Origin of the sequence: Actinomycetospora rhizophila (assembly GCF_042657905.1) — a bacterium.
Taxonomy (GTDB): Bacteria; Actinomycetota; Actinomycetes; order Mycobacteriales; family Pseudonocardiaceae; genus Actinomycetospora; species Actinomycetospora rhizophila.
In genome coordinates, this window is record NZ_JBHSKG010000017.1 from 111,356 (window position 1) to 160,057 (window position 48,702).

52 protein-coding genes and 1 pseudogene (1 of these 53 running past the window's edge) are annotated in these 48,702 nt (G+C 75.5%); 21 read left to right on the forward strand and 32 right to left on the reverse strand.

What is annotated here, in order from left to right:
* On the forward strand, window positions 1-507 hold the 3' portion of the coding sequence (locus ACFPK1_RS25760) for an endonuclease/exonuclease/phosphatase family protein (protein ID WP_378023806.1). 459 nt of this gene lie to the left of the window's left edge; 507 of the gene's 966 nt are visible here — the last part of the coding sequence; its start codon lies off the left edge, out of view; it ends in the stop codon at window positions 505-507.
* On the opposite strand, the gene ACFPK1_RS25765 is transcribed toward ACFPK1_RS25760, so the two are convergent.
* The 10 genes from ACFPK1_RS25765 to ACFPK1_RS25810 form a co-directional block, all read right to left on the reverse strand.
* Window positions 494-916 carry an MOSC domain-containing protein gene (locus ACFPK1_RS25765; protein ID WP_378023807.1) on the reverse strand — a complete coding sequence of 141 codons (423 nt, stop codon included), beginning with the start codon at window positions 914-916 and terminating at the stop codon, window positions 494-496. The two genes, ACFPK1_RS25760 and ACFPK1_RS25765, sit on opposite strands and share 14 nt — an antisense overlap.
* A 14-nt stretch (window positions 917-930) precedes the next feature.
* Complete coding sequence (locus tag ACFPK1_RS25770; RefSeq protein ID WP_378023808.1) at window positions 931-1,971, reverse strand: LLM class flavin-dependent oxidoreductase; 1,041 nt, start codon at window positions 1,969-1,971, stop codon at window positions 931-933.
* Entirely contained in the window at window positions 1,968-3,809 is a 1,842-nt protein-coding gene (gene htpG / locus ACFPK1_RS25775) for a molecular chaperone HtpG (protein ID WP_378023809.1), read from the reverse strand. Before htpG ends, ACFPK1_RS25770 begins: the two co-directional genes overlap by 4 nt.
* 60 nt (window positions 3,810-3,869) lie before the next feature.
* Window positions 3,870-4,196 (reverse strand): SDR family oxidoreductase, encoded by a 327-nt coding sequence (locus ACFPK1_RS25780; protein WP_378023860.1) that lies wholly within the window; start codon window positions 4,194-4,196, stop codon window positions 3,870-3,872.
* A gap of 124 nt (window positions 4,197-4,320) precedes the next feature.
* Window positions 4,321-4,620 carry a hypothetical protein gene (locus ACFPK1_RS25785; protein ID WP_378023810.1) on the reverse strand — a complete coding sequence of 100 codons (300 nt, stop codon included), beginning with the start codon at window positions 4,618-4,620 and terminating at the stop codon, window positions 4,321-4,323.
* Window positions 4,607-4,834, reverse strand: coding sequence for a hypothetical protein (locus ACFPK1_RS25790; protein WP_378023811.1), 228 nt, complete (start codon window positions 4,832-4,834; stop codon window positions 4,607-4,609). Before ACFPK1_RS25790 ends, ACFPK1_RS25785 begins: the two co-directional genes overlap by 14 nt.
* Before the next feature lie 68 nt (window positions 4,835-4,902).
* A complete protein-coding gene (locus ACFPK1_RS25795; RefSeq protein WP_378023812.1) occupies window positions 4,903-5,298 on the reverse strand; it encodes a hypothetical protein in 396 nt (131 codons plus the stop codon).
* Window positions 5,291-6,742: a multicopper oxidase family protein gene (locus ACFPK1_RS25800; protein ID WP_378023813.1), complete on the reverse strand. Its 1,452-nt coding sequence runs from the start codon at window positions 6,740-6,742 to the stop codon at window positions 5,291-5,293. Before ACFPK1_RS25800 ends, ACFPK1_RS25795 begins: the two co-directional genes overlap by 8 nt.
* Before the next feature lie 224 nt (window positions 6,743-6,966).
* Window positions 6,967-7,632: a response regulator gene (locus tag ACFPK1_RS25805; protein WP_378023814.1), complete on the reverse strand. Its 666-nt coding sequence runs from the start codon at window positions 7,630-7,632 to the stop codon at window positions 6,967-6,969.
* Window positions 7,629-8,744, reverse strand: coding sequence for a sensor histidine kinase (locus ACFPK1_RS25810; RefSeq protein ID WP_378023815.1), 1,116 nt, complete (start codon window positions 8,742-8,744; stop codon window positions 7,629-7,631). The genes ACFPK1_RS25805 and ACFPK1_RS25810 overlap by 4 nt, the downstream gene beginning before the upstream one ends.
* Window positions 8,745-8,891: 147 nt before the next feature.
* On the opposite strand from ACFPK1_RS25810, the gene ilvA reads away from it, so the two are divergent.
* Window positions 8,892-10,166: a threonine ammonia-lyase IlvA gene (gene ilvA / locus ACFPK1_RS25815; RefSeq protein WP_378023816.1), complete on the forward strand. Its 1,275-nt coding sequence runs from the start codon at window positions 8,892-8,894 to the stop codon at window positions 10,164-10,166.
* Window positions 10,167-10,172: 6 nt separating this feature from the next.
* Here the strand turns inward: ilvA and ACFPK1_RS25820 are convergent, their stop codons facing one another.
* The 5 genes from ACFPK1_RS25820 to ACFPK1_RS25840 all read right to left on the reverse strand — a co-directional run bounded on the left by ACFPK1_RS25820 (window position 10,173) and on the right by ACFPK1_RS25840 (window position 15,373).
* Window positions 10,173-10,694: a GNAT family N-acetyltransferase gene (locus ACFPK1_RS25820; protein WP_378023817.1), complete on the reverse strand. Its 522-nt coding sequence runs from the start codon at window positions 10,692-10,694 to the stop codon at window positions 10,173-10,175.
* A gap of 4 nt (window positions 10,695-10,698) precedes the next feature.
* Window positions 10,699-11,904 carry an MFS transporter gene (locus tag ACFPK1_RS25825; RefSeq protein WP_378023818.1) on the reverse strand — a complete coding sequence of 402 codons (1,206 nt, stop codon included), beginning with the start codon at window positions 11,902-11,904 and terminating at the stop codon, window positions 10,699-10,701.
* A gap of 64 nt (window positions 11,905-11,968) precedes the next feature.
* Window positions 11,969-13,861: a cytochrome c oxidase assembly protein gene (locus ACFPK1_RS25830; protein ID WP_378023819.1), complete on the reverse strand. Its 1,893-nt coding sequence runs from the start codon at window positions 13,859-13,861 to the stop codon at window positions 11,969-11,971.
* Window positions 13,858-14,274 (reverse strand): hypothetical protein, encoded by a 417-nt coding sequence (locus ACFPK1_RS25835; RefSeq protein WP_378023820.1) that lies wholly within the window; start codon window positions 14,272-14,274, stop codon window positions 13,858-13,860. The genes ACFPK1_RS25830 and ACFPK1_RS25835 overlap by 4 nt, the downstream gene beginning before the upstream one ends.
* Window positions 14,275-14,401: 127 nt before the next feature.
* Window positions 14,402-15,373: an RDD family protein gene (locus ACFPK1_RS25840; RefSeq protein WP_378023821.1), complete on the reverse strand. Its 972-nt coding sequence runs from the start codon at window positions 15,371-15,373 to the stop codon at window positions 14,402-14,404.
* Between the two features lie 76 nt (window positions 15,374-15,449).
* On the opposite strand from ACFPK1_RS25840, the gene ACFPK1_RS25845 reads away from it, so the two are divergent.
* Genes ACFPK1_RS25845 through ACFPK1_RS25860 form a run of 4 tightly spaced genes read left to right on the forward strand, consistent with a single transcriptional unit; the run spans window position 15,450 to window position 18,175 of the window.
* Window positions 15,450-16,457 carry a stage II sporulation protein M gene (locus ACFPK1_RS25845; protein ID WP_378023822.1) on the forward strand — a complete coding sequence of 336 codons (1,008 nt, stop codon included), beginning with the start codon at window positions 15,450-15,452 and terminating at the stop codon, window positions 16,455-16,457.
* A 5-nt stretch (window positions 16,458-16,462) separates the two neighbouring features.
* On the forward strand, window positions 16,463-16,909 hold the full coding sequence (locus tag ACFPK1_RS25850) for a helix-turn-helix domain-containing protein (RefSeq protein WP_378023823.1): 447 nt from the start codon (window positions 16,463-16,465) through the stop codon (window positions 16,907-16,909).
* The gene (locus ACFPK1_RS25855) at window positions 16,906-17,334 is read left to right on the forward strand and encodes a VOC family protein (protein ID WP_378023824.1); all 429 of its coding nucleotides are present in this window, start codon (window positions 16,906-16,908) and stop codon (window positions 17,332-17,334) included. The genes ACFPK1_RS25850 and ACFPK1_RS25855 overlap by 4 nt, the downstream gene beginning before the upstream one ends.
* 13 nt (window positions 17,335-17,347) lie before the next feature.
* The gene (locus ACFPK1_RS25860) at window positions 17,348-18,175 is read left to right on the forward strand and encodes a class I SAM-dependent methyltransferase (protein ID WP_378023825.1); all 828 of its coding nucleotides are present in this window, start codon (window positions 17,348-17,350) and stop codon (window positions 18,173-18,175) included.
* Window position 18,176: 1 nt separating this feature from the next.
* Here ACFPK1_RS25860 and ACFPK1_RS25865 read toward each other — a convergent pair whose 3' ends face one another.
* The 5 genes from ACFPK1_RS25865 to ACFPK1_RS25885 all read right to left on the reverse strand — a co-directional run bounded on the left by ACFPK1_RS25865 (window position 18,177) and on the right by ACFPK1_RS25885 (window position 23,830).
* On the reverse strand, window positions 18,177-19,484 hold the full coding sequence (locus tag ACFPK1_RS25865) for a DUF58 domain-containing protein (RefSeq protein WP_378023826.1): 1,308 nt from the start codon (window positions 19,482-19,484) through the stop codon (window positions 18,177-18,179).
* Between the two features lie 3 nt (window positions 19,485-19,487).
* A complete protein-coding gene (locus ACFPK1_RS25870) occupies window positions 19,488-20,444 on the reverse strand; it encodes an AAA family ATPase (RefSeq protein ID WP_378023861.1) in 957 nt (318 codons plus the stop codon).
* A 64-nt stretch (window positions 20,445-20,508) separates the two neighbouring features.
* Window positions 20,509-21,726, reverse strand: a complete 1,218-nt coding sequence (locus tag ACFPK1_RS25875) for a DUF4350 domain-containing protein (protein ID WP_378023827.1) — start codon at window positions 21,724-21,726, stop codon at window positions 20,509-20,511.
* The gene (locus ACFPK1_RS25880) at window positions 21,723-22,382 is read right to left on the reverse strand and encodes a DUF4129 domain-containing protein (protein ID WP_378023828.1); all 660 of its coding nucleotides are present in this window, start codon (window positions 22,380-22,382) and stop codon (window positions 21,723-21,725) included. The genes ACFPK1_RS25875 and ACFPK1_RS25880 overlap by 4 nt, the downstream gene beginning before the upstream one ends.
* A complete protein-coding gene (locus ACFPK1_RS25885) occupies window positions 22,382-23,830 on the reverse strand; it encodes a DUF7847 domain-containing protein (RefSeq protein WP_378023829.1) in 1,449 nt (482 codons plus the stop codon). Before ACFPK1_RS25885 ends, ACFPK1_RS25880 begins: the two co-directional genes overlap by 1 nt.
* A 125-nt stretch (window positions 23,831-23,955) precedes the next feature.
* Between ACFPK1_RS25885 and ACFPK1_RS25890 the strand changes: the two genes are divergently transcribed.
* Complete coding sequence (locus tag ACFPK1_RS25890) at window positions 23,956-24,546, forward strand: putative glycolipid-binding domain-containing protein (RefSeq protein WP_378023830.1); 591 nt, start codon at window positions 23,956-23,958, stop codon at window positions 24,544-24,546.
* Between the two features lie 49 nt (window positions 24,547-24,595).
* On the forward strand, window positions 24,596-25,294 hold the full coding sequence (locus ACFPK1_RS25895) for a TVP38/TMEM64 family protein (protein ID WP_378023831.1): 699 nt from the start codon (window positions 24,596-24,598) through the stop codon (window positions 25,292-25,294).
* A 6-nt stretch (window positions 25,295-25,300) separates the two neighbouring features.
* Here ACFPK1_RS25895 and ACFPK1_RS25900 read toward each other — a convergent pair whose 3' ends face one another.
* On the reverse strand, window positions 25,301-25,624 hold the full coding sequence (locus ACFPK1_RS25900) for a hypothetical protein (protein ID WP_378023832.1): 324 nt from the start codon (window positions 25,622-25,624) through the stop codon (window positions 25,301-25,303).
* Window positions 25,625-25,749: 125 nt separating this feature from the next.
* Entirely contained in the window at window positions 25,750-27,267 is a 1,518-nt protein-coding gene (locus ACFPK1_RS25905; RefSeq protein WP_378023833.1) for an FAD-dependent oxidoreductase, read from the reverse strand.
* A gap of 103 nt (window positions 27,268-27,370) precedes the next feature.
* On the opposite strand from ACFPK1_RS25905, the gene ACFPK1_RS25910 reads away from it, so the two are divergent.
* Genes ACFPK1_RS25910 through ACFPK1_RS25920 form a run of 3 tightly spaced genes read left to right on the forward strand, consistent with a single transcriptional unit; the run spans window position 27,371 to window position 29,593 of the window.
* Entirely contained in the window at window positions 27,371-28,072 is a 702-nt protein-coding gene (locus ACFPK1_RS25910; RefSeq protein WP_378023834.1) for a ThuA domain-containing protein, read from the forward strand.
* On the forward strand, window positions 28,065-28,835 hold the full coding sequence (locus ACFPK1_RS25915; protein WP_378023835.1) for a sugar phosphate isomerase/epimerase family protein: 771 nt from the start codon (window positions 28,065-28,067) through the stop codon (window positions 28,833-28,835). The genes ACFPK1_RS25910 and ACFPK1_RS25915 overlap by 8 nt, the downstream gene beginning before the upstream one ends.
* Entirely contained in the window at window positions 28,835-29,593 is a 759-nt protein-coding gene (locus tag ACFPK1_RS25920) for an SDR family NAD(P)-dependent oxidoreductase (protein WP_378023836.1), read from the forward strand. Before ACFPK1_RS25915 ends, ACFPK1_RS25920 begins: the two co-directional genes overlap by 1 nt.
* Before the next feature lie 73 nt (window positions 29,594-29,666).
* Here ACFPK1_RS25920 and ACFPK1_RS25925 read toward each other — a convergent pair whose 3' ends face one another.
* The gene (locus tag ACFPK1_RS25925) at window positions 29,667-30,542 is read right to left on the reverse strand and encodes a TrmB family transcriptional regulator (RefSeq protein WP_378023837.1); all 876 of its coding nucleotides are present in this window, start codon (window positions 30,540-30,542) and stop codon (window positions 29,667-29,669) included.
* 18 nt (window positions 30,543-30,560) lie between these two features.
* Window positions 30,561-31,334 (reverse strand): SDR family NAD(P)-dependent oxidoreductase, encoded by a 774-nt coding sequence (locus tag ACFPK1_RS25930; RefSeq protein ID WP_378023838.1) that lies wholly within the window; start codon window positions 31,332-31,334, stop codon window positions 30,561-30,563.
* 131 nt (window positions 31,335-31,465) lie between these two features.
* Between ACFPK1_RS25930 and ACFPK1_RS25935 the strand changes: the two genes are divergently transcribed.
* Complete coding sequence (locus tag ACFPK1_RS25935) at window positions 31,466-32,824, forward strand: metal-dependent hydrolase family protein (RefSeq protein WP_378023839.1); 1,359 nt, start codon at window positions 31,466-31,468, stop codon at window positions 32,822-32,824.
* A 7-nt stretch (window positions 32,825-32,831) separates the two neighbouring features.
* The gene (locus ACFPK1_RS25940; protein WP_378023840.1) at window positions 32,832-33,848 is read left to right on the forward strand and encodes an amidohydrolase family protein; all 1,017 of its coding nucleotides are present in this window, start codon (window positions 32,832-32,834) and stop codon (window positions 33,846-33,848) included.
* Here ACFPK1_RS25940 and ACFPK1_RS25945 read toward each other — a convergent pair.
* Genes ACFPK1_RS25945 through ACFPK1_RS25975 form a run of 7 tightly spaced genes read right to left on the reverse strand, consistent with a single transcriptional unit; the run spans window position 33,814 to window position 40,985 of the window.
* Window positions 33,814-35,133: an MFS transporter gene (locus ACFPK1_RS25945; RefSeq protein WP_378023841.1), complete on the reverse strand. Its 1,320-nt coding sequence runs from the start codon at window positions 35,131-35,133 to the stop codon at window positions 33,814-33,816. The two genes, ACFPK1_RS25940 and ACFPK1_RS25945, sit on opposite strands and share 35 nt — an antisense overlap.
* A gap of 56 nt (window positions 35,134-35,189) precedes the next feature.
* Window positions 35,190-35,936, reverse strand: a complete 747-nt coding sequence (locus tag ACFPK1_RS25950) for an SDR family oxidoreductase (protein WP_378023842.1) — start codon at window positions 35,934-35,936, stop codon at window positions 35,190-35,192.
* Window positions 35,937-35,957: 21 nt separating this feature from the next.
* Entirely contained in the window at window positions 35,958-36,188 is a 231-nt protein-coding gene (locus ACFPK1_RS25955; protein WP_378023843.1) for a ferredoxin, read from the reverse strand.
* Window positions 36,185-37,384 carry a cytochrome P450 gene (locus ACFPK1_RS25960; RefSeq protein ID WP_378023844.1) on the reverse strand — a complete coding sequence of 400 codons (1,200 nt, stop codon included), beginning with the start codon at window positions 37,382-37,384 and terminating at the stop codon, window positions 36,185-36,187. Before ACFPK1_RS25960 ends, ACFPK1_RS25955 begins: the two co-directional genes overlap by 4 nt.
* 41 nt (window positions 37,385-37,425) lie before the next feature.
* Window positions 37,426-38,490 carry a Gfo/Idh/MocA family protein gene (locus tag ACFPK1_RS25965; protein WP_378023845.1) on the reverse strand — a complete coding sequence of 355 codons (1,065 nt, stop codon included), beginning with the start codon at window positions 38,488-38,490 and terminating at the stop codon, window positions 37,426-37,428.
* A complete protein-coding gene (locus ACFPK1_RS25970; RefSeq protein ID WP_378023846.1) occupies window positions 38,487-39,503 on the reverse strand; it encodes an LLM class flavin-dependent oxidoreductase in 1,017 nt (338 codons plus the stop codon). The genes ACFPK1_RS25965 and ACFPK1_RS25970 overlap by 4 nt, the downstream gene beginning before the upstream one ends.
* A 27-nt stretch (window positions 39,504-39,530) precedes the next feature.
* Window positions 39,531-40,985, reverse strand: a complete 1,455-nt coding sequence (locus ACFPK1_RS25975; protein ID WP_378023847.1) for an FAD-dependent oxidoreductase — start codon at window positions 40,983-40,985, stop codon at window positions 39,531-39,533.
* A 155-nt stretch (window positions 40,986-41,140) separates the two neighbouring features.
* Between ACFPK1_RS25975 and ACFPK1_RS25980 the strand changes: the two genes are divergently transcribed.
* The 8 genes from ACFPK1_RS25980 (at window position 41,141) to ACFPK1_RS26015 (ending at window position 48,438) form a co-directional block, all read left to right on the forward strand.
* Entirely contained in the window at window positions 41,141-42,337 is a 1,197-nt protein-coding gene (locus tag ACFPK1_RS25980; RefSeq protein WP_378023848.1) for a cytochrome P450, read from the forward strand.
* Window positions 42,337-42,717, forward strand: coding sequence for a nuclear transport factor 2 family protein (locus ACFPK1_RS25985; RefSeq protein WP_378023862.1), 381 nt, complete (start codon window positions 42,337-42,339; stop codon window positions 42,715-42,717). Before ACFPK1_RS25980 ends, ACFPK1_RS25985 begins: the two co-directional genes overlap by 1 nt.
* A complete protein-coding gene (locus ACFPK1_RS25990) occupies window positions 42,714-43,697 on the forward strand; it encodes an LLM class flavin-dependent oxidoreductase (RefSeq protein ID WP_378023849.1) in 984 nt (327 codons plus the stop codon). Before ACFPK1_RS25985 ends, ACFPK1_RS25990 begins: the two co-directional genes overlap by 4 nt.
* An 8-nt stretch (window positions 43,698-43,705) precedes the next feature.
* On the forward strand, window positions 43,706-44,167 hold the full coding sequence (locus ACFPK1_RS25995; protein ID WP_378023850.1) for a nuclear transport factor 2 family protein: 462 nt from the start codon (window positions 43,706-43,708) through the stop codon (window positions 44,165-44,167).
* A 78-nt stretch (window positions 44,168-44,245) separates the two neighbouring features.
* Entirely contained in the window at window positions 44,246-45,088 is an 843-nt protein-coding gene (locus ACFPK1_RS26000) for an SDR family NAD(P)-dependent oxidoreductase (protein WP_378023851.1), read from the forward strand.
* A 3-nt stretch (window positions 45,089-45,091) separates the two neighbouring features.
* Window positions 45,092-46,378 carry a cytochrome P450 gene (locus tag ACFPK1_RS26005; RefSeq protein WP_378023852.1) on the forward strand — a complete coding sequence of 429 codons (1,287 nt, stop codon included), beginning with the start codon at window positions 45,092-45,094 and terminating at the stop codon, window positions 46,376-46,378.
* Entirely contained in the window at window positions 46,375-46,866 is a 492-nt protein-coding gene (locus ACFPK1_RS26010; RefSeq protein ID WP_378023853.1) for a nuclear transport factor 2 family protein, read from the forward strand. The genes ACFPK1_RS26005 and ACFPK1_RS26010 overlap by 4 nt, the downstream gene beginning before the upstream one ends.
* A gap of 102 nt (window positions 46,867-46,968) precedes the next feature.
* Window positions 46,969-48,438 carry an NAD-dependent succinate-semialdehyde dehydrogenase gene (locus ACFPK1_RS26015; RefSeq protein WP_378023854.1) on the forward strand — a complete coding sequence of 490 codons (1,470 nt, stop codon included), beginning with the start codon at window positions 46,969-46,971 and terminating at the stop codon, window positions 48,436-48,438.
* 7 nt (window positions 48,439-48,445) lie between these two features.
* Here ACFPK1_RS26015 and ACFPK1_RS26020 read toward each other — a convergent pair.
* A pseudogene (locus tag ACFPK1_RS26020) lies at window positions 48,446-48,702 on the reverse strand (cytochrome ubiquinol oxidase subunit I); the annotation flags it as partial.

The window sequence follows — 48,702 nt, forward strand, 5'->3', positions numbered from 1 at the left end:
GGCGGCACGCCCGCGGTCGGCGTCTACAGCCGCTTCCCGGTCCGCCTGCTCGACGCCCCGGGCCCCGACTTCCCGGGCGTGCGGGCGGCGGTCGACGCGCCGGGGACGACGGGGCCGTTCGTGGTCTACGGCCTGCACGTCCCGCGGCCGTGGTGGACCGGCGGCTTCGGCTACCAGTCGACGCCCGCCGAGCACCACCGGCTGGTCGAGGAGATCGCCGGGCGGGTCGCTCGCGAGCCCGGCCCGGTGGTCGTCGCCGGCGACCTGAACTCGACCGACCGGGCCCGCGACTACCGCCTGCTCGACGCCGGTCTCGTCGACGCGATGCGCGACGGCTGGGCGGGGCCGACGTCGGTGACCCAGTGGCGCGCCTTCCTCCTGCGCATCGACCACCTGTTCGTCGGTCGGGGCTGGTGTGGCGACGGCGCGCACCGCGTGGAGCTCCCCGGCTCGGACCACGACGCGATCGTCGCCACCGTCGGGCCCTGCGCCGTCACCCCGCCCTGACCTCGTCGCCGACGGCGATCGTGCCCGAGGTCAGCACGCGGCAGATCGCCCCGCCGCGGTCGTGCAGCGCCCGCGCGGCGCCGGGGCCGATCTCGGTGTCCATCACGCGGCACGGGGCGGCGCGGCGCACGACCTCGAGCACCACGTCGCCGACGACCAGCCGCGCGCCCGGGTCGGTGGGGACGGCGCCGTGGTCGAGCGTGAGGGTGCGCCGGGTGAGCTCCTCGGGCACGGGGGCGCCGAAGGCCTCGCTCGCCGCGGCGAGCTCGTCGCGGCTCTGCACCGAGACGTGGCGGTGCCGGGTGCCGTGGTGGCGGTCGCCGACGATCCCGCGCCCCGCCTCGGCCTCGATGCGGGACACCGACGTCATCGGGGCCTTCCGCTCCGGCGCCGTGTACAGCGCCGCCACCCGGGCCACCGTGCTCAGCCCTTGGCCACCAGCGGGGTGACCTCGGTGCCGAGCAGCTCGATCGAGTGCAGCAGATCCTCGTGCGCGAGGCGCGGGTTGGTCATCTGCAGGTTGATCCGCTCGACGCCGCCGAGCTGCTCGGAGACCCGCAGGACCTTGTCGGCCACGGTCTGCGGGTCGCCGACGAAGAAGGCGCCGTCGGGGCCGCGCATGGCGTCGAACGCGCGCCGGGTCGGGGGCATCCCGCCGCGCTCGGCGGCGACCTGGGTGAACATCTCCTGCCAGCCCGGGTAGAAGGCGTTGGTGGCCTTCGCGACGTCGTCGCCGAGGAACCCGAAGCAGTGCAGCCCCACCCGCAGCGCCTCCGGCGGGTGGCCGGCGTGCTCACCCGCGCGGCGGTAGAGGTCGACGAGTGGGGCGAACTGCCGCGGCTCGCCGCCGATGATGGCGATCATGAGGGGCAGGCCGAGCAGCCCGGCCCGTGCGAACGACTCGGGCGTGCCGCCGACCCCGACCCAGATCGGCAGCCGCTCCTGGGACGGGCGCGGGTAGACGGGCTGGTCGTGCAGGGCCGGCCGGTGCTGTCCCGACCAGGTCACCGTCGGCGACTCGTTGATCTTGAGCAACAGGTCGAGCTTCTCGGTGAACAGGTCGTCGTAGTCCTCGAAACGCAGCCCGAACAGCGGGAACGCCTCGGTGAACGAGCCGCGCCCGACGACCAGGTCGACCCGGCCGCGCGAGATCAGGTCGATCGTCGCGAACTCCTGGAACACCCGCACCGGGTCGGCGGCCGAGAGCACGGTGACGGCGCTGCGCAGCCGGATGGTCTCGGTGCGGGCCGCCGCGGCCGCGAGGATCACCGGCGGCGCGGCGTCGAAGTACTCGCTGCGGTGGTGCTCGCCGATGCCGTAGGAGTGCAGCCCGACGCGGTCGGCGAGCGCGATCTCCTCGAGCAGGTGCTCGAAGCGCTCCTCGGGGCCGATCACCCGCTCGGTGGCGGGGTCGGTGACGCGGGCGACGAAGCTGTCGACGCCGAGCAGGACGGGCTCGGTCACAGGGTCCTCTGCAGACGCTCGGCGAGGGTGTTGACGAACGTGGTCGGCTCCTTGAGCTCGCCGCCCTCGGCCAGCAGCGCCATGCCGTAGAGCAGGCGGGCGACGTCGGGGTCGGCGTCGCCGGCGCCCTGCTTGTCGCGCAGGCCGCTGACCAGCGCGTGCTGCGGGTTGAGCTCGAGGATCCGCTTGGTCACCGGCGGCTCCTGGCCCATCGCCCGGTACATCTTCTCCAGGGTCGGCGAGAGGTCGCCGGGGTCGCCGACGAGGCAGGCCGGCGAGCTCGTCAGGCGCGTCGAGAGCCGCACCTCCTTGACGTCGTCGGCGAGCTCGGTGCCCATCCAGGTGAGCAGGTCGTCGAAGCCCTCGGGCTTGTCCTCCTCGCCGCCGAGGTCGACGTCGCCCTTGGCGATCGAGGCCATCGGGGTGCCGTCGAACTCGCTGACGGCGTCGGTCCAGACCTCGTCGACCTGGTCGGTGAGCAGCAGGACCTCGAAGCCCTTGGCGCGGAACGCCTCGATGTGCGGGGAGTTCTCGATGCTCGCCCGGGTGGCGCCGGTGAGGTAGTAGATCGACTCCTGGCCCTCGGGCATGCGCTCCTTGTAGGCCTTGAGCGTGGTGGTCCCGTCCGGCGAGTGGGTGGACGGGAACGAGCTCGCGGCGAGGATCGCCTGCTGGTTGTCTGGGTCGGTGAGCAGGCCCTCCTTGAAGGCGCGCCCCAGCTCGGTCCAGAACGTCGCGTACTTCTCGGGCTCGTTCTCCTGCAGGGCGGCGACCGTCTGCAGCACCTTGCGGACCAGCCGCTTGCGGATGGCCTGGATCTGGCGGTCCTGCTGGAGGATCTCGCGCGAGACGTTGAGCGAGAGGTCGGCGGCGTCGACGACGCCCTTGACGAAGCGCAGGTACTCGGGGACGAGCGCCTCGCAGTCGTCCATGACGAAGACGCGCTTGACGTAGAGCTGCACGCCGCGCCGGGCCTCGCGCATGAACAGGTCCATCGGCGCGTGCGAGGGCAGGAACAGCAGGCCCTGGTACTCGAAGGTGCCCTCGCCCGAGAGCCGCATGGTCTCCAGCGGCTCCTGCCAGTCGTGGCTGACGTGGCGGTAGAACTCGGTGAGCTCCTCGTCGGTGACCTCGGCCTTCGGCCGGGCCCACAGCGCCTTGCGGGAGTTGATCGGCTCGGTGTCGCCGTCCTCGCCCGTGATCAGCCGGATCGGCCAGGTGATGAAGTCCGAGTAGCGCTTGACGATGCGCCGCACCGTCTCGGGCTTCGCGTAGTCGTGGAGGCTGTCCTCCGCGTCCTCGGGCTTGAGGTGCAGGGTGATCGCGGTGCCCTGCGGGGCGTCCTCGACCGGCTCGAGGGTGTAGGTGCCCTCGCCCGTCGACTCCCAGTGCACGCCCTCGCCGGTGCCGGCCTTGCGGGTCACCATCTCGACCCGGTCGGCGACCATGAAGCTCGAGTAGAAGCCGATGCCGAACTGGCCGATGAGGTCCTCGGCGTTGCCGTCCTGCGCCTCGCGCAGCTGGGCCAGCATCTCGGCGGTGCCCGACTTCGCGATCGTGCCGATCAGCTCGACGACCTCGTCGCGCGTCATGCCGATGCCGTTGTCACGGACCGTCAGCGTGCGGGCCTCGGCGTCCTGCTCGAGCTCGATGCGCAGGTCCGAGGTGTCGACCTCGAGGTCCTTGTCCTGGTACGAGGCGAGCCGCAGCTTGTCCAGCGCGTCGGACCCGTTGGAGATCAGCTCGCGCAGGAAGACGTCCTTGTCCGAGTAGATCGAGTGGATCATCAACTGGAGCAGCTGACGGGCCTCGGCCTGGAACTCGATCGTCTCGCTCATACGTCCTCTCCCTGGTGCGTGGCCGTGCGCCCCCAGGATATCGACCGGCCCGCGCGGGGATCAGGTCGACCGACCACCGGAGACGGACACGACCTGGCCGGCGAGGAAGTCGCTCGCCCCGGACGCGAGGGCCAGCGCCAGCTCCGCCGCCTCGACGCCCTCGCCGAGCCGGCCCGCCGGGATCTGGGCCTCGAACGACTCGCGGACGGCGTCGTCGGCGAGCATCGCGTCCGTGTAGTACATGTTGTTGCGCACGTCGGCGGGTCCGAGGGCGTTGACCTGCACGTGGTGCGGCGCGACCTCCGCGCCCACGGCCTGGAGGAAGGCGTTCTGCGCGCCGCGGGCCGCGGAGTAGATGCCGAGGCCCGGGATGGCGCCCCAGGTGATCGTTCCCGCGCCGGGCGGGGTTCACGCCGGTTGGGCGCAACCGACCTGCGCGTGATCGCTCCCGGTGCTCCGTGCACCCGATGTCACAGGGTCCCGGGAGCACCTGGACCGATCATGGCGCCGCTCAGAGGTCGAGGGCGGCGCGGAGTGCGCCGTCGATCCGGGTCAGCGTGGTCGCGTCCAGCATGCCGAGGCGCTCGCTCACCCACGCGCGGTAGAGCCGGGTGAGGTCGCCGGCGTAGGCGACGCGGCCGTCACCGACGGGGATCGCGAGCACGTCGCCCGGGTCCTGGGCCCGCAGCTCGATCCCGAGGAGCCACGGGCGGGGTGAGTCGTTGATGCCGTCGCTCGAGAGCAGCACCACCGCGCGCCGGACGTCCGGCGACGACGGGCGGGTGTAGCGGCGGATCTCACCGCGTCGCACGGACCTCGTCCTCCGCGGCGGCGAGGTCGGCGTCGTCGGCGGCCGCCTCGCTCGCCGGGTCGCCCCACGCGGTGCCGGCGCCCTGGCGCACGGCCTCACGCCGTGCCGCGCGGGACAGCCACGCCGACGTCGACAGGCCCGCGCGTCGGGCGGAGGCCTCGGCGAGGTCCACCGCGGTCTCGTCGAGGGAGTACGTGACCTTCCGGGTCGCCATACCTTTCACCGTATCGCCTGTCGGGCTGAGTCCGGCGAGATCGCTCCCGGTGCTCCTCCGGGGCGATGTCATCGACCCGCCGGAGCACCCGCGGCGATCACGGGCCGCGCGCGCACCGCCCACCACGCCAGTGCCACCGCCGTCGCGACGATCGCCACGCCGAGCGGGACGTGCACCGCGAGGACGCCGACGTAGCCGATCGCCACCTGCGCGGTCTCGGCGACGACCAGCGCGCCCGACACCGCGATCGGCCAGGGCGACAGGCGACCCGGGCGCCAGGCGAGCACCGCGAGAGGGACCTGCAGCATCGCGACGAGCAGCAGGGTGCCGCCGACCGCCTGGTGCACGACGAGTCCGGCGTCGGACGCCTGCAGCAGCGCGCCGGCGGCGAACGCCTGGACGACGGTCATCACCGCGTGCAGCACAGCGACCACCCGGAAGGCGGCGACCAGCACCTCACCCATGCGCGTGCCCGATCACGGGCGCGGGCCGCTGCCCGGGGCCCACGACGAGGAACTGGAGCATCATGCCGTCGTCCTCGTGGCGCAGCATGTGGCAGTGGATCATGTAGGGCACCTCCGGGTCGGCGTACGGGCCCACGCGCACCAGCAGCCGCACGGTGCGCCCGGGCGGGACGGCGACGGTGTCCTTCCACGCCCGCTCCCCCGGCGAGAGCACCTGGAGCCGGGCGTCGTGCACGTGGATGTTGTGCGGCAGCGTGTGCCGGTTGGCGAGCTCCCAGATCTCGGTCGCGCCCGCCTCGACCACCTCGTCGACGCGGCCCATGTCCATCGCCAGCCCGTTGATCCGGTTGCTCGACAGGACGAAGCGGCGGGTGCGGAGCGCTGCACCTTCGTCCAGCGGCGCCTCCCGCGACAGCACCGCCGGCACCGCGGGCGAGGGCTCCAGCCGGTCGGCGGGGCGCAGTTCGAGCAGGTCGAGGGTGTCGTGGCCGCCGGCGGCGATCGCGATCCCGTTGACCGCGCCGAGCTCGTCGGGCAGCGAGCGCAGCACCGTGCGCCGGCCCGGCGCGCACTCGACGACGATCTCGGCGCGCTCCCCCGGCGTGAGCAGGACGTCGGGCACCACGCGCGGCGACGGGAGCAGGCCGCCGTCGGTGCCGACGAGGGTCACCGGAGCGCCGGCGCCGACCCGGTAGCTGCGCGCCGGCGAGGCGTTGAGGACGCGCAGGCGCACGCGGGTGGTGCGCACGTCGAGGTACGGCGCGACCGTCCCGTTGACCAGCACCGTGTCGCCGAGCAGCCCGACGGCGTTGCGGTGCGCGGTGTCGAAGCTTCCGTCCGGGGCGAAGCTGCGGTCGGTCAGCACGACGGGGACGTCGTCGACGCCGTAACGCCCGGGCAGGTCGACCCGGACGTCGTCGTCGACGAGGATGAGCCCGGCGAGACCCCGGTGCACGTGCCGTTCGGTCGCCCCGTGCGGGTGCGGGTGGTACCAGAGCGTGGCGGCGGGCTGGTCGACGCGCCACGACGCCTCCCAGGTCTCGCCGGGCGCGATCGGCTGGTGCGGGCCGCCGTCCATGCGGGCGGGCAGGGTCATGCCGTGCCAGTGGGTGGTCGTGGTCTCGGGCAGGCGGTTGGTGACGCGGACGACGACCTCCTCGCCGCGCCGGGCCCGGATCGTCGGGCCGCCGAACGGGAGCCCGCCGTAGCCCCAGGTCGGGGTGGTGGGGCCGTCGAGGAACGCGCTCTCGCCGGGAGCGGCGGTGAGCTCGACGACGCGGCGGCCGGCGGCGTCGCGGCCGGCGAGCGCGAGCGGCGGGATCGCGAGCGGGCGCTGAGCGGGCCGGCGGACCACCGGCGGGGCGCCGGACGAGCACGCCGCCAGCCCGACCGCGGCGCCGGCGGCGAGCGTGGCGCCGAGGAAGCGGCGGCGGGAGAGGGGCACGGCGCCGAGCCTCGCGAGCCGACGTCCCCGGGGCGTCGGCGTCCCGACGTGTCCCCGGCGTACGCGCGACGACGTAGGCACCCCGAGAACCGCTCGCGCCGGCATCGAGCGCGTGGCGATACGGACACTGGGCGTCTGCGACGCCACGCCGCTGACACTTCGGGGTCGGCGTCGAGCGTGTGGTGATACGGACACTCAACGTCTGCGGTGGCCCACCGCTGACATCAGCGCACCGCGCGCGGGACCACGGCCCCCGACTCGTAGGCGATCACGACGAGGGCCGGGCGGTCGCGGGCGTCGAGCTTGGTGAGCAGGCGGCCCACGTGCGTGCGGGCGGTGGCCGCGCTGATCACGAGGCGCGCGGCGATCTCGTCGTTGGTCAGCCCGGCGCCGACCAGCGCGAGCACCTCGCGCTCGCGGGGGGTGAGGACGTCGAGGCGGGTCGCGTCGACCAGCGGCGCGGGGCGGGCGGCGAACTCGGCGATGAGGCGGCGGGTCACGGCCGGGGCGAGCAGCGCATCGCCGCGGGCGACGAGGGCGATGGCGCGGACGAGGTCGGCGGGCTCGGCGTCCTTGAGCAGGAAGCCGGCCGCCCCGCCGCGCAGCGCGCGGTACACGTACTCGTCGAGGTCGAAGGTCGTGAGCACGAGGACCGCGGTGCCGGCCAGGGACGGGTCGGCGACGATCGTCTCCAGCGCCGTGAGCCCGTCGACCCCGGGCATCCGCACGTCCATCACGGCCACGTCGGGGCGGGTCTCGCGGACGAGCGCGACCGCGGCGGCCCCGTCCCCCGCCTCGCCGACCACCGCGAAGCCGTCCTCGGTCTCGAGCAGCACGCGCAGCCCGGCCCGGACGAGCTGCTGGTCGTCGGCCAGGGCCACCCGGATCACGGCGCGCCGACCGGCAGCCGCGCCTCGACCACCACGCCCTCCGGCGTCGCGGTCACGGCCGAACAGCCGCCGACCGCGGCGGCGTGCTCGTCGAGGCCGCGCAGGCCGTGGCCCGGGGTCAGCTCGCCGGTCGGGCCGCCGTCGTCGGCGACGCGGATCCGCAGCTCGTCGGCGGTGTCGGCGAGATCGACGACGACCCGGCGGCCCTGCCGCGCGTGGCGGACGGCGTTGGTCACCGCCTCGCGCACGATGCGGAACGCCGCGGCGTCGACGCCCGGGGCGGGCTGCCCGGCGCTCCCCCGCACCTCGACGTCGACGCCGGCCAGGCCCGCGACGCGCACGACCTCGTCGAGGCGGTGCAGCCCGGCGACACCGGCGGGCTCGGCGTCGCGCAGGACGCCGAGCACGTTGCGCAGCTCGGCCAGCGCGGCGCTGCTCGCCTGCTTGATCTCCAGGAGCGCCGCGACCGCCTGCTCGGGACGGCGGTCGGCGACGTGCGCGCCGACGCCGGCCTGCACCGCGATCATCGCGAGGCTGTGGGAGACGACGTCGTGCACCTCGCGGGCCACGCGCAGCCGCTCCTGCTCGACGCGCCGGCGCGCCTGCTCCTGCGCCTGCTCGACGGCGGCGGTCTGGGCTCGCCGCAGGCCCCCGACCGCGACACCGACCGCGACCGTCGCGACGATCCACATGACGTGCTCCGGGGCGGTCGCCACGACCCGGCCGTCGATGACCCGCTCCAGCCCGACCCAGGCCACGAAGAGCAGCACGCCGACGCCGACCGAGCGGGGCCAGCTCAGGCGCGTCGCGACCGTGTACATCGCCACGGCGACCATGAGCGAGGCCGGCCCGTCGGGGTAGGCGAGCCAGTAGTACGGCGCGACCGCGGCCAGGGTCAGCGCGAGCACCACCAGCGGGGCCCGGCGCCGCCACGCCAGCACGAGGGCCGCGCCGGCGATCAGCAGGGCGCCGCCGGGCCACCACGGCCGGTCGGCCGGGGTCGCGGCGGCGGCCGTCCCCGCGAGGCACAGCGCGGCGAGCACGGCGGCCAGGGCCAGGTCGGGCGCCGGCGGCCACCACCGTGACCGGGCGAAACGGACGATCGGGGTCACCCCGGCGACGCTAGGGGTCCGCGGCGCGCCTGTCGTCAGCGTCTCGACGTACCCGACCCGGGGATCCGTCGGGGTCGCGCCGGGGCCCGGCGTCAGGGGCACCTACCATCGATGGATCAACCCTTGCTGGTGAGGAGTGGGACACCCATGGCGCGCGACGGCGGTACGACCTTCGAGAAGCAGGTGCTCGAGGCGTCGGAGCGTCTGTCGGGCATTGCCGAGCGGACCCCGCTGCAGCGCAACCCGCGCCTGTCCGGCGCCACGGGCACCCGGGTCTGGTTCAAGCGCGAGGACCTCCAGGTCGGGCGTTCCTACAAGCTGCGCGGCGCCTACAACCTCATCAGCCAGCTCGACGACGACGCCCGCGCGGCCGGCGTGGTGTGCGCGAGCGCCGGCAACCACGCCCAGGGCTTCGCGTTCGCCTGCGCCGCGCACCGCGTGCGCGGCCGCGTCGTCATCCCGTCGACCACGCCGCGCCAGAAGCGCGAGCGGATCGTCGCCCTCGGCGGCGACATGATCGACCTGGTGGTCGACGGCGACACCTACGACGAGTCCTCGGCCGCCGCGACACGGTGGTCCGGGGAGACCGGCGCGACCCTCGTCCCCGCCTTCGACGACACCCGCACCGTGGCCGGGCAGGCGACGGTGGTGGCCGAGATCGTCGACCAGCTCGGCGAGGCGCCCGACACGATCGTCGTGCCGGTCGGCGGCGGCGGCCTGCTCGCCGGCACCGCCACCTGGCTGCAGGCCACCCACCCCCGCACCCGGGTGATCGGTGTCGAGCCCGCCGGCGCGCGCAACGTCGCCGCCGCCCTGCACGCCGGCAGCCCGGTGGTGCTCGACGAGCACGGGTTCGACCGCTTCGTCGACGGCGCCGCGGTGCGCAAGGCCGGCGCGGTGACCTACCCGCTGATCCGCCGCTCGGGCGCCGAGCTCGTCGCCGTCGACGAGGGCCTGGTCTGCACCGAGATGCTCGCGCTCTACCAGACCGACGGCATCATCGCCGAGCCCGCGGGCGCGCTGGCGGGCGCCGCGATCCGCCCCGACGGGCCGGGCCTGGACCTGGTGCCGGGCGAGACCGTGGTCGTGGTCCTCTCCGGCGGCAACAACGACGTCTCGCGCTACGCCGAGGTCATCGAGCGCTCGCTGCGCTTCCAGGGCCTCAAGCACTACTTCCTCGTCGAGTTCCCGCAGGAGCCCGGCGCGCTGCGCCGCTTCCTCGACGAGGTGCTCGGGCCGGACGACGACATCACGCGCTTCGAGTACGTCAAGCGCGACAACCGCGAGGCCGGCCCGGCGCTGGTCGGCGTCGAGATCGGCGCCCGCGACGACCTCGAGCCGCTCCTGGAGCGCATGGCCCGCTCGCCGCTGCAGATCGAGGCGCTGGAGCCCGGGTCGCCGGCGTTCCGCTTCCTCGTCTGACGCCGTCTAGAGGTTCCTCGCCCACCGCGTCGCGGGCGCCGACCACCCGGGCCCCTGGTAGGGCTCGCCGTCGACCGTCCAGCCGCGGCGGGCGTAGAACGCCTGGGCACCCGTGTTCGCGGTGTAGACCCACAGGGTCGCCCGCGTGAAGCCCGCGGCCGCGAGGTGCGCGACGCCCGCGTCGTGCAGCGCGCCGCCGGCGCCGGTGCCGATGACCTCGGGGTCGAGGTAGAGGGTGTAGAGGACGGCGCTCACCCCCGTCGTGTCGCCGGCGAGCTCGGGGTCGCGCGACGGGCCGACGGTGCAGTAGCCCCGCACCCGGCCCTGCTCGTCGTCGGCGACGAACACCGCCATCGGCTCGGGCGCCGCGATCGCGGAGCGGCGGACCTCGGCGACCTCGCCCGCGTCGAGGGCGTCGAGGCGCTCGTCGGCGACGATGCCGCGGTAGGTGTGCCGCCAGCCGGCGACGGTGATCTCGCCGATCCGGTCGGCGTCGGCCTCGACCGCGCGGCGGATGGTCCAGCGCACCCGATCAGTCTCCCGCCGCCGCCCGCGCCGCCACACGCTCGGGGACGGGTTCGGACGCGACGGGCGTGACGGCGATCGCCGCGAGCGGGGCGAGGGCGGCGACGGCGAAGCCCACCGCGTAGCTCGAGACGCCGATGAGCGCGCCCAGGGCGGGCGGGGCGATCGTGGCGACGATGTTCTGGGTGGTGTTCTGCACGCCGAGCGCGCGGCCGGACCACCCGGGCCCGGCGATCTCGGCCGTGGCGACGAACGCGAGGCCGTTGTCGGCGACGGTGATCACCGAGCCGGCGGCGATCCCGGCCACGGCGACCAGCCCGAGGGTGAGGTCGCCGAACGCGAACACCAGCAGCACCCCGGCGCTCGCCACCGCGAGCTGGCGCATCGGGCGCAGCCGCGAGCCCACGCGGTCGGACCACCAGCCGCTGGCGATGCGCCCGCCCGCCCCCGCGATCTGCGCGGCCGCGACGAAGACGCCCGCCGCGCCCGGCGACCAGCCCTGCTCGCGCACGAGGTACTCGAGCGAGAACGCCGAGACCGCGAACTGCGGCAGCACCAGCAGCGCGCTGGCCGCGTGCACGCGGGGCAGGACCGCGGTGCGGTACGGCGAGGCGGGCGGGGCCTCGCCCGGCGCGCGCGGGGTGCGCGGCGGGTCGGCGGCGACCACGACGACGAGCACCGCGCACACCACGCAGGCGAGCGCCGGCCACCCGAGGGCGGGCAGCGGGCCCTCGCGCGCCGCGAGGGTCGGCAGCACGAGCCCGGCCGCGGCCACCCCGAGGGGCTGGGCGGTCTGGCGGATCCCCATCGCGAGGCCGCGCTCGTCGAGGTCGAACCAGCCCATGATCAGGCGCCCGCTGGCGGCGTTCACCGAGGCCGCACCGACGCCGGCGAGCACGAGCAGCCCGACGGTGGTGGTGAGCGAGGGCAGCGCGAGCAGCGCGAGCACCCCGGTGACCACCCCGCAGGCGCCGAGGCCGACGGCCATCGGCAGGCGCTCGCCGACCCGGTCGACGACCGCGCCCCAGGCGATCAGCGCCATCAGGAGCCCGAGGGTCGGGGCGGCGACGACGATCCCGACCGCGGCGAGCGAGAGGCCGCGCTCGTCGCGCAGGCTCGGCACGAGGAACGGCACGCCGTAGACCACTGCCGACGCGGCCGTCTGGGCGGCGACGCCCGCGGCGAGCACGGCCCAGCGTCGACGGGATGGCACGGCTCCCTGTTCTACGCCTCCGGCGCCCACTCCGCAGGAAATCTCTCCCACATCGTGGGACAGCTCAGCGTGACGTCAGTCCCACGAGCAGGTCGGCGCGGCGGTCGGCGTCCTCGCCGCGGGCGTGGTGCGACCAGGCGGCGAGCACCGCGAGCACCGCCGCGAGCAGCGGCAGGTCGCCCAGGAGCCAGGCCAGGACGCCCGCGAGGTGCTGGTCGGCGAGCAGGTCCGGGGCCCAGGGCAGGCGCAGCCGGACGAAGAAGTCGTCGACCCAGATCTGCCCGCTGCCGCCGTCGGCCGGGAGCACCGGCGTGCGCGACACCGGGTGGTCGGCCGCCAGCAGCGCCAGCCCGACCAGCGCGTGCACCGGCATCGACGCGAGCAGGAACGTCAGCCGGGCGATCGGCGGCAGGCCCGGCCCGTCCGGCGGCCCGGCGACCAGCGGGCCGAGGAACAGCACCCCGACCAGCAGGAACCACAGCGTCATCAGCGGCTGCAGCCAGCCCAGCGGCTGGGTCAGCGCGAACACCGGCGTGAGGTAGAGCAGCGCGGGCGAGCCGACGACGAGCACGAGAGCGACGGCGGGATGGCTCGCCCACCGCAGGGTCGGGGCCGCGAGGACGTGCTCGAGCCAGTCCGCGGGCCCCTCCCGCGCGCCCTCGGGCAGCGTGCGCCGGGCCAGCACGACCGGCGCGCCGAGCGCCCAGAGCAGCGGCACGGCGGTGGCGACGAGCATGTGTCCCGCGATGTGGACGCTGAGCACCGCCGGGCCGTAGCGCCCCAGCCCCGACGAGGTCGCGACGACGAGCAGCGCGCACCCGGCGAACCACGCCACCGACCTCCCCACCGGCCAGCGCGCGCCCTCGCGGGCGAGCCGGCGCAGGCCCGCGGCGTAGAGCACGGCGAGGACGACGGCCAGGGCCAGGGTGACGAGCTCGGGGCGCCAGGAGCTCGCGAGCACCGCGGGCGTCGGCGGCGCCGCCAGCCCGTAGCCGAGCAGTGCGGTCGGGGTGCTCGTCGCCCCCGGCGCCTGGACCGGGGGCACCGCGCGGGTCGCGACGGCCGACAGGCCCACGACCGCCGCGAGCACCGCCAGCTCGACCCGCCACGCGACCCGACCCGTGCGACGGCGCCACAGCGCCCCGCCGGCCACGACCGTCAGGGCGGCGGAGAGCAGGACGAGGACCGTCCAGTCGACGCCCGCCCCCGGCCCGCCGGGGCCGCTGAGCGCGACCGCGGCGGCCAGGGCCCCCGCGGCCACCGTCACGACACCCGCGGCCGTGCCGATCCGGGCGGCGCGCCACCACTCCCGGTGGTCGCCCCCGACGACCGCGAGCACCCCGAGCGTGCCGACCCAGACCGCGGCGGCCACGACGTGGAACGCCGTGCCCGACAGGGCGAGGTCGCGGCCGACGCCGTCGGCGGCGTGACCGGTCGCCACCGGCACCAGCACCGTCGCCACGGCGAGGGCGAGCACCCCGGCTCCCCCGCTCCACCGGCGCACCTCGCCGGCGGCCACCGCCGTCACCGCGCCCAGGACGGCCGCGAGCAGCCAGCCGACCGGCTCGCCGCGCGCGAGCATCGTCGTCACGAGGTCCGGGCCGAGCGGGACGCGCCCGCCCAGGGAGTCGGCCAGCGAGGCGGGCACCGACAGCGCCGCCGCGCCCGCCCCGGTCCACGCGGCCCGGCGGGCGACGCGCAGCGCGCGCTCCCCGGACGGGGTGAACGCGGTGGTGCCCGGCGCCGGGGTGGCGACGACCAGCGCGACCAGCAGCCCGCCGACCGTCGCGGCCCCGGCGAGGTCGATCACCGTGCGCAGCACCGGCACCAGCACGCGGACCACGACGCCCGGGTCGGCGAGACCCAGCTCGGGGTAGCCGACCGGGCCCCGCACCAGCACCGCGACGGCCGCGACGAGCAGGGCCGCGCCGGCGGCGAGCGCCACCCGGGCTCTCACGGGTCGATCTCGTCCGGGTAGCGGGCGCGGTACTCGTCGAGGTGCTGCGACTTGCAGACGTGCTGTTCCTTCTCGTTCTGCGCCTGGCGCATGCACTCGTCGAGCGTGCGCACGCCGCCGGTCTCGAGATAGGTGACGGCGCCCGCGAGCGTGCTCCACTCCACCGCCACCGCGATCGCGACCGCGACGACGCCCAGCGCGAGCCCGGCGAGCGGGCCCCTCCGGGACGTGTCACGTCCGCGGAGCCGCGCGACGGCCACCAGCGCGACCGCCACCGCGACGAGGCCCAGGGCGAGCCCACCCCAGCCGGTCCAGGCGCTGACCAGCGCCATCACGCCCAGCACGGGCGCCGCGACCACGATCCCGGGGCGCGCACGCACCGGGGTCGCCGTCGCGTCGGGTTCCGGGGCCACGGTCCGATCGTGGCAAGCGACGGGGGCGTCCTTGGCTCCGGGGGTGGCCGGTGTCCGGAACGTGCTCCCGTGTCCGGAGCGGTCTCCCGCTCCCCCGACCCGTGTCCCGAGGACACGGGTCGACTCCTCACCCCGGCGGCGCGAAGCCCGAGGACTTTCCCGGCGAGCTCGACGGGGTCGAGGCGTCCGACGGGGCGTCGGGGGCCCACCGCGACGGGGGCGTCGCGCCCGCGGCCGCGCCCGCCCACGGCGACGGCGGCGCCGGGGCAGGGCCGGAGGGCGGCGCCGAGCCGGTGGCCGGCGCGACGCCGGACGAGGGCGCGGGGGCCCCGGCCCACGGCGACCCGCCGAGCCGGGCGGTCTCGCGGCGTCGGCGCTCTCCCAGCACCGCAAGCAGGTAGGCCTCCGGGGGCGTCCCGGGCGGCGGGGGCGGCGCGACGCGGGCGGCCACGTCGGCGGCGAGCCGGCCGCCGAGCCGATCGCGCATCGGCGGGGCGAGCTGGGCGGCGCGCACGAGGAACTGGCGGGCGGCGAGGGCCAGGTCGTCGGGGAGGTCGGCGAGCTCGCAGCGCTGGGCCCACGCGGCGAGCCGGGGATCGGGCGGCGGGAGGCCGGGCAGCCCGGTGCGGGGCAGGCGCTCGCGGACGACGATCGTGCCGGCCAGCAGGTCGCCGATGCGCTGGCCGCGGGCGGTGCTCGCCGAGACGACGATCCCGATCACGCCGGTGAAGAACGAGAGCAGCCCGAAGTCGACGATGAACCCGGCGAGCGCGCGGGCCAGGGCGTGGCGGAAGACGATCGGCCCGCCGTCGGTGCGCACCACCCGCAGGCCCATCGCGTACTTTCCCGGCGAGCGCCCGCGGGTCAGCGTCTCCCACAGCAGCGGGTAGCCGACGAACACCCCGACGACGATCGCCAGGCCCACCGCCGCGGTCAGCGCGTCGTCGACCTCGGCGCCGGCCAGCTCGATCACCAGCAGCACCCCGACGAGCAGCGCGACCATGATCAGGATGTCGAGCCCGATCCCGAGCGCCCGGCTGGGCAGGCGGGCGGTGCGCACGTCCAGCTCGACGGCCTCGCCGATCACCACCCGGTCCACGGCGCCATCGTGCCAGCGCCTGTCGGGGTCCCGTCGAAAAGGATCGGCGGGAGGATCAGTGGGAGGATCGGCGATTGTGGACGTCGACGCCTACGTGGCCGCGCACCGGCCCGAGTGGGACCGCCTCGCGGACCTGCTCGACCGCCGCCGGTGGACGGGAGCCGAGGTCGACGAAGCGGTCGCGCTCTACGAGCGCACGGCCACCCACCTCTCGGTCGTGCGCTCCACCTCGCCCGACCCGGCGCTGGTGGCCCGCCTCTCGACGCTCGTGGCGCGCGCCCGTACCGCGATCACCGGGTCGACCACGGCCTCGTGGCGCGACCTCACCCGCTTCGCCGGGGTCGGCTTCGCGGTGTCGCTCGCGGCGTCGTGGCGGTGGTGGCTGACCACGCTGACGGTGTGCTCGCTCGTCATGCTGGCGGTCGGGGTGTGGGTCGCCCGCTCCCCCGACGTCCAGGCCGCGCTGCTCCCGCCGGAGGAGACCCGCCGGCTCGTCGAGGAGGACTTCGCGTCCTATTACAGCTCCGACCCGGCGTCGTCGTTCGCGGCGCGGGTGTGGACCAACAACGCCTGGATCGCGGCGATCTGCCTGGTCACCGGCGTGCTGATCCTCCCGGTGCTGTGGGTGATGCTCCAGAACGTCGTCAACATCGGGGTCTCGGGCGGGATCCTCGCCGCCAACGGCCGGGCCGACCTGTTCTTCGGGCTGATCACCCCGCACGGGCTGCTCGAGCTCACCGCCCTGTTCGTCGCCGCCGGGGCGGGGCTGCGGCTGGGCTGGTCGTGGATCGACCCGGGGCCGCTGTCGCGGACCGAGTCGCTCGCGCGCCAGGGGCGCACCACCGTCGGCATGGCGCTCGGCGTCGCGGCCCTGCTCGCGATCTCCGGGGTGATCGAGGCGTTCGTGACGCCCTCCGGCCTGCCGACCTGGGCCCGCATCGGCATCGGCGTGCTCGCCGAGCTGGGCTTCGTCGCCTACGTGCTCTGGGGCGCCGTGCTCGTCCGGCGGCACGGGGCCACCGCCCCGGCGCTCGCCGACCTCGCCGCCGACCGGCGCGGCGCCGCCCTCCCGGCCGCGGGGTGAGCACCGTGGTCCCCGACGACCTGCTCGTCGGGCTGCGCCGCGCCCGCGACCGCATCGACCGTCACTACGCCGAGCCGCTCGACCTCGACGCCCTCGCCGCGACCGCCGGCCTGTCGAAGTACCACTTCCTGCGCTGCTTCGCCCGCACCTACGGCCGCACCCCGCACGCCTACCTCACCGAGCGCCGGGTGGAGCGCGCCCAGGACCTGCTGCGCGCCACCAACCTCACCGTCACCGAGGTGTGCTGGCTCGTCGGGTACTCGGGCCTCGGCTCGTTCTCGACGCGGTTCCGCCGGCTCGTGGGCGCCAGCCCCTCGGAGTACCAGGCGCGCTGGGCGCGCACGGGCCCGCCGCGCATCCCGGGGTGCTTCGTGATGATGCACGGGTTGTCGGACCGAGCAATCCCGGAGAAGCCGAGGGGTGACCCCGCGCGAGGAGAATCCTCCGCATGATCACCAACATCTCGCTGGTCACGCTCTACGTCACCGACCAGGACGACGCGAAGAAGTTCTACTGCGACGTGATGGGGTTCGTGGAGGGCACCGACGTGCAGATGGGCGAGGGCTTCCGCTGGGTGACGGTCAAGCACCCGCGGCAGCCCGAGCTCGAGGTGACCCTGATGGTGCCCGGCCCGCCGCTGAACGAGGAGATGGCCGGCGCCGTCCGCCGCGCGCTGGCCAGCGGCACCATGGGCGGCTTCGGGCTGACGACCGACGACTGCCGCGCCGAGTACGAGCGCCTCAGCGAGCTCGGCGTCGCGTTCACCCAGGAGCCCTCGGAGCGCCCGTACGGCGTCGAGGCCGTCATGCGCGACATCTCCGGCAACTGGCTGGTCCTCGTCGAGCCGCGCGCCTTCAGCCCGGAGGACTTCAGCTGACACGCTGTCGGCCGTGAGCACGCAGGAGGAGCAGACCGCGGCCTGGAACGGCACCGGCGGCGACGCCTGGGTGCGCCTGCAGCCCCTCCTCGACGAGACGTACGCGGGGGTGGAGGAGCTGCTCGTCGACCGGCTGGCGGCCGTGGCCGGGAGCTCGCCGACGGTCGTCGACGTCGGCTGCGGGACCGGGGCGACGACCCTGGCGCTCGCGCGCCGCCTCGGCCCGGCCGCCCGCTGCGTCGGCGTCGACCTCTCCGCACCGATGGTCGAGCTCGCCCGGACGCGGGCCGGGGACGCGGCGGTCGAGTTCGTGGTCGCCGACGCCGCCCGCCACCGGTTCGCCCCCGGCGGGGCGGACGTGATCGCGTCGAGGTTCGGGGTCATGTTCTTCGACGACCCGGTGGCCGCCTTCGCGAACCTGCGCGCCGCCACCCGCCGCGGCGGCGCGCTGCGGGCGGTCGTCTGGCGCCCGCCCGCCGAGAACCCGTTCATGACCCGCGCCGGGGAGGCCGCGGCGCCCCTGCTCGACGTGCCGCCGTTCGTGGCCGGCGTCCCCGGCCCGTTCGCCCTCGCCGACCCCGACCACGCCCGGGACCTGCTCCGCGGGGCGGGCTGGTCGACGGTGAGCGCCGAGCCCGTCGACGTCGCGTGCGGGTTCGCCGAGCGCGATCTCGACGACTACGTCGGCGTCATGGGCCCCGTCGGGCGCGCGCTGGCGGGCGAGGACGCGGCGACCCGGGCCCGCGTCGTCGAGCACCTCCGGCCCGCGTTCGACGAGTTCCGCGCCGACGGGCGGATCCGCTTCACCGCCGCGGTCTGGCTCCTCGCCGCGGAGACCTGAGTCAGAGCCGGCCCGCCGCCTTGAGCGCGAGGTAGCGGTCGGCGACGGCCGGGGGCAGGTCGTCGGGCGCGGCGTCGACGATCTCCACCCCGCGGCGGGCGAGGCGTTCGGCGGTCCGGCGGCGGGCGTCACGGGCGGCGCCGGCCGCGGCGGCGGTGTAGACGGCCTCGGCGTCCCCGCGACCGGCGGCCATCGTCGCGAGCTCCGGGTCGGCGACGGCGGCGAGCAGCAGGGTGTGCCGGCGCAGCAGCGCGCCCAGCACCGGGTCGAGGCCCTCGGTGATCGCCGCCTCCTCGAGCCCGGTGACGAGCACGACGAGGCTGCGGCGCCCCGCCCGCGCCAGCGCCGCGGCGGCGAGCAGGCGCATGTCGGTCTCGACCAGGCGCGGTTCCAGCGGCGCCATGGCGGTCACGAGCGCGGGCAGCAGGTCGCGCTCGGTGGCCCCGAGCACGGAGGCGCGGACCTCGCGGTCGAGGGCGAGCAGGTCGACGCGGTCGCCGCCGCGCGAGGCGAGGGCGGCGAGCAGCAGGGCGGTGTCGAGGGCCGCGTCCAGCCGGGGTGCGTCGCCGACCCGGCCCGCGGCGCTGCGCCCGGTGTCGATGACGACGAGCACGTGGCGGTCGCGCTCCGGGCGCCAGGTCCGGACGACGAGGTCGTGCGAGCGCGCCGAGGCGCGCCAGTCGATGGAGCGGACGTCGTCGCCGGCGACGTACTCGCGCAGGGAGTCGAACTCGGTGCCCTGCCCCCGGACCTGGACCGCGCGGCGCCCGTCGAGCTCGCGCAGCCGCGCCAGGCGCGAGGGCAGGTGGCGCCGCGAGCCGAAGGCCGGCAGCACCCGCACCCGAGCCGGCACGACCCGCCGTCCCTGGCGGGCGCCGATCCCGAGCGGCCCGAGCGAGCGCACCGTCACCCGCACGGCGTCACGGTCGCCCCGGCGGGTCGGGGTCAGCGTGGTGACGACCCGGCGCCGCTCCCCCGCCGGCACGACCAGCCGGTGGCGGGACGGCGTCGCGCCGGCCGAGGGCTCCCACGCGTCGCGCAGCAGGACGACCGCGCGCCGCCGCGCCGGGTTGGCCACGCGCAGCGCCACCGCGAGCGACGTGCCGAGGCGCAGCGTCGTCACGGCGTCGGGGTCCTGCTCGCGGTCGAGGCGCAGGGTCCCCACCGGCACCGCGGCCAGCGCGTCGGCGACCGCGGTGAGCGCCAGCACCCCGGACACGACGAGCACCCCGGTCCCCGACGGCCACAGCAGGCCGACGACCAGCGCGCCCAGCGCGACGAGCAGCGCGAAGCGCCCGGTGACGGCCATGGCCTAGCGCGGCACCGGCACCGCGCCGAGCACCCCGGACACCACGCCGTCGGCGGTCACGCCCTCGAGCTCGGCCTCGGCGCGCACGGCGACCCGGTGGCGCAGCACCGGCAGCGCGAGGGCCTGCACGTCGTCCGGGGTCACGTACTCGCGGCCCGAGAGCCACGCCCAGCAGCGGGCGGCGAGCAGCAGCGCCGTCGCCCCGCGCGGGGACACCCCGAGGCGCAGCGACGGCGACGACCGCGTCGCGCGGCACAGGTCCACGACGTAGGCGAGGAGCTCGGGGCGCGCGGTCACCCGCGCCACCGCCGCCCGCGCGGCGCGCAGGTGCTCGGGCCCGGCCACGGGTCGGACGCCGGCACCGGCGAGGTCGCGGGGGTCGAAGCCCTCGGCGTGCCGGCCCAGCATCCGGATCTCGTCATCGCGCGGGGGTAGGGGCAGCACGAGCTTGAGCAGGAACCGGTCGAGCTGCGCCTCGGGCAGCGGGTAGGTGCCCTCGTACTCGACGGGGTTCTGGGTGGCCGCCACCACGAAGGGGTCCGGCAGCGGGCGCGGCACGCCGTCCACCGAGACCTGGAACTCCTCCATGGCCTCCAGCAGCGAGGCCTGGGTCTTCGGCGGGGTGCGGTTGATCTCGTCGGCGAGCAGCAGGTTGGTGAACACGGGGCCCGGGCGGAACGAGAACTCGGCGCTGCGCGAGTCGTAGACCAGCGAGCCGGTGACGTCGCCGGGCATGAGGTCGGGGGTGAACTGCACCCGGCGGTCCTCGAGCGACAGGGCCGCGGCGACCGCCCGCACGAGCAGCGTCTTCGCGACGCCCGGGACGCCCTCGAGGAGCACGTGGCGGCGGCTGAGCAGCGCGATGACCAGCCCCGTCACCGCGGCGTCGTGCCCGACGACGGCCTTGGCGACCTCGCGGCGCAGGGCGAGCAGGGCCTCGCGGGCCTCGTCGCCGCCCACGCCGGCGTCGGTCGTCACCACCGTGGTGTCGGTGCCCTCGCTGCTGGTCACGTGCGCCATCCGATCATGCGGACCCGGCCCGGCCGTCGGCGGCCGTGTCCCGCACGGCGCGGCGCAGCCCGTCGAGGTCGCCGGCCAGCGCCACCAGCGCCGGGTCGCCGGGTGGCACCGGGCCGTCGAGGAGTGCCCCGACCTCGGCCACCGGCCGCCCGGTGCGCGCGACCACGGCGTCGACCACCGCGGCGGTGCCCCCGCTGCGCGGCACCCCGAGGCGGGCGGCGAGCTCCCGGACCGCCTCGGCCCGCAGCGACGCCGCGGCCCGGTCGCGGGCGCCGGCCCGCCGGTAGAGCCGCGCCCGGCCGCGGACGGTCTCGCCGGCGGGCACGACGACGGGGAGGTCCTCGGTGACGACGGGGCCGAGCCGCCGGCCCCGCCACAGCGCCACGGCGAGCCCGGCGATCAGCAGCTGCACGGGTCCCCAGATCCAGCCGGCGGGCAGGAGCTCGGAGGTGCTGCGCTCCTGGCCGGGCTCCGCGGGCGGTGGGACCGGCAGGTACCAGAGCACCTCGGGGTGGGCGCCGAGCAGGTTGAGCGCCAGCGCGGCGTTGCCCCGCTCGTCGAGGGCGTCGTTGGTGAAGGGGGTCGCGTCGCCGACGACCATCACCGTGCGCCCGCGCTCGGACACGCTGACCAGCGACGACGCCCCGGTCTGGCCGTCCGTGGGGTAGCAGCGCTGCGCCGCGACCCCGGGAGCGACGCTGTACGCCGCGCCGGCGAGGTCGACGGGCCCGGCGCGCACCGCGGCGGGCAGCGCGCACGCGGGCTCGGTGGGCCCGGGCAGCTCGATGAGCTCGGTCCGCACGCCCGGGGCGAGCGCGGCCAGCGAGCGCTCGTCGGGGCGCACGAGCACGACGTCGGCGCCGGACGCGGCGAGGGCGTCGCGCTGGCGGGTGCTCATCCGCTCGGGGAAGGCGACGAGCACCGTGCGGCCCGGCGCGGCGGTCGCCGGGTCGAGGTCGTCGACGGCCCGGACGGTGACGCCCTGGTCCCCGAGCAGCTGCGCGAGCGCCCGCGCGCCCTCGGGTGAGGCACCCTCGGGGCTGAGGTCGCCGATCCGCGGGGCGGCGGAGAGGACGGCCACGATCAGCGCGGCGCCGAGCACGAGCGCGCCGATCAGCACCGGCCCGCGCCAGGCGCGTCGCCGGCGCGCCCCTGCCGGCCCGCCTTCCGCAGCGAACGCGCTGTTCGCTGCTTCTACGCGCCGGAAGTCCCCGTTGATCACGCGGCGCCCACCGCGCGGGTGGCCGACACGGCGGCGTCGATCTTGCGCAGGCGGGCGTCCGCGTCGGCGTCGGCGCGCCGTCCCCCGTACACCGTCTCGTCGAACCGGCGGGCGGCCTCGAGCAGGCCGTCGGCGACGGCGGGCAGTGCGCGCCCGCCCTCGCGGGCGGCGTCGCCCGCGGTGCGGCCGCGGCGGGGCTCGAGGATCGTGCGCTCCTCGAGCGACCGGACGATCGCGCGCATCCGCTCGCGCACCGCGTCGTCGAAGGCGCCGGCCCTCGCGTGGCCGTCGGCGAGGCGGCGGTGCTCGTCGGCGGTGCGCTCGGTGTCGCCCAGCACCGCGCCGGGGGCCGCCGCCGTGCGGGCGATCGGCCCGAACCGGCGGCGTACGACGACGATCACGACGACCAGCAGCACCAGCAGCACGAGCAGCCCCCACCCGCCGCCGGGCGAGATCCCGGAGGCGGCGCGCAGCAGGTCCTCGAGGCGCCGGGCGATCCAGCGCAGGACCTCCTGCACCGGATCGGGCGCGGCCTCCTGGTAGATCCGCCCGGAGAGCTCCTCGCGGGCCAGCTCGCGGGCGGGGTCGGCGCCGATGTCGATCGGCACGGCCGCCGGGGCCTGCGCTCCGGGCGGCACCGGGACCGCCGGATCCATCAGCGCGGCCCGACCGCGGCCCGCTGCAGCTCGATGTCGAAGCCCTCGCGGCGCATGCGCTGGTCGACGTACAGCAGGCCGGTGACCCCGGACTGGAACGGCGTGGTGAGCGTGGCCGCGATGATCGACCCCAGCGACGTCGCCAGCAGCACGCCGAGCGGCGCGGTGGAGGCCCCGGACAGGCCGCCGCCGGCGCTGAACGTCGCGACGCCGCCGACGATCCCGAACGGGATGGTGATCACGAAGGCCACGAACGCGGCGATGATCGCGCCGAGCAGCTGGATGCCGAGCACCGGCCACCACCGGCCCTTGACCAGGAACCACGAGCGGCGCAGCGCCTCGGTGACCCCGACGCCCTCGAGGACGTAGGCGGGCGCGGCCAGGGAGAGCGAGACCCCGACCCAGATCAGGACCACCACGGCGGCGAGCACCCCGACGCCGATGACGACCCCGCCGAGCGTGGGGTCGACGAGCAGCAGCAGGAGCCCCGGGATCGCCCCCACGAGCAGGATGCCGATGGCGATGAGGGCGATGAGCAGCGAGAGCCCGATGACCCCCAGGATCCGCGGCTGCGCGGCGCGCCAGGTCTCGCCCGCGTCGACCGGCGCGCCGAGCACCGAGCGGCTGATGACCACCATGAGGATGCCCGTCAGCACCGACGTCGCGATGAGCGTGACGATCCCGCCGACGAACGACGACGCGCCCGTCCCGGCGAGCTGGCCGGTGACCCGGGAGAGGTCCGGCGAGGCGCCCAGCGACGCCGGCGAGGCCGTCGGGACCAGCAGGGTCACCACGAGCTGGGCCAGCGTGCTGATCACCGCCACGACCGCCGACCAGCCCAGCACGATCTTCGGGTGCGCGCGGATGTAGCCGAGCGCGCCGTCGAGAATCTCGCCGAGCCCCAACGGGCGCAGCGGCACGATGCCGGGCTTCGGGGCGCGCGGCGGCATCCCGCCGAACCCTGGCTGACCGAAGCCGGGCTGACCGGCGGGCTGGCCGTACCCGGGCTGCTGGCCGTAGCCGGGCTGCTGGCCGTACCCGGCCTGTTGGCCGTACCCGGGCTGTTGCCCGTATCCGGGCTGCGGGCCGTACCCGGGCTGTTGCCCGTACCCGGGCTGCTGGCCGTACCCGGGCTGCTGGCCGTAGCCCTGGCCGTACCCCGGCTGCTGGCCGTACCCCGGCTGCTGGCCGTACGCGGGCTGCCCCCAGCCCGCCGGCCCGCCCGGCTCGCCGCCGGGCACCCCGCCGGTGGGGCCGGCGGTCGTCGGCTGGTCGCCGCCGCCCGGGTCCCAGGCCGGGACCGCGGCCGGGCCGGGCGTGCCGCGCGGCGGGGTGGGCTCGCCGTTCTCGCCGTTCTCGGCGGACGCGCCCGACGAGCCGGACGAGCCGGACGAGCCCGAGGAACCCGACGACTCGGGCGGGGGGTCGGACGACGACGGACCACTCACCAGGGCACGCTCCCCTCTCCGCGCGGTGACTCCCCGCGCCGGAGGAGATGACGCGGTGATCGTGCCACGCGGGCGCGCGCGGCACGCGTGAACGGACGCCACCGTGTGTCTGCCACGATCCTCCGGTGCCCCTGCACTCCGCGATGTGGCGACGGCTGGACGTCTCCGACGGCCTGGCGCACGGCGCCCTCTCCGACTACACCCCCGACGCGACCCACCCCGACGGCGCCCACCTGCTCGACGGCTCCGCGGTCATGCGCGACGACGCCGGCACGTGGTCGCTGCGCTACTCGGTGATCGCCGACCGGACCTGGCTCACCCGCACGGTGTTCGTCGAGGTGCTCGCCGACGACGGGCTCGAGCGCGTCACCCTCGAGGTCGACCCGCGCGGTGAGTGGTCCCTCGACGGCCGGCCCTGGCCCGACCTGCGGGGCTGCACCGACGTCGACGTCTCGGCCTCCCCGCTGACGAACACGCTGCCGGTCCGCCGCCTCGACCTCCCGGTCGGCGGCGAGGCGGCCATCGACGTGGCGTGGCTCGACGTGCCCTCGCTCGCGGTGCACCGCGTGCGCCAGGTCTACCGGCGCGGGCCCGACGACGCCCGCGGGCTCGCGACCTACACCTACGCCGACCCGACCTACGGCGAGTTCGGCGTCACCGTCGACCCGGTGGGCATGGTCATCGCGTATCAGGGCCTGTTCACCCGCGTGGCCTGAGTACCGTCGACGAGACACCCGCAGCAGGACGACAGGAGCGCGCGCGACCGTGGCCCCGCTGCGTCTGCCCTCCGGGCCCACCCGGTGGGTCCTGCTGGCCGCCGTGCTGCTGGCGCTGGTCGCCGTCGCCCTCACCGTCCCGGTGCCCACGCCGCTCGAGCTGCGCGACCGGGTCGCCGCCCTCGGGACGTGGGCGCCGCTGACGTTCCTGCTGGTGCACACGCTGGCGACGACGGCGCCGATCCCCCGCACGGCGTTCTCGCTGTCCGCCGGGCTGCTGTTCGGGCCGTGGCTGGGGATGGCGCTGTGCCTCGTGGCGAGCGTGGTGTCGGCCGCGGCGGGGTTCGCGATCTCGCGGCGTCTCGGCGGGCGGGCCGTGCGCCGCCTCGGGCCCGGCCGGGTGCGGATGCTCGAGGAACGGCTGAGTTCCCGCGGCCTGCTCGCGGTGATCTCGGCGCGCTTCGTGCCGTTCATCCCGTTCGCCCCGCTGAACTACACGTTCGGGGTGACGAGCGTGCGGTGGCGGCACTACCTCGCCGGCACCGCGATCGGGCTGGTGCCCGGCACCTCGGCGGTGGTGCTGTTCGGCGACGCGGTGACGGGCTCGCTGTCACCGAGCCTGCTCGCGGTCTTCGCGGTCAGCGGCACGCTCGGGGGGATCGGCGTGGCGCTCTGTGCGCGCACCCCGGTCGCGCCGGCCCCGAACGAACGAGCCCCGGACGAACGAGCGGAGCCGGACGAGGCCTGAGGGCCCTCAGCTCCCGGGCGGCGGCGCGGGCTCGTTGGCCGTCTCCGGCGCCTCGCCGACGCTGGTCCGCGGGCCCTCGGTCGGCTGCGGGCCCTCCTCGGGGCGCGGCGCGTTCGACGGGGCGATCGGCGCGAGCGGGTCGGGCGTGATGACGCCGGGCTGCGGGGCGGGACCGGGCGGCGGGAAGCCCTCGGTCGAGTAGTCGTTGGGGCTCGAGGGCGACCCCGGAGCGGGCTCGGCGGGGAACACGCAGGCGCTCAGGGCCACGCCCGCGGCGAGCAGGACGCCCACCAGCGCCGCCGTGCCCCTGGCCGTCCGTCGGTTCGCCACTGCAGGTCCTCCCGGGTCTCCCACCGGTCCTCCGCCGGCGGCGCGCAGACGGTATCGCGTCGCCGTCCCCCTCGCCGTGCTCGGCCCATGTGAGCGATCTCGGGTGCTATAGCCCCGAAGTTCGCTCACGTACGGGGCGCGAGCACCCCGCGGGGCCGGATCGAGCGCATCGGTTCGGGCGCGACGCCCTCCTCGCGCAGGACGTCGTTGGCGGCGGTGACCGCGGTGACCGCCGCCCGCTCCATCAGCGCCGACGGCACGTCGCTGGCCACCCAGTCGCCGGCCAGGCGCAGCCCGCGCGCGTCGGTGAGGACGCCGGGGCGCACCAGGTGGTAGCCGGGGTCGAAGCCCGGCGCGTTGGTGTAGCGGTGCGCGTCGACGTCGAGCACCCGCAGGTCGGCGGCCTCGGGCCACAGCGCCGCGAGCTCCTCGCGCATCGCGGCCACCAGCTCGTCGAGCGGGACCCCGGGTGGGCACGCGTAGGAGTGCAGCTCCACCACCGAGCGCCCGGGCCCGGCCCAGCGCGCCGACCCGCCCTCGAGCCGGTGGAACAGCGTCACCGAGTCGAGGACGCGCTCGCGGGTGACGCCGGTGAACACCGCCCGGCCGGGGTCGACGTCGCCCCCGCAGAACAGGCGCGCCACCACGTAGGGCTCGCCGCTGGGCAGCGCGGAGATCCGGCGCGCGAGGCCCGGCGCGGCCGCGACCAGCTCCGGCGAGGCGGCGACGAGGTCGCGGGTGGCCGGGACGTCGGTGGCCACCACGAGGTGGCGGGCGTGCCGGGCGGGCTCGCGCTCGACCTCGACCGCCCAGCCCCGCGCGCCGTCGGGGCGCAGCGACACCGCCCGCGCGCCCGTCGTGACGCTCGCCCCGTGCTTCTCCAGCAGGCGGGTGAACGGCTCCCACAGCGCCGTGCGGTAGTCCTCGACCGGGGCGTCCATGCCGAGGCCCTCGGGGTTGGCGGTGAAGTAGAAGTGGCACATGGCCAGGAACTCGGCCGCCGAGTAGCGCTGCTCGAGGTTGAAGAACGAGTGCGCGAAGACCTCGAAGAGCATCGCGCGCCCGCGGTCGGAGAAGCCCAGGCCGTCGAGCAGCTCGGCGGCCGTGCGGTGGTCGTGCTCGGCGTAGGTGCGGACCGGGTCGTAGCGCAGCATCGCCAGCGCCTCGTCGGGGTCGACGTGGCGCAGCTCGCGCAGCTTGAAGCTGGGGCTGCGCAGCACGAGCGCGACGAGGTTGAGCAGCGGTGTGCGGGGCAGCGCGGTGAAGTCCTCGGACTCCCAGCCGACCGACGGGCGGCTCGCGATCGGGTAGCCGCCGACGTCGCGCAGGAAGCCGAGGTCGGGGTCGAGACGGCGCAGGATGTCGCGCAGCGTGTAGTACTGCCGGAAGAAGCCGTGGTACCCGTGCTCCACGACCACCTCGGAGCCGTCGGCCAGCTGCCGGTCCCACGTGCCCAGGCGCCCGCCGAGGTGGGGGGCCGCCTCGAGCAGCTCGACCCGCACGCCGCGCTCGGCGAGCACCAGCGCGGCGCTCACCCCGGCGATGCCGCCGCCGACGACCACCGCCGTGGCGTCCGGCCCGACGCGCTGCGGGAGGTCGGGGCGGGCGGGGACGTGCTGGTGGAGGCGGCGGGGTCCGGACACGAGCGCCGACAGTAATCGCGCGGAGCGCACTGTTCGCGGCGAGCGCCGGGCTCGTAGAGTCACACCGCTTAGTCGTTAAGGTCCCGACGACGGGAGACCCCTCGTGCGTGCTGTGGTGCTGTCCGGCGGTCTGACGCACGACTTCCCCGCCACGACCGCCTGCCTGGCGGATCTATTGGCCCCGCTCGGGGTCGACACGGAGGTCCACGAGGAGGTCGACGGGGCGTTCCTCGCCCTGCCCGGCGCCGACCTGTTCGTCGTCAACGCGCTGCGCTGGACGATGACCGGGCCCGGCGTCCCCGACCGCTACCGCGAGCAGGCCGGCGCGGAGGGCGCGAGCCCCTCGCCGGCCGCGCGCGCCGCGTTCGCCGAGCACCTCGCCGCCGGGCGCGGCGTGCTCGCGATGCACACCGCCGCCCTGTGCTTCGACGACTGGCCGGGATGGGCGGACGCGCTCGGCGCCCGCTGGGTCTGGGGACACTCGCAGCACCCGCCGCTGGGCCCCGAGATCGAGGTGTCGGTGGTCGGCGACGGCGCGCTGGTCCACGGCGTCGACGGGTTCTCGCTGGTCGACGAGGTGTACGGCGACATGGAGCTCGCCGGCGACCTCGACCCGCAGCTCGCCGCGCCTCAGCCCGGCCCCGACGGGCGCGTCATGCCGCTGCTGTGGGCCCGCGAGCACGGCGGCGGGCGCGTCGTCTACGACGCCCTCGGGCACCACCCGCCGTCGTACGCCGTGCCCGAGCACCGGGAGATCGTCACGCGGGCGGCGCGGTGGGCGCTGCGATCGGACGACGGTGCCTGAGCACCCGCTGTCGCTGTCGGCCGGCTGCGTGCTCGACCTCGGGCCCGCCGAGGTCGTCGCCTGCGCGGCCGCGAGCGGCTACGACCTGGCCGGGGTCCGCCTCGCCGACCCCCGCGCCCAGCGCGACGCCGTCGCCCGCGCCCTCGCACGGCACCCCGTGGACCTGCTCGACGTCGAGGTCGTCCGGCTCGGCGCCGGCCCCCTCACCGACCACGACCGCGCCCTCGCGGAGACCGCCGCCGACCTCGGCGCCCGCTTCCTGCTCACCGTCTCCGACGAGCCCGACGAGGACGTCACCACCGCGCGGGTCGCCGAGCTGGCGTCCCTGCTGGACGGCGCGCCCACCCGCGTCGCCCTCGAGCCGATGCGGTTCACCGGCGTCCGGAGTCGCGCCGCCGCCGAACGGGTCGCGCGGGCCGCCGGCGTCACCGTGCTCCTCGACCCGCTGCACCTGCACCGCGCCGGCGACGACCCCGCCCGCCCCGCCGACCCGGCCCTGACCGGGTACGCGCAGCTCACCGACGTCGCCGACCCGGCCACCACGCCGGACGATCTCGATGCGCTCGTCCGGGAGGCCCGCCACGACCGCGTCCCGCCCGGCGAGGGCGGGCTGGACCTGCACGCCTTCGTCGCCGCCCTGCCCCCGGACGTCCCGCTGGCGGTCGAGGTCCAGTCGGACCGGCTGGCGGCGAGCACGGCACCCCTGGAGCGCGCGCTGATGCTGCGGCGGGCCGCGCACCCCTTCCGAGGAGGAACCCCCTGATGGCCCGACCGATCGCCGGCATGTCCGTGCTCGTCACCGGAGGGGGGTCGGGCATCGGCGAGACCGTGGTGACGCGCCTGGCCGCCGCCGGCGCGCGGGTCACCCTGACCGGGCGCCGGGCCGAGAAGATCGCCGCGGTGGCGCAGCGGTCGGGCGCGCGACCGGTCGCGGGTGACGTCACCGTCGACGCCGACCGGCGCGCGATGGTCGACGCCGCCGTCGAGCACGGCGGCGGGCTCGACGGCGTCGTCCACGCGGCGGGCAACATGTACCGGGGCCCGCTCGCGGAGCTCACCGAGCAGGGCCTGCACGACGTCTTCGCCTCCAACACCGTCGCGCCGATGCTGCTCACCGGGCTCGCGCTCCCCCACCTCGTCGCGTCGCGGGGCGCGGTGGTGTTCTTCGGGTCGGTGCACACCCAGCGCGCCTTCCCCGGGGCGTCGCCCTACGCCGCCACCAAGGGCGCGCTGGAGACGCTGACCGGGGTGCTCGCCGCCGAGCTGGGCCCGCAGGGCGTCCGGGTGAGCTGCGTGCGCCCGGGCGGCGTGCTCACCGAGATCAACCAGCGGGCGGGCCTCTTCGACGACGCCACGGCCGCCGAGCGCATGCAGTCCCTCGGCCCGGCGCACGCCCTGGGCCGGCCGGGCACCACCGACGAGGTCGCCGAGGCCGTCGAGTACCTGCTCGGCGCGGAGTGGGTCACCGGCAACGTGCTCACCGTCGACGGCGGCCTGGGCCTGGGCGTCACCCAGGCGTGAGGGGCCTGCGGCCCACGTGAGTGATGTGGGGTCGCCCTGGCGACCCATATCACTCACGTGCGCGCAGCGCCTCCTACCGGCGGCGCCGGCGGGCGGGCGCCCCGCGGCCGCCGAGCTGGAGCAGCGCCGCCGGGATGCCGTGGTCGGCGCGCAGGCGCTGGATCGCCGGGTCGTTCGCCCAGAACGTCTCGAAGTCCTCGGGCGCGAGCTTCTCGGCGATGAGGTGCATGGCGATGTCGTGGCGCACGTACTCGACCGCCACCAGCACGACGGCGGGGTCGTCGGTGAACACGCCCCAGGCGTCGTCCTCCACCACGCCGCCGATCACCGCCTGCTCGCGGTCGGCGGCGACCACCATCAGCCGGCAGCCCAGGTTCTCCAGCGCCACGTCGGGACTCGAGAACCGGTGCACGGTGGTGGTGCCGACCGGCTCGTCGTCCTCGCCGAAGCTGACCACCGAGACGTCGACGCCCTCGTTCTCCGCGCGCCGGGCCGCGGCCTTGAGCGGAGCGAGCTCGGCGGGCCAGCCCGAGAGGAACAGGTCGTTGCGGGCCGCGCCCACGACGTCCTCGGCGCGCGCGAGCAGGGAGTCGCGGTCGGTGAGGTTGTGGACGATGCGCACCTGGGGCGGCGCGGCGAGCCGGGGCAGCTCGGTGCCCAGCGCGTCCATCGACGCGTCGAACTCGCGGCGCATCCGCTCGAGCAGCGACGCCGGCGGCAGCGACAGGTAGCCCACGCTGGACTCGCCGGTGTGCACCTCGTACGCGGCGCCCCGCCCCACGAGCTTGCCGAGGGTCTCGTAGACGGTGCTGCGCGGGACGCCCGACCGCTTCGCGACCTCGTACCCGTTCAGCGGCGTCCCGGCCGCCACGAGGGCGACGTAGGCCTTCGCCTCGTAGCCCGACATCCCGAGACGGCCGAGCTCGTCGATGACGCTCTGCTGCGACATGGCGCCCATGGTCCCAGGTCAGTCGCCGGCGGCGTCGGAGCGCGCGCGGGGCATCGCGTTGAGCGCGCCGCGCGTGATGCCGCCGTCGACCGCGAGCGTCTGGCCGGTGATGTAGGCCGCCTTCTCCGAGCCGAGGAAGAGCACGGTCTCGGCGACGTCCTGCGCGGTGCCCAGGCGGCCCAGCGGCACGCGCCCCGAGCGCAGGCGCCGCACCTCGGGGTCGGCGTAGATGGCGTCCGACATCCCGGCGTCGATGAGCCCGGGCGCGACGGCGTTGACGCGGATGCCGTGGGCACCCCACTCCAGGGCCATGTGCTCGGTGAGCATCACCACGCCGGCCTTCGACGACGTGTACGCCCCGGCCCCGGGCGCCGCGGCCAGCCCGTTGATCGAGGAGATGTTGACGACGGACCCGCCCACCGACTCCGCGATCATCCGCTCGGCGGCGGTGCGCGCGACGAGGAACGTGCCGGTGAGGTTGACGTCGAGCGCGGCGCGCCAGTCGGCGGCCGCCAGCTCGAGCAGCGGGCCGAAGCGCACGATCCCGGCGTTGTTGACCACGAGCGACGGGGCCGCGGGGAGCTCGCCCACCGCCGCGCGCACCGAGCTCTCGTCGGTGACGTCCACGGCGAGCGGCACGCACTCCTCGCCGATCTCCGCGGCGACGGCGCGGACGGCCTCGCCGTCGAGGTCCCACGCGGCGACGCGGAAGCCCTCCTTCGCCGCGTGTCGGGCCAGGACGGCCCCGATCCCCCGGCCGGCCCCGGTGATCACTGCCCACGTCGTCGTCACGGTAACGACGCTAATGCCGCTGATCGGTCTCGTCCATCACCTCGCGCGGGTTCACCGCTGTGCGAGACTGAGACGCACGGCACCGATAGTCGTCAGCACCATGACGGCGAACCTCCGGGGAGGCGCGGGAGATGGCCAGCATCCTGATCCACGGCGGCACGGTCGTCGACGGCACCGGCGCGCCGGCGCGGCCCGGCGAGGACGTCCTGGTGCGCGACGGGCGCATCGCGGCCCTCGGCGCGGACGCCGCGGCGGGCGCGGACACGGGCACCGAGCGGGTCGACGCGACCGGGCGCACCGTCATGCCGGGCCTCATCGACGCCCACACCCACCTCACCTTCGGCGAGCCGACCGGCAACGACGAGCTGTTCAACCACCGCACCGAGGCCTACAGCTCGATGCTCTCGGCCTACAACGCGCGCAAGGTGCTGCGCGCCGGGGTCACCAGCGTCCTCGACGCCGACTGCCTCTGGAACATCGGCTGCGAGCTCCGCGACGCCATCGAGGCCGGCATCGTCGAGGGCCCGCGGATGCGCGCGGGCGGCCAGGCGCTCATGACGATGCTGGGCGGCACGGCCGGCCGGATGATCAAGGATGAGGGCACCACCGGCTACGCCACCGTCGTCACCGGCCGGGACGTGATGGTCAACGAGATCCGCCGGCAGATCAAGTACGGCGTCGACTGGATCAAGATCATGGTCACCGGCCTGATCCCGTCGATGAAGGGCCCCGAGGTCAAGGTCTGGAACATCGACGAGCTGCGCACCGTCTGCGACACCGCGCACGAGCTCAACACCAAGGTCGTCGCCCACTGCCGCAACTCCGACTCCACCCGTGACGCCGCCCGGGCCGGGGTCGACCTGATCTACCACGCCTCCTACCTCGACGACGAGGCGATCGAGGCCGTCGTCGAGGCGGGCGCCTCGATGTGCCCGACGTTCACGCTGCTGGGCAACCTCGCCGACTACGGAGAGAAGATCGGCACCGCGCCCGAGCTGCTCGACGTGTTCCGCGCCGAGATCGAGGTGACGGCGAAGCAGCTCACCAAGGCGCACGCCGCCGGCGTCCGCTTCCTCACCGGCTCGGAGACCGGCTTCGCGGTCACCCCGGTCGGCGAGTGGCACGCCCGCGAGCTCGAGATGTTCGTCGAGTACATGGGCATGTCGCCGATGGAGGCGATCGTCGCCGCCACCCGCAACGGCGCGTTCGCGATGCGCATGGAGGGCCCCGACGGCGTCGGCACCCTCGAGACCGGCAAGGTCGGCGACGTCCTGGTCGTCGACGGCGACCCGCTGCGCGACGTGAAGGTCCTGCAGGACAGGGAGCGGATCGTCGAGGTGATCAAGGAGGGGCGCCGCACCGACCTGGCCACGCCGATCCCGGAGCACCGCCAGCGCGCGTCCGACCAGGTCCGCATGCTCGCGGCGTGCCCGCTGACGCGATCGCTCGCGCTCACCGAGGAGCAGCTCGAGCGCATGTCGCATGTCTAGTGCGGGCGTGCCGGACGGCGTGCTGGACGTGCACGCCCACGCGGTCCTGCGCTCCTCGGAGGGCGCCGCCGGGGCGGCGGGCCCGGAGCTCGGGACGTCCGACGACGGGCGCCCGTTCTACCGCGTCGGCGACTACGTCCTGCACGGCGTGCGCTACGAGGGCAGCCCGTTCATGGACGTCGACCTGCGCCTGGCGGCGATGGACGCGGCCGGGATCGGGCGCCAGCTCCTCTCCCCCAACCCGCTGACCTACTTCGGCGACCTGCCCGTCGACGACGCCGTGTCCTTCGCGCGCCGCCACAACGACGGCCTCGCCGCGCTGGTCGCCGAGCACCCCGACCGCCTGCTCGCGGCCGCCCAGCTGCCCGTGCAGGACGTGGCCGACAGCGTCACCGAGGCGCGCCGCGCGGTGCGCGACCTCGGCATGCGCGCGATCTACCTCGACACCGACCCGGCCGGGCGCACCCTCGACGACCCGGCGCTCGACCCGCTGTACGAGGCGGTCGTCGACCTCGACGTCCCGCTGTTCGTGCACCCCTCGCCGATCGGCCCGGAGGGCCCGCCCGCCGACCCGCGGCTGCGCCGGTTCGACCTCGACCTGCAGTGCGGGTTCGCCTACGACGAGACGCTCGCGGTCGCCGCGCTGGTCTTCGGCGGCGTGCTCGAGCGCCACCCCGGCCTCGACGTGTGCCTGTCGCACGGGGGCGGCGCCGCCGCGTCCCTCGCCGGCCGCTTCGCGCGGGCGGCGCGCAAGCGGCCGTGGGCGTCCGAGGAGTTGCGCGAGCAGGGGTTCGGGCCGTGGTTCCGCCGGCTCTGGTTCGACGTCCACGTGCACGACGAGGGCTCGGCCGCGCTGCTGGCCGAGCGCGCCGACCCGGCCCACCTGGTGTTCGGCACCAACTTCGCCGGCTGGGACTCCGACGCCGACGACACCCCCACCGGCCCGTGGGCGCGGACGCTGACGGCCAACGCGGAACGCCTGCTGCGGATCAGCCCGGCAGCGGGCGGCGCGCCGTCTCCCTGAGCGCGAGCACGGCGGGCAGTGACACCACCGCCAGGATCATCACGTAGTACGCGCCGACCATCGTCGAGCCGGTCACGCCGCCGAGCCACGTCAGCAGGTAGGGCGCGGAGCCGCCGAACAGCGCCACCGACAGGTTGTAGGTGATGCCGTGGCCGCTCACCCGCACGCGGGTCGGGAAGAGCTCGACGAGGGCGGCGTTGATCACCGCGGCGTAGGCGCCGGCCAGCAGCCCGAACAGCACCAGGCCGCAGGCGATCAGCCCGAACGTCCCCGACGTGATGAGCAGGAAGCTCGGGTACGCGAGCACGAGCAGGCCGACGAGGCTGGTCAGCAGCACCGTGCGGCGCCCGACGCGGTCCGACAGCCAGGCACCGCCGACCTCGGCGACCAGGCAGGCGGCGAGCGCGATCACCGAGGGCGCGAAGGCCTGCAGCCCGGAGAGCTCGAGGCTGCGGGTCGCGAAGCTGGGGAGGTAGCCGACGATCATGTAGAACGATGACGCGTTCGCGGCGACCAGGAAGAACGCGATGAGCAGCAGGCGCCGCTGCTCGCGCCCGGCCAGCGCCGCGCGCACCGGGTTCGCGGCCCGGCTGCGCTCCTCGCGCAGCGCGAGGAAGTAGGGCGTCTCGTCGAGCTTCTGGCGGATGTAGAGCCCGACCAGCCCGAGCGGCAGCGCCACCAGCAGCGGGATCCGCCAGCCCCACGCCTGCATCTGCTCGGTGGACAGGGTCAGCAGCAGGACGCCGGGGATCAGGCTGCCGAGCAGCGTGCCCACGACCGCGCCGACCGAGATCATCCCGACGAACAGGCCGCGGCGGTTCTGCGGCGCGTGCTCGGCGACGAACGAGACCGCCCCGGAGATCTCGCCGCCGGCCGAGACGCCCTGCACGAACCGCAGGAACACGAGCAGCGCCGGCGCGGCCAGCCCGATCGCCGCGTAGCCGGGCAGCACGCCCATGAGCGCCGTGGCCGCCGACATCAGCAGCACCGTCAGCGCCAGGGTGCGCTTGCGCCCGATCCGGTCGCCGACCGCGCCCCACACGAACCCGCCGAGCGGGCGGGCGAAGAACGCGACCGCGAACACCGCGAGCGTCGAGAGCAGCGCCGTCGTCGGGGCGACCGACGGGAAGAACACCGCCGCGAGCGTGGTGGCGAGGACGGCGTACACCGAGAACTCGTAGAACTCGACGAGCGAGCCGATGACCCCGCCCGCGAGCAGGCGCCGCAGCGCCCGCCGGGTGGTGGCGTCCTCGACGGCCGGGGCCGCGGTCGATCCCGTGCTCATGCGCGCTCCCCGGGCGTCGTCGTGGCGGAGCCTTAGACGTTAGGGAGCTGACGACGTCAGAGCAATGCCTGGTACGCGCCGCCGTCCACCGGGATCGCCGCGCCCGTCACGAAGCCCGCACCCTGCCCGCAGAGGAACGCGACGAGCGCCGCGCACTCCGCGGGGTCGCCGAGCCGCCCGGCCGGCACGCCGGCGAGGGCGGCGGCGCGCGCGTCGGGGTCGGCGTAGACCGAGCGCACCCGGTCGGTGTCGTGCAGGCCCGGGAGCACCGAGTTGACCGTCACCCCGTCGCCGGCCACCTCGCGGGCGAGCGTGCGCAGGAAGCCCGTCGCCCCGGCCCGCGCGGTGTTCGAGAGCGCGAGGTTCGGATACGGCTGGCGCACGCCCAGCGAGGTGATCGCGACGACCCGGCCCCAGCCCCGCGCGCGCATCCCCGGCACGGCGGCCAGGCACATCCCCACCACGGCGAGCAGGCTGCGGTCCAGGGCGGCCTGGTAGTCGGCGAGCGCCGTGTCGGCCACGCGTCCCGGCCCCGGCCCGGGCCCGTTGACGACGAGGACGTCGAGCCCGCCGTGGCGCGCCTCGACCTCGCCGACGAAGCCCGCCGCGGCCTCGGGGTCGCGCAGGTCGGCGACCACCCAGTCGGCGCCCAGCTCCGCCGCGGCCGCCTCGGCGCGCCCGGCGTCGGAGCCGCAGATCGTGACGTCGGCCCCCTCGGCGACCAGCGCCGCCGCGCACGCCCGTCCCAGCCCCGCCGTCCCCGCGGCCACCGCCGCGCGCCGTCCCCGGATCCCCAGGTCCACGTGCCCTCCCGCTACATCCTGCTACGTGCCGAAGATGTCGATCTCGTCGCCGCTCTGGGCATCGAACACCAGCAGCGCGCCCGAGGGGCAGGCGCGGGCCAGGCGCAGCGTGGCGTCGTCGGGCAGCGGGGGCGCGCCGGGCACGCCCTCGGCGACCTCCTCGTCGTCGAACCGGAAGCGCTCGGGGTACTCGGCGACGCACCGCCCCGAGCTGACGCAGATCTCCTGGTCGACCTCGATGCGGTACGTCATCCGAGCAGCACCGGGTAGGTGCCCCAGTACGGGCGGGCGGTGGAGGCGTCGCGCTGCGGCGGGTGCTCCGGGTCGGGACGGACCCCGGCCGCGAACAGCTGCGCGACGGCCCCGGTGACGAGCCCGAACAGGTGGGAGTCGGGGTCGGTGTCGGCGCGGGCGACCACGCCGGCGGCGAGGTCCTGCCCGATGCAGACGTGCATCCCGGCCGCGAAGCTCAGCCCGAACGGGGCGACGCCCGGCGGCACCGTGCGGTCGGGGTCGAAGGCGGCGGCGTCGGGCCCGAACAGCGTCTCGTCGCGGTTCACCGCCTGCAGGTCGATCACGACGGTGGCGCCCTCCGGGATCGTCGTGCCCGAGCGCAAGGGCACCGGCGCGAGCGCCCGGCGCATCCCGACCGGGCTCGACGGGTTGAGCCGCACGGTCTCGTGCACGCAGCGCTGCACGAACAGCGGGTCGGTGTGCGCGTCGGCGCGCTCGGGGTGCGCGGCGAACCAGCCGAGCAGGTGGTCGACGGTGCGCACGAAGGCCGTCGCGCTGGTGTGCGCGCCGGCGAGCAGGTAGAAGGCGACCTCGCGGCGGACCACGTGGTGCGGGAGGTCGAGCTCGTCGGCGTGGCGCAGCAGGGTGGCCAGCACGTCGCGCGGCAGCTCCTCCCCCCGATCGAGCATCTCGCGGCGCCGGGCGATCGACGGGGCGAGGAACTCCGCGTCCCAGTCCTCGAGCGCGCGGGCGACCTCGGCGGCCTTCGCGGCCTTGTCGCCGGTGGCGTGGGCCAGGGTCGCCCCCTCGATGAACCGCATCATGTGCGCGTGCAGCCGGGCCGTCTCGGCGGCCGTGCCCTCGGGCCGGTCGATGCCGGCGGTGAGCGCGGCGAGGTTGAGCATCAGCTCGTGCCCCAGGTGCACGAGGTCCACCCGGCCCGCCGCGACGTAGGGCGCCAGCGTGTCCGCCGTGACCTGCGGGAAGAGGTCGCGCTCGTAGCGCTCGAACACCTCCCGGCGGAACATGCGGTTCTCCACGCGGCGCCGGTCGCGGTGCTCGGTGCCGTGCAGGTTCACCAGCACGTCCGCCATGACGACCTCGCCCTCGTCGTAGAGGGACTGGCGCAGGTCGCGGCTGCGGTAGGCGTCCTTGGCGTCGGCGAACGTGCTCAGGGTGACGACGACCGACTCCCCGGCGGCGGCTGTGGTCACGGCTTCCTCCCTCGACCCGGCAGGTCCTCGGACGCTAGTCGTCAGTGCACTGACGTCAAACCGCCGTCGACCGCGTCGGCGATCCGCAGGGCGGCGACACCGTCGGCGAAGGTCGGCAGGTCCCCGGCCGGACCCCCGCCGGCCAGGTGCGCGACGAGCGCGCGGACGAGCCGGGTGAAGGGCTCGGTGGCGGCGCCCTCCGCGGCCACGAGCTCCGTGACCTCCTCGCCGGCGCGCGCGCCCGTGAGCCGCACCGGGAAGTGCCCGGTGTGCCCGGCGGCCTCGGCGACGAGGACCCCCTCGGCACCGTGCGCGACGAGCCGCCAGCCCCCTCCCCCGGGCGCGACCCAGGAGCTGTGCACCGAGCACAGTGCACCGTCGGGGGTGCGGGCGGTCCAGGTGGCCGAGTCGACGCTGTCGGCCGGCAGCGGCCCGTCCGGCCCGGGCCACGTCGGCGCCCGCCGCGCCACCAGCCCGCGGACGTCGCCGAGCTCGCCGAACACCCAGCGCAGCACGTCGGCGGTGTGCAGCCCGTGCACCCGCAGCGAGCTCGCGCCGTGGCTGGCGTCGGCGCACCAGCCCGAGCCGCGGACGGCGGCGGGGTTGGTGAACGTCGGGTAGAACGCCTGCACCGCGACGTTGTCGACCCGGCCGATCCAGCCGTCGTGCACCCGGCGGCGCAGCTCCGCGAGCCCCGGCCAGAAGCGCGACTGCATGTCGACGACGGCCACCCGCTCGGCCTTCTCGGCCGCGTCGGCCATCTCGAGGCCCTCTGACGCCGACCGCGCGAGCGGGGCCTCGCACAGCACGTGCTTGCCGGCCTCCAGCGCCGCGCCGACCATCGCCGCGTGCCGGCTCGGCCGCGTCGCGACGTCCACCAGGTCGACCCCGGGGTCGGCGCAGAGCGCCTCGAAGCCGACGTGCGCCCGCGGGACGCCGTGGCTGCGGGCGGCCTCGTCGGCGGTCTCCCGGTGGGCGGTCGCGACCGCCGCGAGCTCCACGAGGCCCTCGCGCGCCAGGGCGGCGTAGACCGGCAGGTGGGTGCCGGCCGCGTAGTGCAGGCCGACGACGCCGACGCGGACGGGCCTGGTGCCGACCGGCGTCACGCGGGGACCGCGGGCCGGTCCAGCGCGGGCAGCACCTCGGTGCCGAACAGCTCCATCGCCTGAAGCACCGAGCGGTGGTCCGGGCCCGTCGGGTAGCGGAAGATCATGAGGAAGTCCTCGACGCCTGCCTCGTCGCGGAAGCGCCCGATGGTCTCCACGCACTCGGCGGGCGTGCCGAACACGAAGCGGTCGCGCACGAACTCCTCGAGGGTGATCTGGTCGGCGCTGGTGACGCCGGGCAGGTCGGTGATGGCGCCGTAGTCGAACAGCGTGCGGGCCATCGCGAGCGCGGTGTCGCCGAAGAGCTCGAGGGCCTCCTCGCGCGAGGTGTAGGGCCAGCAGAAGCGGATGGCGGTGACGTGCGGGCGCCGGCCGGCCGCCTGCGCCGCCGTCCGGTAGTCCGCGGCCATGGCCTTCATGGTGTCCAGCGACATGAGCGCGTTGGTGATCCAGCCGTCGCCGAGGCGCCCGGCGCGGCGCAGGCCGCCCGGGGTCCAGGCCGCGAGGTGCAGCGGGACCCCGCCGTCCTGCAGCGGGCGGGGCAGCACGGCCTGGTCGGCGAAGTGGTGCAGCTGGTCGTCGAAGGAGAAGCGCTCCTGGGTGTGCGCCGCCCGCACGATGCGCACCGTCTCGTCGAAGCGCTGGGCCCGGTCGTCCCACGGCACGCCGGCCGCGGTGTAGTCGACGGGCATGTAGCCCGCGCCGAGCCCGAGCCACGCCCGGCCCCCGGAGAGCTGGTCGAGGATCGCGGCGTCCTGCGCGAGGACGACCGGGGCGTAGAGCGGCGCGATGGCGATGGCCGTCCCCACGCGCACCCGTTGCGTGCGCGCGGCGATGGCGAACGCGAGGTGCAGCGGCGCGCCGAAGTACTCGTCGGAGTCCTTGTGCTCCGTGGTGAGCGCGGCCGAGAACCCGAGCCGGTCGGCGGCCTCGGCCTGCTCCAGGATCTCCGACAGGACGGTCCGCGGCTCGCCGGTGACCTGGCCCTGCGTGAACAACACTCCGACCGACATCGTCGTCTCCTCGGGATCAGGACGTGCTCAGGAGGTGGGTTCGGGGTCGAGCTGCACGAGGGCGATGCGGGTGTCGAGCATCCCGGGCAGCCCCGCGTGCAGGACCGTCCCGTGGCCGCCGCCGGCGTCGACGCCGCGGGCCGCGGCCTGCCCGGCGACGCGCCCGAGCGTGAAGCCGCCGCTGATGTGGATGCCGCCGAGGTCGGAGACGGGGTTGAGCCCGCCCACGCAGTCGCCGGCGGCGAACAGACCCGGGATCGCGTCGCCGAAGACGTCGAGCACCTGCAGGTCGGTCGTGACGCGGAAGCCCCCGCAGCAGAAGTTGATGCCCTCCACCATCGGCACCGCGGTGAACGGCGCCCGCGAGCACGTCCGGCGCCGGGGCGGCAGGACCACGCGGCCGAAGTCGGGGTCGCTCGCGGCGGGCGTGGCGAGGAAGTCGTTCCACCGCGCGACGGTGCCCTCGAGCGCGGCCGCGGGGACGCCGATGGCCGCCGCGAGCTCGCCCAGGCTCCCGGCGGAGACCGGCGGCTCGGGCATCTGCCCGATCAGGGTCGCCTTCTCGCGGGCGACCTCGTCGTCGACGACGTACCAGGCCCGGCGCCCGGGCTGCTCGTGGAGCCGGTCGACCCGCTCCTCGTACGGGCCGGCCTCGTCGTGGAACCGCTCGCCGCGGTCGTTCACCGCGATCGCGTCCTCCACCACGGACGAGGACACGATCACCAGGGGCGGCACGAACGTCATGTTGATCAGGTCGCCGCCGACGGCCTGGCCGAGGAGGTGGCCGTCCCCGCGACACGTGTCGACGCCCAGGTAGGGGGCCCGCGAGACCGCCTCGGGCTGGAACCGGCGCCGCAGCTCGGGGTTGGCCTGGTAGCCCCCGGTGGCCAGCACGACACCGCGCCGGGCGGTGACCTCCAGCGGGGCGCCGTCGGCGAGGCGGTGGCCGCGGACCCCGGTGACACGGCCGTCGGCGACCACCAGCCGATCGGCGACGGTGCCGTACCGGACCGTGACGCCCGGCCGCTCGACGTCGCGCCGGAAGGCCCGGCCGAGCATCCAGCTGTCCTCCACCGCGGCCATCCGGTCGACCGTGTGCTGGCGGGGCCGCGGGATGAAGCGGCTGAAGCGCACGCCGCGCTCGACGAGCAGGCGGTGGGTCTCCGCGCTCTCGCGGGCGAACAGCCGGACCAGCGCCTCGTCCCACTCGACGCCGAAGCGGTCGCGCGCCTGCTCGACCATCGCCCGGGCGTCGGCGACGAAGGTCTCCTCGTCGTCGGCGATCCCCTGCTCGCGCTGCATCGCGGAGTCGACGAAGGCCAGGTAGCCGGTGGACCACACCGCGTTGCCGCCGATGTGGTCCATCGCCTCGAGCACGACGACCGACGCGCCCTCGTCGGCGGCGGCGGCGATCGCGGCCATGCCGGCGGGGCCGGTGCCGAGCACGACGACGTCGGCGGCGAGCGTGTCGACCTCGGGCACGGCGTCTCCCGCTACGTTGGGTCCGGTGGTGGGACGGGTCACAAGAGTGGGGAGATCACCGGGCGGCGTCAAGCACCTGACGACGTCCCGACGACTCGACCGGGCCGAGGCGCGTTGCTAGCGTCGTTAGTCACGCCACGCCGAGGGAGTGCTCCTTGCCCACGATCACCCTGGACCGCTACGCCGACGTCCGCGAGGCCTACCGCCAGCACGACCTCGAGCAGGCGCTCTACGACGCCGGTGGCGTGGTCATGGCCGACTGCCTGCTGGTGCTGCACGGCGCCGCGCACCGCACCCGGCGCCGGGTGGAGAACCGGCTGTTCCGCCGCGGGACGTTCCGGCACTGGGAGCACACGTTCCTGCGCGACGTCGTCACCGACACCCTCGCCCCGTTCGTCGCCGCCGGCCGCGCCGACCTGCTCGAGCTCGGCTACCGCACCGTCATGAACCTGACCGCGATGGTCGCCGGGGTCGACCACTCCACCACCGACGTCGCCGAGACCGACGCGCTCTACCGCTTCGCGAAGAAGTTCTCCGAGGGCGCCACGCTGGTGCACACCACCCGCGACCCCGACGAGGTCCGGGCCGAGGTCGCCGAGGCGCTCGAGGAGTTCGACCGGATCTTCCTGACGCCCTCGATCGCCCGTCGCGAGGAGCTGCTGGCGCGCCTGGCCGCCGGGGAGGTCACCGAGGACGACCTGCCGCGCGACGTGCTCACCGCGCTGCTGCGCAACACCGAGGAGCTGGGCCTCGACCGCGACATGCTGCGCCGCGAGATCGCCTTCTACCTGCAGGCCGGCTCGCACAGCACCGCCGACGCGTTCTCCCACGCCGTCGACGACTGGTTCGCCTGGTCCGCCCGCGACCCCGAGGGCGCGGAGAAGGCGCGCCACGATCCGGCGCTGCTGCAGGCCTGCGTCTACGAGACGCTCCGGCTGCACCCGGCGAGCCCCGTGGCGCGGCGCCGGGCCCTCGCGCCGATCGCGCTGCGGGGCGGTACCGAGATCCCCGAGGGCTCGGAGGTCGTCCTCGACATCGCCGCCGCCAACCGCGACCCGGCGATCTTCGACCGCCCCACGGAGTACGACCCGGCCCGTGAGGTCCCGGCCGACGTGCCGCGGTGGGGGCACGCCTTCGGCGGCGGGATGCACGCCTGCATCGGCACCGAGCTCGCGGGCGGCGTGCCGGCGGCGACCGACCGGGAGGGCGCCCAGGTCCTGGGCACCGTCACGCTGATGCTCGACGCCCTGCTCGCGGCCGGTGCGCGCCCGGACCCGGCCGCGCCGCCGCAGCGCGACCCGCACTCGGCGCGGGACCACTTCGCCTCGTACCCGGTGGTGTTCGCGCCGTGATGCCGCCCGTGGTGGGGCGCTTCCTCGCCGCGGTCGAGGCGCGGGACGCCGACGCGGCCGGGGCGTGCTTCACCGAGGACGGGACGTGGGCCAACGTCCCGCACCCGCCGGTGGTCGGGCCCGCGGGCGTGCGCGGCCTGCTCGCGCCGATCCTCGACCGCTCGCAATGGGTGCGCTGGGAGATCGTCACCGCCGCGCACACCCCGGAGCGGTCATGGCTCGAGCGCCTCGACCGCTTCGGCATCGACGGCACGGAGTACGCCGTCGCCTGCCACGGCGTCGTCGAGGTCGACCCGGACCGCGACCTGATCACCGCCTTCCGCGACTACGTCGACCTCGGCGAGTGGCGCGCGCGGCTCGGCACCGTCCTGACCCTGTGACCGACGAGCTGCGCCTCGGCCTCGGCCTCTGGAGCGGGCAGCACGGCGACCCCACCGACGCCGTCGCCCTCGCGCGGGCGGGCGAGGACGCCGGGTTCGACTCCTTCTGGGTCACCGAGCACCACGGCCTGCCCGACGGCTACCTGCCCTCGCCGCTGACGGTGCTGGCCGCCTGCGCGTCCGCCACACGGCGGATCGAGCTGGCGACGGGCGTGGTGCTGGCGCCCCTGCACCATCCGCTGCGCCTCGCCGAGGACGCCGCGCTCGTCGACCGGCTCAGCGGCGGGCGCCTCCTGCTCGGCCTGGGGCTCGGGTACGCCGAGCACGAGTACCGCGCGTTCGGCGTCGACCCGGCCACCCGCGGGGCACGGCTCGAGGCGCTGGTCGGCGCGCTGCGGGCGGCCGGGACCGGCGAGCCGTTCTCCGCGCCGGCGCTGGGCCTGCACGACGTCCGGGTGACGCCGACGCCGGCGCGCCCGATCCCGCTGTGGCTGGGCGGGTACGCCGACCGCGCGGTAGCCCGGGCCGGGCGCCTCGCCGACGGCCACCTCGTCGGGCGCGGCGAGCCCGACATCGTCGCGGCGGCCTCGCGGACCCTGGCGACGGTGCGCGACCCCGCCGACCCGTCCTTCGTCCGCGGCCTGGTGGTCACCTGCGTGCTCGATGCGCCGGGCGGCGGTGCGGCGGAGGCGCGCGCCGGGTTCGCCCGCGCGCAGCAGGCCTACGCGGCGATGCAGCGCGGGCGGGTGGTCTACGCGGGGCTCGCGGAGCCCGTCGCACCGGCGGACGTCGACGCCCACCTCCAGGTCCGCGGCGGCGTCGACGAGGTCGTCGCCGGCCTGCGGGCGGTCGTCGCCTCGCTCGCCGCGTGGTCGCGGGTCCACCTCGTGGTCCGCCTGCTGTTCGCCGAGCCGGATCTCGGCACCGCCCTGACCCGCGTCGCGACCTTCGGCGAGCGGGTCCTCCCCCACCTGCGCTGAGGAGAGCCGTGCACCCCGACGACCGCGCCGCCATCACCGACGTCCTCGCCCTGTACTGCGAGCGGATCGACGAGTACGACATGGACGCCGTCGTGGACCTCTTCACCACCGACGCCGTCATGGACTTCGGCCCCGGGCGCGGCGGGGTGCTCCGCGGCCGGGAGGCCCTGCGGGCCCGGTTCGCGGGCGGCCAGGCGGGCTTCCGCCGGACCCACCACCACCTCGGCCAGGTGCGGCTGACCCCCGACGAGACGGCCGGCGGCGGGCGGGTGCACGCGGTCTCCTCCTGCTCGGCGGGCCACGAGATGCACGACGGCACGCAGTGGCGCATCGGCCTGCGCTACGTCGACGTGCTGGTCCGCGAGGACACCTGGCGCATCGCCGAGCGCCGGATCGAGGCGGCGCTGGTGGAGGGCGGGCCCCGCGACGGGTGGACCTGGGTCGACCGGATGGAGCCCGAGACCGCCTGAGCCTTGCCGCCTCCCCTGGAGCGGCGTTAGCGTCCTCACGACGCATGAGCGGCGTCACAGGACTCGAGGAGGCGTTCGATGGCGGCAGTACTGCGGGGGCTCGAGGGCAAGAACGTCCTGATCACGGGCGCGGCGAAGGGCCAGGGACTCAGCCACGCGCTGGCGTTCGCCGACGCCGGGGCCGACATCGCCGCCCTCGACATCACCGACCCGATCCCCGACATCTATCCGCTCGCGACGGGCCAGATGCTCGAGGACACCACCAAGGCCGTCGAGGGCCTCGGGCGGCGCTGCCTGCCGCTGTCCTGCGACATCCGCGACGAGAGCCAGGTCGAGGCCTCGGTGGCCAAGGCGCTCGACCACTTCGACGGCCGCATCGACGTGCTCGTCAACAACGCCGGCGTCGCCGCGCTCGACACCATCCAGGGCATGCGCAGCCACGTCATGGACGCGGTGATCGACACGATCCTCAAGGGCCACATGTACGTCGCGAAGTACGTGGTCCCGAACATGATCGGCCGGCGCTCCGGCAAGATCATCAACATCTCGTCGGGCGTCACCGGCTCCGGGCACGCCCAGCTCTCGCACTACGTGGCCGCCAAGCACGCGATCCAGGGCCTGACCTCGGCCTGGGCCTTCGAGCTGGCCGAGTTCGGCATCAACGTGAACGCCATCGCGCCCGCCACCATCAAGCCGGGCGAGGGGCAGGGCTCGGGCATGGTGCTGGGGCTCGCGGGCGAGGTCGGGATGACCCCCGACGACGCCTTCGAGATGTTCTCCGCGGCCGGCAACATGCCCGGCGACAAGTGGCGCACCGAGGTCTCCGACATCACCGACGCGGTGCTCTTCCTGGCCTCCGACAACGCCGACCAGATCACCGGCCACATCCTGCGCGTCGACGCCGGGCAGGGGGCCAAGTAGCCGATGACCACCGGGACGCGCCCCACCAAGCCGATCTTCGACCAGGATCCGGACACCATGCGGTGCCCGTATCCGCACTACGCGCAGCTGCGCCGCGAGGCGCCGGTGTTCCACGACCCGGAGTACGACATCTACGTCGTCTCCCGGCACGCCGACATCGAGAAGGTCAACACGCAGCCGCGGCTGTTCTCCAGCCAGAACCCCATGGGGCCGACGGTGTCGGGGGCGATCGCGGCGATCGGCCGGGCGATGTCCGACGTGACCCCGGAGTTCGCCGAGCGCGTGCGGGTCGTGATGAGCCGCGGCGACGTCCTGTTCACCCAGGACCCGCCCGACCACAGCCGCCACCGCCGCATCCTGAACAAGGCGCTCACACCGCGCTCGGTCGCGCGGATCGAGCCGCGGATCCGGGAGCTGTGCCACGGGCTCGTCGACGGGTTCGCGACGTCCGGGCAGCGCGGCGAGGTCGACCTCGTCCCGGCCTACTGCTCCCCCGCGCCGGTGCAGGCGCTGGCGACGCTGCTCGGGGTGCCGGTGGAGAGCTCCGGGGACTTCGCGCGCTGGGCCGACGCGATCAACGCCGCCATCGGCACGGCGATGACCGACGAGGCGCTGCTCGCGACGCTCGAGACCCAGATCGAGTTCTGGACCTTCTTCGAGGACGAGATCGCCGACCGCACCCAGAACCCGCGCGACGACCTGCTCACCGCCGTCGTGCAGGCCCGCAACGAGGGCGACGCACCCCTGACGCCCAACGAGATGGTGGGCTTCTGCAGCCAGCTCATCGGCGCCGGGGCGGACACCACCACGAAGCTGATCTCCTCGTTCATGCTGATGCTCTGCGAGGACCCGGAGCTGATGGCCCGGATGCGGGCGCACCCCGAGGAGCTGCCGAGCGCCCTCGAGGAGGCGCTGCGGCTCGAGTCGCCGGTGCAGGGGCTCTTCCGCGTGGCCACCGCCGACACCGAGCTCGGCGGCGTCGCGATCCCGGCCGGCGCGCACGTCTGGGTCGTCTACGCCTCCGGCAACCGCGACGAGGAGGTCTTCGCCGCACCGGAGACCTTCGACCCGTCGCGGGAGCGCCTGCGGTCGCACCAGGCGTTCGGGCACGGGCCGCACTCGTGCATCGGGGCGCCGCTGGCCCGGTCGGTCGCGCGGATCGCCTTCGAGGTGCTCTTCGAGCGCCTCGACGACATCGCGCTCGCCGAGCCGGGCTTCGTGCCGCGGTACGACCCGAGCTACGTCATGCACGGCATGCAGCACCTGCCGCTGAGGTTCACCGCCCGGTGAGCGACGAGCTCGACGCACTCCGGCTCCGCCTCGAGGTCCTCGAGGCGGAGTCGGCGCTGCACAAGCTGCGGAACCGGTTCCACGAGTACGTCAACACCGACCGGTGGGACGAGATCGGCGGCCTGTTCGCCCCGGACGCCGAGCTCGACTACTCCTACCTCGGGTCGGCGTCGGGCCGGCCGGCGATCACGGAGTTCTTCGCGGCGATCCCCCGGCTGCTCCCTGCGGAGGCCGGCACGCCGTTCGTGCGCCAGTTCATCCACGGCCACGACGTGACCGTCGACGGGGACTCGGCGACCGGCACGAGCTTCCTGTTCGCGACGCCGATCTACCACGGGCAGAGCTTCGTGCTCGCGGGCCGCTTCGCCGACACCTACACCCGGGCCGGCGGGGAGTGGCTGTTCGCGAGCGTCGCCCTGGAGATCTGGTACTCGGTGCCGGTGGCCGAGGGCTGGGCCGGGCCGGACCGCCACCGGATGTCCCTGTAGCGGCGGGAGCGCCTCCTCCCCGCACGCGTAGGGGTGGGGACCGGGGGGCACTCCGCCGTCCGACCGGCCCCGCCCGTCGGGGCCGCTGACGGGAGGGGACCCATGCCCGAGACGGACCGCGAACGCCGAGTGATCGACGAGGTCACCAAGGGCCTGATCATCGGCGGGTCGGTGCGCGACGCGACCGACGGGCGGACGTTCGGCGTCGAGGACCCGTCGACCGGCGAGCTCCTCTGCGACGTCGCCGACGCCTCCCCCGAGGACGGGATGGCCGCGCTCGACGCCGCGGCGGCCGCCCAGCCCGCGTGGGCGGCGACCGCCCCGCGCGAGCGCGGCGAGATCCTGCGTCGCGCCTTCGAGCTCGTCACCGAGCGGGCCGACGAGATCGCCCTGCTCATGACCCTCGAGATGGGCAAGCCGCTCGCCGAGTCCAAGGCGGAGATCACCTACGCCGCCGAGTTCTTCCGCTGGTTCTCCGAGGAGGCCGTCCGGATCGCCGGCGAGTGGAAGGTCAACGCCACGGGCAGCGGCCGGGTGCTCGTGATGCGCCAGCCGATCGGGCCGTGCCTGCTGATCACGCCCTGGAACTTCCCGCTGGCCATGGGCACCCGCAAGATCGGCCCGGCCGTCGCGGCGGGCTGCACCATGGTGATCAAGCCGGCGGGGCTCACGCCGCTGACGATCCTCAAGCTCGCCGACATCCTCGCCGAGGCCGGGCTGCCCGACGGCGTGCTCAACGTCGTCACCACGTCGTCCACCGGCAAGGTGATGGAGCCGCTGATCAGGGACGGCCGGATCCGCAAGCTGTCGTTCACCGGGTCCACCGAGGTCGGCCGCAAGCTGATCGAGCAGTCCGCCGAGCAGGTGCTCAAGACCTCGATGGAGCTCGGCGGCAACGCCCCGTTCGTGGTCTGCGCCGACGCCGACGTCGACGAGGCCGTCCAGGGCGCGATGCTCGCCAAGATGCGCAACATCGGCGAGGCGTGCACCGCGGCCAACCGCTTCTACGTGCACGCCGACGTCGCCGAGGAGTTCACCAAGAAGCTCACCGAGCGGATGGGTGACATGAAGATCGGGCGCGGGACCGAGGAGGGCGTGGAGGTCGGCCCGCTGGTGGAGGCCGACCAGCGCGACAAGGTGGCCGAGCTGGTCGACGACGCCGTGCAGAAGGGCGCGACCGTGCGCACCGGCGGCCAGGTGCCGTCGGGCGCGGGCTACTTCTACCCGCCGACCGTGCTCGCCGACGTGCCCACCTCCGCCCGCCTGGCCAAGGAGGAGATCTTCGGCCCGGTGGCGCCGATCTTCACGTTCACCGAGGACGACGACGCGGTCCGCGCCGCCAACGACACCGAGTTCGGCCTGGTCAGCTACCTGTACACGAAGGACCTGAGCCGGGCGATCCGCCTGTCCGAGCGGCTCGAGGCGGGCATGGTCGGCCTCAACCAGGGCATGGTCTCCAACGCCGGCGCGCCCTTCGGGGGCTGGAAGCAGTCGGGCCTGGGCCGCGAGGGCGGCAGCGTCGGCATCGAGGAGTACCTGGAGATCAAGTACGTCGCCATGAACGTGGGGTGAGGACGCCTCACTTCTCCCGGGGGTCGCCGCCGGGGAGGTGCTCCTGGCCGACGGCTCCGGCCGCCGCCTCGCCGGCGGCCGGGGCCGGGGTCCCGACGTGGGCCTCGAGCCGGAGGCGCTCGCTGAGGTGCGGGTAATGCAGCTCGAACGCCGGGCGCTCGGAGCGGATCCGCGGCAGCTCGGTGAAGTTGTGCCGCGGCGGCGGGCACGACGTGGCCCACTCCAGCGAGTTGCCGTGACCCCACGGGTCGTCGACCTCCACCG

What these genes read in the sequence shown, in the direction of transcription:
- ACFPK1_RS25865 (WP_378023826.1), bottom strand. Translation starts at nt 19,484, where the DNA reads ATGGCCGTCACCGGGCGCTTCGCGCTGCTCGTCGCGCTGGGCGCGCTG.
- ACFPK1_RS25985 (WP_378023862.1), top strand. Translation starts at nt 42,337, where the DNA reads ATGCCGCCCGTGGTGGGGCGCTTCCTCGCCGCGGTCGAGGCGCGGGAC.
- ACFPK1_RS25935 (WP_378023839.1), top strand. Translation starts at nt 31,466, where the DNA reads ATGGCCAGCATCCTGATCCACGGCGGCACGGTCGTCGACGGCACCGGC.
- ACFPK1_RS25790 (WP_378023811.1), bottom strand. Translation starts at nt 4,834, where the DNA reads ATGGCGACCCGGAAGGTCACGTACTCCCTCGACGAGACCGCGGTGGAC.
- htpG (WP_378023809.1), bottom strand. Translation starts at nt 3,809, where the DNA reads ATGAGCGAGACGATCGAGTTCCAGGCCGAGGCCCGTCAGCTGCTCCAG.
- ACFPK1_RS25955 (WP_378023843.1), bottom strand. Translation starts at nt 36,188, where the DNA reads ATGACGTACCGCATCGAGGTCGACCAGGAGATCTGCGTCAGCTCGGGG.
- ACFPK1_RS25925 (WP_378023837.1), bottom strand. Translation starts at nt 30,542, where the DNA reads ATGTCGCAGCAGAGCGTCATCGACGAGCTCGGCCGTCTCGGGATGTCG.
- ACFPK1_RS25880 (WP_378023828.1), bottom strand. Translation starts at nt 22,382, where the DNA reads ATGGATCCGGCGGTCCCGGTGCCGCCCGGAGCGCAGGCCCCGGCGGCC.
- ACFPK1_RS25920 (WP_378023836.1), top strand. Translation starts at nt 28,835, where the DNA reads ATGGCCCGACCGATCGCCGGCATGTCCGTGCTCGTCACCGGAGGGGGG.
- ACFPK1_RS26005 (WP_378023852.1), top strand. Translation starts at nt 45,092, where the DNA reads ATGACCACCGGGACGCGCCCCACCAAGCCGATCTTCGACCAGGATCCG.
- ACFPK1_RS26015 (WP_378023854.1), top strand. Translation starts at nt 46,969, where the DNA reads ATGCCCGAGACGGACCGCGAACGCCGAGTGATCGACGAGGTCACCAAG.
- ACFPK1_RS26000 (WP_378023851.1), top strand. Translation starts at nt 44,246, where the DNA reads ATGGCGGCAGTACTGCGGGGGCTCGAGGGCAAGAACGTCCTGATCACG.
- ilvA (WP_378023816.1), top strand. Translation starts at nt 8,892, where the DNA reads ATGGCGCGCGACGGCGGTACGACCTTCGAGAAGCAGGTGCTCGAGGCG.
- ACFPK1_RS25795 (WP_378023812.1), bottom strand. Translation starts at nt 5,298, where the DNA reads ATGGGTGAGGTGCTGGTCGCCGCCTTCCGGGTGGTCGCTGTGCTGCAC.
- ACFPK1_RS25945 (WP_378023841.1), bottom strand. Translation starts at nt 35,133, where the DNA reads ATGAGCACGGGATCGACCGCGGCCCCGGCCGTCGAGGACGCCACCACC.
- ACFPK1_RS25855 (WP_378023824.1), top strand. Translation starts at nt 16,906, where the DNA reads ATGATCACCAACATCTCGCTGGTCACGCTCTACGTCACCGACCAGGAC.
- ACFPK1_RS25970 (WP_378023846.1), bottom strand. Translation starts at nt 39,503, where the DNA reads ATGTCGGTCGGAGTGTTGTTCACGCAGGGCCAGGTCACCGGCGAGCCG.